This window comes from Methylobacterium sp. WL7 (assembly GCF_008040085.1).
Lineage (GTDB): Bacteria > Pseudomonadota > Alphaproteobacteria > Rhizobiales > Beijerinckiaceae > Methylobacterium > Methylobacterium mesophilicum.
The window spans coordinates 1-56,021 of the sequence record NZ_VRVG01000021.1; the positions used below are offsets into that span (position 1 = coordinate 1).

At 68.5% G+C, this 56,021-nt stretch carries 52 protein-coding genes, 1 tRNA gene and 1 pseudogene (1 of these 54 running past the window's edge); 19 read left to right on the plus strand and 35 right to left on the minus strand.

The features are described from left to right. Both FV233_RS30215 and FV233_RS08220 read left to right on the plus strand, forming a co-directional pair. The coding region (locus tag FV233_RS30215) for a TOPRIM nucleotidyl transferase/hydrolase domain-containing protein (protein WP_210249478.1) at positions 1-609 on the plus strand (609 nt) is incomplete at its 5' end. A 2-nt stretch (positions 610-611) separates the two neighbouring features. After that, positions 612-1,010, plus strand: a complete 399-nt coding sequence (locus FV233_RS08220) for a hypothetical protein (RefSeq protein WP_147897201.1) — start codon at positions 612-614, stop codon at positions 1,008-1,010. Between the two features lie 187 nt (positions 1,011-1,197). Here FV233_RS08220 and FV233_RS08225 read toward each other — a convergent pair whose 3' ends face one another. Beyond that, a complete protein-coding gene (locus FV233_RS08225; protein ID WP_147897202.1) occupies positions 1,198-1,503 on the minus strand; it encodes a hypothetical protein in 306 nt (101 codons plus the stop codon). Between the two features lie 19 nt (positions 1,504-1,522). Next, complete coding sequence (locus tag FV233_RS08230) at positions 1,523-1,759, minus strand: hypothetical protein (protein WP_147897203.1); 237 nt, start codon at positions 1,757-1,759, stop codon at positions 1,523-1,525. 296 nt (positions 1,760-2,055) lie between these two features. On the opposite strand from FV233_RS08230, the gene FV233_RS08235 reads away from it, so the two are divergent. Both FV233_RS08235 and FV233_RS08240 read left to right on the plus strand, forming a co-directional pair. Next, a tRNA-Pro gene (locus FV233_RS08235) sits at positions 2,056-2,132 on the plus strand. 26 nt (positions 2,133-2,158) lie between these two features. Beyond that, positions 2,159-2,470: an ETC complex I subunit gene (locus FV233_RS08240; RefSeq protein ID WP_058191156.1), complete on the plus strand. Its 312-nt coding sequence runs from the start codon at positions 2,159-2,161 to the stop codon at positions 2,468-2,470. 31 nt (positions 2,471-2,501) lie between these two features. Here FV233_RS08240 and FV233_RS08245 read toward each other — a convergent pair whose 3' ends face one another. Beyond that, the gene (locus FV233_RS08245; RefSeq protein ID WP_147897204.1) at positions 2,502-2,960 is read right to left on the minus strand and encodes a nucleoside deaminase; all 459 of its coding nucleotides are present in this window, start codon (positions 2,958-2,960) and stop codon (positions 2,502-2,504) included. Between the two features lie 51 nt (positions 2,961-3,011). Then, the gene (locus FV233_RS08250) at positions 3,012-4,079 is read right to left on the minus strand and encodes a spore photoproduct lyase family protein (protein WP_147856012.1); all 1,068 of its coding nucleotides are present in this window, start codon (positions 4,077-4,079) and stop codon (positions 3,012-3,014) included. Positions 4,080-4,255: 176 nt separating this feature from the next. Here FV233_RS08250 and FV233_RS08255 point away from each other — a divergent pair, with 176 nt between their 5' ends. Further along, complete coding sequence (locus FV233_RS08255) at positions 4,256-6,319, plus strand: EAL domain-containing protein (protein ID WP_147897205.1); 2,064 nt, start codon at positions 4,256-4,258, stop codon at positions 6,317-6,319. Positions 6,320-6,332: 13 nt separating this feature from the next. Here the strand turns inward: FV233_RS08255 and FV233_RS08260 are convergent, their stop codons facing one another. From FV233_RS08260 to FV233_RS08270, 3 genes are read right to left on the minus strand one after another with little or no spacing between them, the layout of a single operon-like run. Beyond that, entirely contained in the window at positions 6,333-7,805 is a 1,473-nt protein-coding gene (locus FV233_RS08260) for an NAD(P)/FAD-dependent oxidoreductase (RefSeq protein ID WP_147897206.1), read from the minus strand. Then, positions 7,802-8,497 (minus strand): alpha/beta hydrolase fold domain-containing protein, encoded by a 696-nt coding sequence (locus tag FV233_RS08265; protein ID WP_147897207.1) that lies wholly within the window; start codon positions 8,495-8,497, stop codon positions 7,802-7,804. The genes FV233_RS08260 and FV233_RS08265 overlap by 4 nt, the downstream gene beginning before the upstream one ends. A gap of 1 nt (position 8,498) precedes the next feature. Continuing rightward, a complete protein-coding gene (locus FV233_RS08270; RefSeq protein ID WP_147897208.1) occupies positions 8,499-9,350 on the minus strand; it encodes an SDR family NAD(P)-dependent oxidoreductase in 852 nt (283 codons plus the stop codon). Positions 9,351-9,455: 105 nt separating this feature from the next. On the opposite strand from FV233_RS08270, the gene FV233_RS08275 reads away from it, so the two are divergent. After that, on the plus strand, positions 9,456-10,094 hold the full coding sequence (locus FV233_RS08275) for a TetR/AcrR family transcriptional regulator (protein WP_147897209.1): 639 nt from the start codon (positions 9,456-9,458) through the stop codon (positions 10,092-10,094). A gap of 57 nt (positions 10,095-10,151) precedes the next feature. Further along, the gene (locus tag FV233_RS08280; RefSeq protein ID WP_147897210.1) at positions 10,152-11,399 is read left to right on the plus strand and encodes a nucleoside transporter C-terminal domain-containing protein; all 1,248 of its coding nucleotides are present in this window, start codon (positions 10,152-10,154) and stop codon (positions 11,397-11,399) included. 356 nt (positions 11,400-11,755) lie between these two features. Here the strand turns inward: FV233_RS08280 and FV233_RS08285 are convergent, their stop codons facing one another. Then, positions 11,756-11,998: a hypothetical protein gene (locus FV233_RS08285; RefSeq protein WP_147856648.1), complete on the minus strand. Its 243-nt coding sequence runs from the start codon at positions 11,996-11,998 to the stop codon at positions 11,756-11,758. A 168-nt stretch (positions 11,999-12,166) separates the two neighbouring features. Between FV233_RS08285 and flaF the strand changes: the two genes are divergently transcribed. Then, positions 12,167-12,538, plus strand: a complete 372-nt coding sequence (gene flaF / locus FV233_RS08290; protein WP_147856647.1) for a flagellar biosynthesis regulator FlaF — start codon at positions 12,167-12,169, stop codon at positions 12,536-12,538. A 30-nt stretch (positions 12,539-12,568) separates the two neighbouring features. Here the strand turns inward: flaF and FV233_RS08295 are convergent, their stop codons facing one another. Beyond that, entirely contained in the window at positions 12,569-12,988 is a 420-nt protein-coding gene (locus FV233_RS08295) for a flagellar biosynthesis repressor FlbT (protein ID WP_147897211.1), read from the minus strand. Between the two features lie 190 nt (positions 12,989-13,178). On the opposite strand from FV233_RS08295, the gene FV233_RS08300 reads away from it, so the two are divergent. After that, complete coding sequence (locus FV233_RS08300) at positions 13,179-13,952, plus strand: SDR family oxidoreductase (RefSeq protein WP_147897212.1); 774 nt, start codon at positions 13,179-13,181, stop codon at positions 13,950-13,952. 184 nt (positions 13,953-14,136) lie between these two features. Here FV233_RS08300 and FV233_RS08305 read toward each other — a convergent pair whose 3' ends face one another. After that, the gene (locus FV233_RS08305; RefSeq protein WP_238262378.1) at positions 14,137-14,760 is read right to left on the minus strand and encodes a TetR/AcrR family transcriptional regulator; all 624 of its coding nucleotides are present in this window, start codon (positions 14,758-14,760) and stop codon (positions 14,137-14,139) included. A 157-nt stretch (positions 14,761-14,917) separates the two neighbouring features. Between FV233_RS08305 and FV233_RS08310 the strand changes: the two genes are divergently transcribed. Continuing rightward, positions 14,918-15,940 (plus strand): NADP-dependent oxidoreductase, encoded by a 1,023-nt coding sequence (locus FV233_RS08310; protein ID WP_147853876.1) that lies wholly within the window; start codon positions 14,918-14,920, stop codon positions 15,938-15,940. A 57-nt stretch (positions 15,941-15,997) separates the two neighbouring features. Here FV233_RS08310 and FV233_RS08315 read toward each other — a convergent pair whose 3' ends face one another. Beyond that, entirely contained in the window at positions 15,998-16,696 is a 699-nt protein-coding gene (locus FV233_RS08315; protein ID WP_147853875.1) for a ribonuclease activity regulator RraA, read from the minus strand. A gap of 214 nt (positions 16,697-16,910) precedes the next feature. Between FV233_RS08315 and FV233_RS08320 the strand changes: the two genes are divergently transcribed. Together FV233_RS08320 and FV233_RS08325 are read left to right on the plus strand one after the other, a co-directional pair. Then, positions 16,911-17,186 carry a BrnT family toxin gene (locus FV233_RS08320; RefSeq protein WP_147853874.1) on the plus strand — a complete coding sequence of 92 codons (276 nt, stop codon included), beginning with the start codon at positions 16,911-16,913 and terminating at the stop codon, positions 17,184-17,186. After that, positions 17,173-17,571, plus strand: a complete 399-nt coding sequence (locus FV233_RS08325; protein ID WP_147853873.1) for a BrnA antitoxin family protein — start codon at positions 17,173-17,175, stop codon at positions 17,569-17,571. The genes FV233_RS08320 and FV233_RS08325 overlap by 14 nt, the downstream gene beginning before the upstream one ends. Positions 17,572-17,624: 53 nt before the next feature. Here FV233_RS08325 and FV233_RS08330 read toward each other — a convergent pair whose 3' ends face one another. The 5 genes from FV233_RS08330 to FV233_RS08350 all read right to left on the minus strand — a co-directional run bounded on the left by FV233_RS08330 (position 17,625) and on the right by FV233_RS08350 (position 21,949). Beyond that, on the minus strand, positions 17,625-17,855 hold the full coding sequence (locus tag FV233_RS08330; RefSeq protein ID WP_147853872.1) for a hypothetical protein: 231 nt from the start codon (positions 17,853-17,855) through the stop codon (positions 17,625-17,627). A gap of 267 nt (positions 17,856-18,122) precedes the next feature. Next, positions 18,123-18,374: a molybdopterin converting factor subunit 1 gene (gene moaD / locus FV233_RS08335; protein ID WP_147853871.1), complete on the minus strand. Its 252-nt coding sequence runs from the start codon at positions 18,372-18,374 to the stop codon at positions 18,123-18,125. 38 nt (positions 18,375-18,412) lie between these two features. Beyond that, a complete protein-coding gene (gene pgsA, locus FV233_RS08340; protein WP_187193748.1) occupies positions 18,413-19,012 on the minus strand; it encodes a CDP-diacylglycerol--glycerol-3-phosphate 3-phosphatidyltransferase in 600 nt (199 codons plus the stop codon). Positions 19,013-19,085: 73 nt separating this feature from the next. Then, entirely contained in the window at positions 19,086-21,152 is a 2,067-nt protein-coding gene (uvrC, locus tag FV233_RS08345) for an excinuclease ABC subunit UvrC (protein WP_147897213.1), read from the minus strand. Between the two features lie 80 nt (positions 21,153-21,232). Further along, complete coding sequence (locus FV233_RS08350) at positions 21,233-21,949, minus strand: protein phosphatase CheZ (RefSeq protein WP_147853868.1); 717 nt, start codon at positions 21,947-21,949, stop codon at positions 21,233-21,235. A 290-nt stretch (positions 21,950-22,239) separates the two neighbouring features. Between FV233_RS08350 and FV233_RS08355 the strand changes: the two genes are divergently transcribed. Continuing rightward, positions 22,240-23,022 (plus strand): L,D-transpeptidase, encoded by a 783-nt coding sequence (locus tag FV233_RS08355; protein ID WP_147897214.1) that lies wholly within the window; start codon positions 22,240-22,242, stop codon positions 23,020-23,022. Positions 23,023-23,823: 801 nt separating this feature from the next. Here FV233_RS08355 and FV233_RS08365 read toward each other — a convergent pair. The 7 genes from FV233_RS08365 to FV233_RS08395 form a co-directional block, all read right to left on the minus strand. Further along, complete coding sequence (locus FV233_RS08365; RefSeq protein WP_147897216.1) at positions 23,824-24,987, minus strand: M20 aminoacylase family protein; 1,164 nt, start codon at positions 24,985-24,987, stop codon at positions 23,824-23,826. A 99-nt stretch (positions 24,988-25,086) separates the two neighbouring features. Continuing rightward, complete coding sequence (locus tag FV233_RS08370) at positions 25,087-26,448, minus strand: DUF3100 domain-containing protein (RefSeq protein WP_147853865.1); 1,362 nt, start codon at positions 26,446-26,448, stop codon at positions 25,087-25,089. 151 nt (positions 26,449-26,599) lie between these two features. After that, positions 26,600-28,138 carry an aldehyde dehydrogenase family protein gene (locus FV233_RS08375; protein ID WP_147853864.1) on the minus strand — a complete coding sequence of 513 codons (1,539 nt, stop codon included), beginning with the start codon at positions 28,136-28,138 and terminating at the stop codon, positions 26,600-26,602. Continuing rightward, complete coding sequence (locus FV233_RS08380) at positions 28,138-29,022, minus strand: NAD(P)-dependent oxidoreductase (RefSeq protein WP_147853863.1); 885 nt, start codon at positions 29,020-29,022, stop codon at positions 28,138-28,140. Before FV233_RS08380 ends, FV233_RS08375 begins: the two co-directional genes overlap by 1 nt. A 93-nt stretch (positions 29,023-29,115) precedes the next feature. After that, positions 29,116-30,024, minus strand: a complete 909-nt coding sequence (locus FV233_RS08385) for a LysR family transcriptional regulator (protein ID WP_147853862.1) — start codon at positions 30,022-30,024, stop codon at positions 29,116-29,118. A 121-nt stretch (positions 30,025-30,145) separates the two neighbouring features. Further along, the gene (alr, locus tag FV233_RS08390; protein WP_187278075.1) at positions 30,146-31,312 is read right to left on the minus strand and encodes an alanine racemase; all 1,167 of its coding nucleotides are present in this window, start codon (positions 31,310-31,312) and stop codon (positions 30,146-30,148) included. A 17-nt stretch (positions 31,313-31,329) separates the two neighbouring features. After that, positions 31,330-32,586, minus strand: coding sequence for a D-amino acid dehydrogenase (locus FV233_RS08395; protein ID WP_147853486.1), 1,257 nt, complete (start codon positions 32,584-32,586; stop codon positions 31,330-31,332). 228 nt (positions 32,587-32,814) lie between these two features. Between FV233_RS08395 and FV233_RS08400 the strand changes: the two genes are divergently transcribed. Continuing rightward, positions 32,815-33,255 carry an Lrp/AsnC family transcriptional regulator gene (locus FV233_RS08400; protein WP_147853487.1) on the plus strand — a complete coding sequence of 147 codons (441 nt, stop codon included), beginning with the start codon at positions 32,815-32,817 and terminating at the stop codon, positions 33,253-33,255. Positions 33,256-33,357: 102 nt separating this feature from the next. Here the strand turns inward: FV233_RS08400 and FV233_RS08405 are convergent, their stop codons facing one another. Together FV233_RS08405 and glyA are read right to left on the minus strand one after the other, a co-directional pair. Next, the gene (locus FV233_RS08405; protein ID WP_147897217.1) at positions 33,358-34,275 is read right to left on the minus strand and encodes a LysR family transcriptional regulator; all 918 of its coding nucleotides are present in this window, start codon (positions 34,273-34,275) and stop codon (positions 33,358-33,360) included. 100 nt (positions 34,276-34,375) lie between these two features. Beyond that, entirely contained in the window at positions 34,376-35,638 is a 1,263-nt protein-coding gene (glyA, locus tag FV233_RS08410; protein ID WP_147853489.1) for a serine hydroxymethyltransferase, read from the minus strand. A 179-nt stretch (positions 35,639-35,817) separates the two neighbouring features. Between glyA and FV233_RS08415 the strand changes: the two genes are divergently transcribed. Beyond that, on the plus strand, positions 35,818-36,726 hold the full coding sequence (locus tag FV233_RS08415) for a LysR substrate-binding domain-containing protein (RefSeq protein ID WP_187278076.1): 909 nt from the start codon (positions 35,818-35,820) through the stop codon (positions 36,724-36,726). A gap of 130 nt (positions 36,727-36,856) precedes the next feature. Here FV233_RS08415 and FV233_RS08420 read toward each other — a convergent pair whose 3' ends face one another. From FV233_RS08420 to FV233_RS08445, 6 genes are all read right to left on the minus strand, one after another. Beyond that, complete coding sequence (locus tag FV233_RS08420) at positions 36,857-38,221, minus strand: D-serine ammonia-lyase (protein WP_147853491.1); 1,365 nt, start codon at positions 38,219-38,221, stop codon at positions 36,857-36,859. A gap of 251 nt (positions 38,222-38,472) precedes the next feature. Next, complete coding sequence (locus FV233_RS08425; protein ID WP_147897219.1) at positions 38,473-39,531, minus strand: asparaginase; 1,059 nt, start codon at positions 39,529-39,531, stop codon at positions 38,473-38,475. Positions 39,532-39,591: 60 nt separating this feature from the next. Next, positions 39,592-40,596 (minus strand): helix-turn-helix domain-containing protein, encoded by a 1,005-nt coding sequence (locus FV233_RS08430; RefSeq protein WP_147853493.1) that lies wholly within the window; start codon positions 40,594-40,596, stop codon positions 39,592-39,594. Between the two features lie 66 nt (positions 40,597-40,662). Further along, entirely contained in the window at positions 40,663-41,559 is an 897-nt protein-coding gene (locus tag FV233_RS08435; protein WP_147897220.1) for an amino acid ABC transporter substrate-binding protein, read from the minus strand. A gap of 84 nt (positions 41,560-41,643) precedes the next feature. Then, positions 41,644-42,825, minus strand: a complete 1,182-nt coding sequence (locus FV233_RS08440; protein ID WP_187278077.1) for an aminotransferase class V-fold PLP-dependent enzyme — start codon at positions 42,823-42,825, stop codon at positions 41,644-41,646. A 200-nt stretch (positions 42,826-43,025) separates the two neighbouring features. Beyond that, positions 43,026-43,832: an IclR family transcriptional regulator gene (locus FV233_RS08445; protein WP_147853496.1), complete on the minus strand. Its 807-nt coding sequence runs from the start codon at positions 43,830-43,832 to the stop codon at positions 43,026-43,028. Positions 43,833-44,422: 590 nt separating this feature from the next. On the opposite strand from FV233_RS08445, the gene FV233_RS08455 reads away from it, so the two are divergent. The 3 genes from FV233_RS08455 to FV233_RS08465 all read left to right on the plus strand — a co-directional run bounded on the left by FV233_RS08455 (position 44,423) and on the right by FV233_RS08465 (position 48,486). Beyond that, positions 44,423-45,772, plus strand: coding sequence for an LLM class flavin-dependent oxidoreductase (locus FV233_RS08455; RefSeq protein ID WP_147853497.1), 1,350 nt, complete (start codon positions 44,423-44,425; stop codon positions 45,770-45,772). Positions 45,773-46,034: 262 nt separating this feature from the next. After that, on the plus strand, positions 46,035-46,220 hold the full coding sequence (locus tag FV233_RS08460; RefSeq protein ID WP_147853498.1) for a hypothetical protein: 186 nt from the start codon (positions 46,035-46,037) through the stop codon (positions 46,218-46,220). A 643-nt stretch (positions 46,221-46,863) separates the two neighbouring features. Continuing rightward, a complete protein-coding gene (locus FV233_RS08465; protein ID WP_147853499.1) occupies positions 46,864-48,486 on the plus strand; it encodes a Na+/H+ antiporter in 1,623 nt (540 codons plus the stop codon). Between the two features lie 66 nt (positions 48,487-48,552). On the opposite strand, the gene FV233_RS08470 is transcribed toward FV233_RS08465, so the two are convergent. From FV233_RS08470 to FV233_RS08485, 4 genes and pseudogenes are all read right to left on the minus strand, one after another. After that, complete coding sequence (locus FV233_RS08470) at positions 48,553-49,368, minus strand: FTR1 family protein (protein WP_147897222.1); 816 nt, start codon at positions 49,366-49,368, stop codon at positions 48,553-48,555. Positions 49,369-49,459: 91 nt separating this feature from the next. Then, positions 49,460-51,009: pseudogene (locus FV233_RS08475) on the minus strand (PepSY-associated TM helix domain-containing protein). 28 nt (positions 51,010-51,037) lie between these two features. Beyond that, a complete protein-coding gene (locus FV233_RS08480) occupies positions 51,038-53,284 on the minus strand; it encodes a TonB-dependent siderophore receptor (RefSeq protein WP_147897223.1) in 2,247 nt (748 codons plus the stop codon). A 162-nt stretch (positions 53,285-53,446) separates the two neighbouring features. Next, positions 53,447-54,292, minus strand: a complete 846-nt coding sequence (locus tag FV233_RS08485; protein WP_147853503.1) for an AraC family transcriptional regulator — start codon at positions 54,290-54,292, stop codon at positions 53,447-53,449. 672 nt (positions 54,293-54,964) lie between these two features. Here FV233_RS08485 and FV233_RS08490 point away from each other — a divergent pair. After that, the coding region annotated (locus FV233_RS08490) for a S8 family peptidase (RefSeq protein WP_187278078.1) crosses the window boundary (this coding region is incomplete at its 3' end): on the plus strand, positions 54,965-56,021 show 1,057 of its 1,476 nt. 419 nt of the annotated region lie beyond the right edge of the window.

A 56,021-nucleotide genomic window follows, 5' to 3' on the forward strand; every position in this document is an offset into this window, starting at 1 on the left:
GTTGAAGGAGATAGCGACAAGGCTTTCTATGAAGAGATTAATAATCGCCTCGAAAAATTCGGAGGAAATCATATCCGCCATTCTATTTTTCTAAATGCGCACGGAAAGCACACAGCCGCGGAGATCGCAAAGCCTTTGCGAAAGATTGGCATTCCAACTGCGTTGATATTAGATATTGATTGGGTGAAAGAGGACGGAACGGTAGCAAAAAAGTATCTCGACGCCTGCGGATTGCCGTCGGGACTTCATCAGGGAAAAATTGCAGATCGTAAGCAGGTTCGAGACTATTTAATTGATGCGAATGTCAACTACAAAAGAAACGGCGGCGTTGGAATTCTCGGAGGCGGCAAACTTGATGCGGCGACCGAATTTTTTGACACTATTGATCGTTATGGCTTGTTCACCGTTCGTGTTGGTGAAGTCGAAGCATGGCTGAGTAGGCCAGATGTTTCGAAAAACAAATCGACTTGGCTCTTTGAAATGTTTGCGTCTCTTGGATCTGACCCCGATGATGAAGCATACGAGAGGCCATATGATGGAGACGTTTGGAAATTCGTCGGCAGGGTGGCTGATTGGCTCAAGGATCCTGACCATCGGGGGATGCTATGAGTATGAACCGTCCGATCCCAGCACTTGCCATAACCCTGCTCGCTAGCCACTCGGCGGTGGCTGGCGAGCTCTACCGTTGCTCGGCGAAAGACGTCGTTAGGGTAGAGGATGACGGGACTGTCGGTCGCTACCCTAACAATTTCTGGCGCGATCATTGGGCCGGCTTCCTCGTCGATACAGATAGCGGCACCATTCGAAGGCAGGCAGCCGAGATCGAGAAGTGGACGGTCATTCAGAAGGGTGGCACGGCGAACGACTTCGTCGCTTCACGGCTACCGGGCCTTGTCTCGGCATCTACAGACTTGATCCGGGTTCGGGCATGGGCGGAGAAGCCCGCGATCACCTTCATCGTGTTCTCCCTATCGATGATGGTCACGGGCGTCTGTGAGGCGGTCCAGTAATCGACCTATCTGCCGATCGTCCGCGGGCAGCTGGCGATCACGATGCTGACGACGCCGATCGGCTCCGGTGAGCATGATGATGGCTGCCTCGATCCCGCTGCGGTTCCTGCGCTGCGTTGTCGGGCCGCTTAGTGCCAAGCGTCACGATCCATTCGCGCCCGTGCGAGCTCTACCTGAAGCGCCTCGATCATTCTGCCGGCCGCTCGCACTTCTCACCCGTCTGCTGCATGTCCTTGTCGAAGTAGGCGGTGCACCGGATCGTTGTGCGGCGGGTCTTCGCACTCCAGAAGGTGACAACAGCCTGCCTGCCGTCCGGCCAACTCAGGCCAGATGACCCAACGAGTTGAGAGGGAGCCGCCGACAGGTTCGCACTCGTAAGCCCCGGCACAATCTCCCAACGAACGTTCGGCTGTCGCTCAATTGAACCCTCGGCGTGGGTGAAGGTCGACATGCAGGCCAGCGGCAGGGTCAGAGTGAGGGCCGAGCGTCTCATGATGCGGCTGCGCTCCGGGTCACACTGCGGCTTCCGCCATCTGCCGCAGGGCCTCAGCTCGCGAGGTGTCGCGATTGTCGCGCACTTGCGCAAGTTCAGCCTGTAGCGCCTCGATGCGCGCGTGCTGTTCCCCGCCATCCACCGCGAGCCCGATGAGGAGCTCTTGCGCCTCTGCGAGTTGCGCCCGCAGCTCTGCGTTCTCAACGGCTACGGCGAGGATTGTCGCGTTGGTGTCGGTGTCCGGTTGGGCGGCCATGGCCGAGTTTGCCGCACGCGGGCGTCTGGCGCCAGCCCAATGGTGTACAAGGGGTATCGAGTTGCGGGCGGCGATCCCGAACGCGGAATGTCGGCCTCCCTCAACTTTTCTCGTCGAGGTTTGATGCCGATCTGCGGGCGATCGTGCGGAAGAACGGAAAAATCGCGTCGGGGAATATGTCGGGGATCTGTGTCCCGACATTGCCGTTTGATGCCGTTCCGTTCCGCTTTGCCGCGGCCCCGGCAGTTGCGCCCCGAGAGCGAAAACGTTAGTGCTGGCGAGCCTTAAAAGGCAGTCGGGGTGTGGCGCAGTCTGGTAGCGCACCTGGTTTGGGACCAGGGGGTCGTAGGTTCGAATCCTATCGCCCCGACCATTCGATCAGGAGCTTGTCGAGTTCAGATGCCGAGCGCCCGCATCTTCCGCCCCTCCCGGGACGCCACGCAGTCGGGCCTGGCCCGCACGAAGCAGTGGATCCTCGAGTTCGACCAGACCAGCCCGCGCGAGATCGATCCGCTGATGGGCTGGAACGGATCGGCCGACATGATGCAGCAGGTGCGCCTGGAGTTCGACACGGAGGAGGAGGCGGTGGCCTACGCCAAGCGCGAGGGCATCGCCTACCGGGTCGAGCAGCCGGCCAAGCCGGTCTTCCGCAAGGGCCTGTCCTACTCGGACAACTTCAAGTTCAACCGCACGGCGCCCTGGACGCACTGATGCGCCCCAGCGCGCCCGAGGGCGCGGGCGATCAGGATCCGCGGCGCGCCCGCCAGGCCGAGTAGGGCGCTTCACCCGCCGGCCGGAACTGGCTGAGCCGCATCGGCTGTTCGTCCAGGGGGCGGCACAGTTCCGCGTAGATGCTGGCGCTGCCGGCTCCGTGCTCCTCCGCTTCCTCCGCCGAGAAGGCGAAGTAGCCTTCGCGGAAGCCTGCGAGCCGCATCGCCGCGTGGCACATCGGGCAGGGGCGCCCGCTCGCGTACATCACGCAATCGGAGAGGTCGCGGCGCGCCAGCACTTGGCTGGCCTCGCGCAGCGCCACCATCTCGGCATGCGCGCTCGGGTCGTTGGTGGCGTGCACGGTGTTGGCGGCCCGGACCAGCACGGCGCCGTCGCGCACGATCACCGCGCCGTACGGAGAACCGCCGGCCAGAACGTTCGCCTCGGCCAGCGCGACCGCCTCGCGGATATAGCTCTCGTGCTCGGACATCCCTGCGCCTTTTCCTGAACCCGCGCGCCAACGCGCCGCCGGGCCCGGAGTTCAGAACGCGTAGCGCACGGTGCAGTACGGCAGGGATTCGGCCAGCAGCGCCTTGAACCGGGCGAGCCATCGACCCTTCCAGCCGGTCCGGTAGCGCAGGTTGGTGCCGCCGCCCTCCGAGACCTTCGCCTCCTGGATGTCCGGCCGCCACAGCAGGTCCTCCGCCTTGGGGTGCCAGCCGAGATTCACCTCGTGCAGCCCCGCATTGTGGGTCAGCATGATGATCTCGCACTTGAGCTGCGCCTTGGCGGCGTCCGAGAGTGTGGCATCGATCTCGGCGAACAGCGCCCGCCAATCGGCCTCCCAACCCTCGTAGAGGATCACCGGCGAGAAGTTGGCGTGGACCTCGTAGCCGGCGGCCACGAAGTCGTCGATCGCGGCGATCCGCTCGGGGATCGGCGTCGTGCGCACGTCCACGATCTTGGCGATCCGCGCGGGCATCAGTGAGAACCGGATCCGCGTCTTGCCCTGCGGGTCGTAGGCCAGGAGATCGCGGTTGACCGCCTTGGTGGCGAAGGACGCCTTGGCGTTCGGCAGGGTGCGGAACCGCTCGACGAAGGTGCGGACGCCGCTGCTCACCGCCGCGTCCACCGACAGGTCGCCGTTCTCGCCGATGTCGTAGATCCAGTATTCCGGGTCGATCGTGTCGGGTTCCGGCAGGGGGCCCTGCCGGTCTGCGTGCCGGGCGATCGCCGCGCAGGCCTGGTCGATGTTCACGAACAGCGAGATCGGGTTCGAGAAGCCCTTGCGCCGCGGCACGTAGCAATAGGCGCAGGCCATGGCGCAGCCGTTCGAGGTCGAGGGCGCGATGAAGTGGGCGCTGCGGCCGTTCGGCCGCATGGTCAGGCCTTTCTTCACGCCGAGCACCAGGGTCGAGCGCTTGATCCGGACCCAGTCCTCCACCGAGCCCGCGTTGCCGTGGAGCGCCGGGATGTTCCAGTGCGACGGCACGGGGATGCGCTCCGCGTCGGGGAAGCGCGCCAGGATCTCCCGGCCGATCGGGTAATCGCCCACCGTGGGCTCGTGGTAGATCGTCCGGATGTCGAGGAGGTCGCTGGTGAGGGCCATGCTGCGTCCGGGGCCCGGCTTCGGCCCGACCCGCGATATGGCGCGCGGCGGCGGGACCGGAATGGCTTGCGACGTGCGGTCCCAATCGTCCGCGGCGGTCGATTCCATGGACGCGTAATTTCAACACTCTCTTACGACTCTTGATTGATTATTGCGTGCCTCTGATTGGATGCACGATGACGATTCACGACCTGGAGGACGCAGCCCCCGGGACGGCAGTCTCCGGCGATCCGGCACGGCTGAACGCGCTGGTCCGCCGGGATCAGCTCGAAGCCGTGCGCGGCAGCGTCCTCACCGCGATTCCGGTCAACATGCTGCTCGGGCTGGCGAGCGTGCTGGTGGCGTTCCAGGGCGGCAACGGCCGCGCCGGGATGGTCTGGTACGCGGCCTCGACCGCGGCCAACCTCGTGCGGATCGGACTGTGCCGGGCGCCCTGTCCGGGGCTCGCCCTGACGGCCGAGATGCCGCCGGACATGGCCGGGGCCGCCTCGCGCTCGGTGGAGGGACACCTGCGCGCCTGCACCGCCGCGGCCCTCCTGTCGGGGCTGGTCTGGGCGTTCCAGCCGCTGCTGTGCGCGGGCTACACCTCGGCGCAGACCCTGTTCTACCTCACCATCACCTGCGGCATCACCGCGGGGGCCGTCACCCACGGGACGGCCTATGCCCGGATCCCGTTCAGCTTCATCGTACTGCCGCTGCTGTCGGTGGCGTTTTGCCTGTTCGCCGCCGGCGGGTTCGACCGCTGCTGCCTGGCGGCCTGCGTGCTGCTCTATCTCGCCGCCTTGTCCCGCACCGCGTTCCAGAGCGAGGCGGGGTTCCGCGAGGCGAGCCGGCTGAAGAACGACGCCACCGCGCTGGCCCGCTCCCGCGCCGAGGCGCAGGCCAGCGCCACCGCGCTGGTGGAGGAGATGCGCTGGCGCGCGACCCACGACGACCTCACCGGCCTGCTCAACCGGGCCGGCTTCATCCAGCAGGCCGAGGACCGCCTCGGGACGCGTTCGGATGCCGGTTCGACCGGCACGGTCGGGATCCGGTTCGGCGCCGGCACCGCCTGCCTGCTGCTGCTCGATCTCGACGGCTTCAAGTCGGTCAACGACGTCTACGGACACCAGACCGGAGACCGGGTGCTGGTCGAGGTCGCGCGGCGGGTGCGCGCCGCCCTGCCGCCGGGCGGACTCGCCGCGCGGCTGGGCGGGGACGAGTTCGCGGTGCTGTACGATCCCGTCGCGGCGGGCATGCCCTACGCCGATCTCGCCGCCGGCCTGATCGCGGCCGTCGCCCAGCCGTTCGACGGCTTCGACGAGGGGCGGCTCGGAGTCAGCATCGGCGTCCACGCCCAACCCGAGCCCGACCTGATGGCGATGCTCAGCTGCGCCGACGAGGCGCTGTACGCCTCGAAGGCCGCGGGCCGGAACCGCTTCCGGCTGTTCGACGCCGGCCTGCGCGACTGCCTGGAGATGCGGCGCGAGCTGGAACGCGACCTGTCGCACGCGCTGGTCGAGAGCGCCCTCGAAGTCTGGTTCCAGCCGATCTACGCCCTGGACGCCCGGACGCTGGTCGGGCTCGAGGCGCTGGTGCGCTGGCACCACCCGCGCCTGGGCTGGATCGCGCCCCCCGACCTGATCGCCGCCGCCGGCATGGCCGGCCTGACCGAGTCGCTCCTGCGCTTCATCCTCGATCAGGTCTGCCGGATGATGGAGATCCTGCGGGCCCGGGGCCTCGGCACCGTCCGGGTGGCGATGAACGTCTCGCCCCGGGAGATGGCGCAGATCCCGGTGGACGAGATCGTGATCGCGCGCCTGGCCGCCCTCGACCTGCCGGCCGCACTCCTGGAGATCGAGATCACCGAGGAGACCGCCCTCGATCTCGGCGCGGTCCAGGGCAAGCTCCAGGCGCTCTCGCGCGCCGGCATCCGAGTGGCGCTCGACGATTTCGGCATCGGCTACTCGTCCCTGTCCTCGCTCCGGCAGCTCCGGGCCGACCGGATCAAGATCGACCGCAGCTTCGTCACCGGCCTCAGCACCTGCGACGACAAGCGCGGGCTGGTCCTGGCGGTGCTCGGCCTCGGCACCTTGCTCGGGCTGGAGGTCGTGGCCGAGGGGGTCGAGTCGCCGGACGACCTGCAGATGCTGCAATCGATGGGCTGCCCGTTCCTGCAGGGCTACCATCTCGGGCGGCCGATGCCGGTGCAGAAACTGGAGGCGACCTTGTTCGCCGCCAGCCGGACTCAGGCGGCCTGACAGGCCTGCCGCCTCACCCCAGCCGGTAATCCGCCATCCGGGCGCGCCGGGCGCTGCGGCGGTAGGCCATCACCGAATCGGGCCACAGGGTGGTGTTGCGCCCGTCGGCGTCGAGGTACCAGCTGCGGCAGCCGCCCGTCTGCCAGATGCTGTCGGCCAGCCGCGTCCGGATCCGGTCGAGGAAGCGCGCCTGCGCCTCCGGGCGGACCTCGATCGCCCGGGCGCCCTTGCGCAGGGCCCCCAGGCAGTCGAGGACGTGCCGCGCCTGAACCTCGATCATGGATATGATCGAGTTGTGGCCCAGCCCGGTATTGGGGCCGAGCAGCATGAAGTAGTTCGGGAAGCCCGCGACCGTGATGCCCTGGTAGGCGCCCATCCCGTCCGCCCAGGCATCGGTGAGCCGCAATCCATCGCGCCCGACGAGGTTCATCCGGGTGAAGCTCCCGGTGACGTCGAAGCCCGTGGCGTAGACGATCGCGTCGAGGGCGTGCGCGTGGCCGTCCGCGGTGGTCACGCCGCCTTCCGTGATCCGGGCGATGTCGCCGGTCTCCAGCGTGACGTTCGGGCGCTGGAGCGCCGGGTAGTATGCGTCGGAGATCAGCACGCGCTTGCAGCCGAGGCGGTAGTTCGGCGTCAGCTTCGCCCGCAACGCCCGGTCGGGCACCGCCTTGGCGAGGTGGTGGCGGGCCAGTCCCTCGGCCTGCTTGGTCAGCTTGGAGACCTTGGTGAAGCCGAAGAGTGCGCGCAGCTCGTGCAGCCAGAACAGCCGCGCCCGCTCGAGCCGCCGGAGGAACGGCAGCCGCCGGTAGCGCGCCTGGGTGGCCTCCGGGATGGCGTGGTCGTGCTTGGGCATGATCCAGGGCGGCGTCCGCTGGAACAGGGTGAGGTGCGCGGCACGCTTGGCCAGTTCCGGCACGACCTGGATCGCGCTGGCCCCGGTGCCGATCACGCCGACGCGCTTGCCCGCGAGATCGACGGAATGATCCCAGGACGCCGTGTGGAAGGCGGCCCCCGCGAACGCGTCCCGGCCGGGCAGGTCGGGATAGGCGGGATGGTGCAGGCCGCCCATGGCCGAGACGATCGCGCGCGCCGTCAGCGGCCCGCGATCGGTCTCGACGTGCCAGAGGGCCCGGGCCTCGTCCCAGGTCGCCCCGGTGAACGCGGTGCCGAGCTGGATCAGCGGCATCAGCCCGTGGCGCTCGGCGGTCTCGCGCAGGTAGGCCTGGATCTCCGGCTGCGGGGCATACATCCGCGACCAGTCGGGCTTCGGGGCGAACGACAGGGAGTAGAGGTGCGAGGGCACGTCGCAGGCCGCGCCCGGATAGGTGTTCTCCCGCCAGGTCCCGCCGATGTCGGCGGCCTTCTCGATCACCCGCAGGGGCCCGATCCCGGCCTGCCGGCAGCGGATCGCCATGGCGAGGCCGGAGAAGCCGGCCCCGACGATCAGGACTTCGAGGGTCTCCGGGGTGGACGCGGGCACGGTCATCGCGAAGCCCCCGTGGACGCGGCGGCATTCGGCGGTGCGTGCGCCTTCAGGAAGGCGGCGGCCCCGTCGAGGGAGGCGCGCGCCTCCGGCAGCATGTGGGCGGCGAACTGCCAGGCATGGGCCACGACCGGGAACAGCTTCAGCTCGGTCACGACACCGGCCGCACGGGCCTTCTCGGCCATGCGGATCGAATCGTCGCGCAGGACCTCGCGCTCGCCCACGTGGAACAGGAGCGGCGGGTAGCCGGTCGGGTCGGCGTTGATCGGCGAGATCCGGGGATCGGCCGGGTCTGCGGCGCCGAGATACATCGTGCGGATCACCGCGAGCGCCCCGGGGTCGAACATCGCGTCGCGCCACGCATTCGTGCGCCGCGAGCCGTCCTCGGGGACGAAGATGGTGAACCCGCGGTTGGCCAGCGCGCCGGTCACCGGCCGGTGGGTGCGCGGCGAGCAGGCGATGAAACCGCCGCCATGAAGATAGAGCATCCGCTGGCCGGACCCGGATTTCGGCCTGACCCATTCCCCCCGCACCCCGCCGACCGTGCCGGGCTCGTAGGTGACCCCCTTCGGATCGGCGAAGGCCGGCGCCTCGAAGATCCGGCGGAACGCGGCGGCGTCCCGGGCCTTCGACAGGGGGCCGCGCACCTTGGTGCGCACCATCCAGGTGCCGATATGTGCGCGCAGGCTCGCCATCTCAGACCTTCCCGCCGGACAGGCGCACGATCGTCTTCCAGTAGCCCACCGGCATCAGCCGCTGGATCAGCGCGGCGCTCTTCGCGTCCTTGCCGATCAGGATGCGGGGGCGGCGCCGCTCGATCCCCTGGATGATCGCGGCCGCAGCCTCCTCCGGCGAGAGCGTCAGCAGCTTGCCGAACGCCTCCCGAGCCTTCTCGTCCTCGACGCGGGCGCGCTCGGCGGCCTCCGGGTCGGTGGGCGGACGCGTGCCGCGCGCGCTGCGGGCGATGGCGGTGGCGACGCCACCGGGATGGACGACCGTCACCCCGAGCCCGCTGCCGGCATATTCGTGCCGCAGGGCTTCGGTGAAACCCCGGACCCCGAACTTGCTCGTCGCGTAGGCGACCTGGCCCGGCGGGGCGATCAGTCCGAACAGGCTCGACAGGTTGACGATCTGGGCTGCCGGCCGAGCCTTCAGCATCGGCAGGAAGGCGTGGCACATCCGCACGACGGCGCGCAGGTTGATGTCCATCAGCCACTCGAAATCTTCGAGATGCGACTCGTCGAAACGGCCGCCGAGCGCCACGCCGGCATTGTTGATCAGCACGTCGAGCCGGCCGAACCGGTCGGCGGCCCAATCGGGGAGTTTTTTGATCGCTTCCGCGTCGGCGAGGTCGAGGACCAGAGTCTCCACCGCGGCGCCGGTTGCCCGGGCCTTGCCGGCGACGGTGGCGAGGCCCGCCGCGTCGCGGTCCACCAGCAGCAGGCTGCAGTCCTTGGCAGCCAAACCCTGCGCCAGTGCGGCGCCGATGCCGCTCGCGGCTCCGGTGAGGAGCACGACCGCGCCGGCGAGTCGGAATGTCTGGGCCAAGCTGCGCCCCCCTTTGGGTCACCCGGTAGGCCGGGATCGGCGGTTCGGGATAGCCCCGGCGCCCGGCATTGTCTAGGGTGAGCACCCTAGGCCGGGAGGGGCAGGATGGCGCGGGGCCACGACAGCAGGGTGCAGGAAGCCAGTCCCGGCCGGGGTGCCGGCACGCGCGACAGGATCCTGGCGCAGAGCCTCGCGCTGTTCAACGATCGTGGTCTCGGCCGGGTCACCACCGCGGAGATCGCCGCGGCGTGCGGCATCCGCGAGGGAAACCTCCAGTACCATTTCCCGCGCAAGAGCGGCCTCGTGGAGGCGCTGTTCGCGGTCTTCGAGGTGGAGGCGGAGGCGGTGGCCGGGCGCCTGCCCGCCGACCCCGCTGCCCCGGAGGCGCTGCTCGCTTACCAGCGCGGTTGGTTCGACCTGATCTGGCGCTATCGCTGCGTCTACCGCGACGGCATCGCCATGGTGGAGATCGCCCCGGCCCTGCGCCCGCGGGTCCATGCCCTGCGGGGGCGGACCCAGGCGCTGGCCCGTGCCGTGTTCGAGGCGGCGGTGCGGGCCGGGCGTCTGCGGATCGCGCCGGACGCGCTCGGGCGGCTCATCGACAACGCCTGGATCGTGTCGAGCCACTGGATGAGCCACCGGCTCCAGGGCGGCACCGCGCTGTCCCAGGCCGACCTCGACTGGGGCTTCGCGCAGGTCCGCGACCTGTTCACCCCCTACCTGGTCACGGATCGGCAGGGCTGAGAGGTCCGTGGCCCGAACCTTCCATCTGCGCGGCCACGCTCGAACCCGAAGGACGCGATGCTCGACCGACTGATCCATGCCGGCCTCGCGATCCTGCTGCTCCTGGCCATCGGCGCCCTGTTCTCGACGAACCGGCGGGCGATCCGGCCCCGGGTCGTGCTCAGCGCCCTGGCATTGCAGGTGGGCCTCGGGGCGCTGATCCTGTTCCTGCCCGCCGGGCAGGCCGCGCTGAGGGCCGCCGCCGACGTGGTGGTGACGGGGCTCTCCTACGGCGACCGCGGCACGGCGTTCCTGTTCGGCGGGCTGGTGGAGCCGAAGATGTTCGAGCTGTTCGGCGGGTCGGGCTTCATCCTGGCCCTGCGGGTGCTGCCGCAGATCCTGTACGTCTCGGCCCTGATCGGAGTGCTGTACCATCTCGGCGTGATGCAGGCCCTGGCGCGCGGCCTCGGCGCCGGGCTGCGGCGGATCCTCGGCACCTCGCCGATCGAATCGTTCTCGGCGGTGATCACCATCGCGATCGGCCAGAGCGAGATCGCGGTGGCGCTGCGCCCGTTCCTGCCGCTGCTGACGGGCGCCGAATTGTTCGCCGTGATGTCGAGCGGCGCGTCCTCGACGGCGGGGTCGATCCTGGCCGGCTACGCGGCACTCGGCGTGCCGATGACCTACCTGCTCGCGGCCTCCGTGATGGCGATCCCGGGCGGCCTGCTCTACGCCAAGATCCTGATGCCCTCGACCGAGCCGACCCGGATCGCCACCACCCGGGTGGAGTTCGGCGAGTCCCGGGCTGCCAACGTCATCGAGGCGGCGGCGGACGGCACCCAGAAGGGCCTCGTCGTCGCGGTCTCGGTGGGCGCCATGCTGATCGCCTTCGTCGGCCTGATCGCCCTGGCGAACGGGATCGTCGGCTATGTCGGCGGCCTCGCCGGCTATTCGGGGGCGTCGATCGAGGGCGTGCTCGGCTGGGCGCTCGCCCCGCTGGCCTGGCTGCTCGGGGTGCCCTGGGAACACGCGTCGCTCGTAGGCGGCGCGATCGGCCAGAAGATCGCCTTCAACGAGTTCCTGGCCTACGCCACCCTGTCGCCGACCCTCGGCGCCGGCACCCTCGACCCGCGCTCCCAGGCGATCGTCTGCTTCGCCCTGTGCGGATTCGCCAACCTCGCCTCGATCGCGATCCAGCTCGCGAGCTTCTCCAGCCTCGTCCCGGAGCGGCGCGCCGAAGTCGCCCGCTACGGATTGCGGGCGATCCTCGCCGGGACTCTGGCGAACTTGACGAGCGCGGCGATCGCCGGGTTGTTCGTGGGGTGAGGACAGAAGACGAATGATGACGGCGTCGTGCATCGATTCTGTGGACGGAATTTTACCGTCTCATCTCATGCTTAACGACTGACGAAACGGCTATTCATGAGCATATCTGCGCATAAATGATCGCTAGAAAATAAATAATTACAATTTAATTCGCAGATTTATTGATCAAGTCATCGCAGAATTGATTTTCACATATATAAATGTGCGTTCAATACGAATATATAGATCAAAAACATGATTGTCGCGACATCAATCGACACATCCACCAGGTGGCTGATCGATCTGTTTCCGCACGCGGCGAGCACGGTCATAATGATCTGTAACCGCCTGCGTGAAAACGATAATTGGTTTCCAGCCTACGGCGCCACCGACCAGAACCTCTGCCGGTTGAACAGCATGTCCCGGGTCCCGACCGTCGGCCCCTCGGCCGGTTTGGCGCAATCGGGCTCGCGCGGTTTGGCCACCGCCGCCAGGGTCGCGACGACGGGGGCCGGCTTCAGGCCGAGGCGCGCCTGGACCTCCGGCTGACGGGCCGCCGCGATGGTGAGCACGGCGGCGATCAGGCCGCCGGCGACGGTTCCGAGGAAGAAATTCAGCATCTCTGACGCGATCCGGTGACCGGCTTGGTGGGGCCACAGTCTCTGGTCACTGTCCAACCCGGCGGGAACATGGCGGACCTGTTGCTCACGCGGCCTTAACACTTGATCTGCGACAGCTGCACGCAAGCCCGCCGGTGTGGCAGGTGCGATGACGGGGCTGGACCGCCTATGAACTACGCCGCCAACGCCTATGCCCGGACATCCCGGTCCGCGCTGACACCGCGCGAAGCCGAATCCGCAGTCCTGCTCAAGGCGGCCCAGCAGCTGATCGGCGCCAGCCAGGGGATCGCCGACGGGGACACCAAGCGCCTCAACGAGGCCCTGTCGTTCAACCAGCGCGTCTGGACCATCCTGGCCACCGAGGCGACCGCCGACGAGAACCCGCTGCCGGCCGATATCAAGCGGGGCATCGGCAACCTGGGCGTGTTCGTGCTGCGCAGCTGCGTCGACACGATGATCGAGCCGACCCCGGAGAAGATCGCCACCCTCGTGGGGATCAACAACGAGATCGCCGCCGGCCTCCAGGGCAACCCGCGCTGAAGGCGGGCTCCGCTCCGGAAACGGGCGCGCTCAGGCGGCGGTGTCGGGCGCAGGCCGCTCGACCGTCGCGGCCTGGGCCAACGCCGCGCCCTCCCACTCGACGAGCTTCCGGCCCAGCTTGATCGCCGGGTAGAACGAACCCGCCTCGACCGCCTCCGCGATGGCGGCGACCTGCGGCGCCGCCGCCGGCGCCAGCCGGATCAGCTCCCCGGCCTGTCGGAAGAACAGGTCGATGCTCGCGGCCGGGTCGTCCGCCAGGTAGATCACCGTCAGGGTCAGGTGGATCTGCTTGCAGGCCGTGTCGGCCTCGCTCTCCGTGATGATCTCGCTCTCGCGCAGGAACTTGCACTGCGTCTCGATCAGGAAGGTCGAGCGCCGGTCGCCGTTGCGAATCAGCGCGCCGTTGATGATCAACCTCTCGAGCGGTTTCAGTTCCAGGCGCAGGGGCATCGCGTGTTCCTTTCTAGAAGACGCGCCGATCTGATTCGGAATGCGTTAACGTTTGGACAATGGCGGCCGACCGCCGTTGACGCGGCCGATGATCCGGACAGGATTGTCGCGCGGCGCGGAACGTCGATTCTTCGAAGTCCTTTCGCGTCGCTCGCGACGATGCGGCGCCTCAGCCTTCGGAGAATTGCCGATGACCTCTTCCACGACGCGCGCCCTCTATCCGTCCCTGCGCGGGAAACGCGTGCTCGTGACGGGCGGCGCCTCGGGAATCGGTGAAGGTCTGGTCGAAGCCTTCGTCGCCCAGGGCGCCCGCGTCGCGTTCTGCGACATAGCCGATGAGCCGGCACACGCCCTGGTGGCGCGGCTCGCCCACGGGGCCGCGCACCCGCCGGTCTACCGCCGCTGCGACCTCAGCGATGTCGAGGCCGTCCGCTCCCTGGTGGCGGAGGTGGAAACGGAATTCGGCGGCCTCGACGTGCTGGTCAACAACGCCGGCAACGACGACCGCCACACGATCGTGGACGTGACGCCCGCCTACTGGGACGACCGAATGGCGGTGAACCTGCGTCACCTGTTCTTCGCGGCGCAGGCCGCCGTGCCGGCGATGCGCCGGGCGGGCGGCGGCGTGATCCTGAACTTCGGCTCGATCAGCTGGCACCTCGGCCTCAAGGACATGCCGCTCTACCAGACCGCGAAGGCCGCCATCGAGGGGATGACCCGGGCGCTGGCCCGGGATCTCGGTCGCGACGGCATCCGGGTCTCGGCGATCGTGCCCGGCAACGTCCAGACACCCCGCCAGGAGCGCTGGTACACCCCGGAGGGCGAGGCCGAGATCGTCGCGTCGCAGTGCCTGGACGGCCGGATCCAACCCTCCGACGTCGCCGCCCTGGTGCTGTTCCTCGCCTCGGACGACGCCCGGATGTGCACGGGGCACAATTACTTCATCGACGCCGGCTGGCGCTGAGGCTTTTGAAGAAGCGGCCATCTTGGGCTGCCAAGCTAACGTTCACCGAGCCCCGGCGGATCAGGATAGGGTTGAAACGTCCGAACGGGACAGCTCCTCCCGGGACGGCGTTGGCTGACTGGTCTCGTTGATGGGTGGCGATCGCAGACGGAGCCGATAGCGCGCCGAATCTGCAGACGGACGATCAGGCGGGTGCAATGCCGACGACCCGGAAGCAATGATCCACCACCTGGGACGCGATCGCGTCCGCCCGCCCGGTCCTGGCAGCGCCCAGGACGACACCGTGGAGCGCGTTGAACAGGAACGCAGCCGTGAAGCGCGCATCCGCGATCGCCCAGGCTTTCGCGTCGCTGCCATCGCCGAGCAATCCCGCGAGATGATCGATCAGGATGTTGTCGGTCAGGCCGTCCTGGCTCGGCGGCGGCACATCGGTGAACACGATCTCGTGCAGGCGCACCGATGTAGCGTATCCCCGGCGGCAGGCCGTGACCCAAGCGGCCAGCCGGCCGGTCCAATCCCCGTCGGCCCGGCGTTCGACCTCCGCCTCGATGGCTTGGAGCAAGGTGTCGACGAACCGTTGGCGCAGACCGCCCGCCACGGCCTCCTTGGAGGCGAAGTGCAGGTAGAAACTGCCCTTCGCCATGCCTGCCCGGGTCGTGATCTGCTCGACGGTGGTGGACGCGAAACCCTGGTCGATGAACAGGCGCTCGGCCGCGTTCATGAGGTCCTCGCGCCGCTCTTCCGGCGGTCTGGTCCTGGGCTTGGTCTTGGTCGGCACGGAAGCGGTCTCGGGAAGGGGGGCGCTCACGTCTGCCTGACGGGTTATCGCAGGGATGGGAAGGGGCGCCGCCGGATGAGAGCAGCGCTTCAATTGACTGACCGCCAGTCATTTATTAGATGGATGGCGCGACGCCGCCCGGGACGCGTGGGCCCGGCGGACGCGGATCGCGCCCCGGGGACGTGCCATGGACAGGACAATCGAACGGTGCCGCGAGGTCCGGCTGCGGACGTACCCCGACGGGATGATCCAGCCCGGCGACCTGGCGATCGTCGAAACGGCCTTGCCGGACATCGGCCCGAACGATCTCGTGGTCCGCAATCGCTGGTTCCGGATCTCCATTTCGACCCGGCTCATGGCCAACCCGGATGCGCAGGCGGTCGAAGGCATTCCGTTTCCAGCGTTGAAGCCCGGCGACGCGCTGGCGGACGGCGCGATCGGCCAGGTCGTCACCAGCCCGCCCGGGAGCGGGTTCGCGGTTGGCGCGTATGTCTCGCATCCCCTGGGGTGGCGGGATTACGCGGTCGTCGATGCCGGACGGTGCGTCGCGCTCGGTCCGGCCCCGATCGAGCCGGCGGCTTATCTCGGCCATGGCTGGACGGCCTACGCGGCCCTGACCCGGGGCGTCACGGTACGCCCGGGCGATACGGTGTTCGTGTCGAGCGGGGCGGGTGCGATCGGATCGATGGCCGGACAGATCGCCCGCAAGCTCGGCGCGACGCGGGTGATCGGCAGCACCAGCACTCAGGGCAAAGCGGAATGGATGACGGACGAGCTCGGCTATGACGCGGTGATCCTGCGCGGCGCAGGCCCGATCGTGGATCAGTTGAAGGCGGCCGCTCCGGACGGCGTGGACGTGTTCGTCGACATGGTCGGCGGCGAACAGCTGGCAGCTGCAGCAGAGGCCGCGCGCGACGGTGCGCGGTTCGTCCTGCTCGGCGCGCTGACCGCCGAGCTGAACGCTGCGGGCGCCATCATCGTCGCGCCGGTGGAGCTCGACTCGTTCCAGCTGATCCTCAGGGACGTCACCCTGCGCGGCTACAGTGCCGATCGCGACAGCGCCGCGGCATTCCCGGCCTGGATCGCCTGGCAGCGCGACGCCGGTCTCCATTTTGCCGGCACGACGGTGACCGGGCTGGAGCAGGCGCCCCGCGCCTTGCACGACGCCTGCGAAGGCCGGCTCAGGGGCGTCGTCCTGGTGGCGCTTTGACCGCGCGCCCGTCACGGGGCATCCCCGCCGACGCTTCGGCGGGGAAGGCGCGGTGGGTCAGCCCTTGCTGGCCTCGTAGCGTGCCTTGTTCTCGGCGTTCGGCGGATAGAGGCCCGGAAGCGCGGCGCCCTTGCCGACCTCCTCCATGAGCCAACCCTCGAAGCGCTCCTGCTCGGGGGCGAGTTCCATCACCGTCTCGATGAGCGCGGCCGGAATCAGCACGGCGCCGTCCTCATCCACCACGATCAGGTCGTCGGGGAACACGGCGACGCCGCCGCAGGCGATCGGCTGCTGCCAGGCCACGAAAGTCAGGCCGGCCACGGAGGGCGGAGCCGCCGCGCCCTGGCACCAGACCGGCAATCCGGTCCCCAGGACGCCCGCGACGTCGCGCACCACACCATCGGTGACCAGGGCAGCCACGCCCTTCTTGGCCATCCGGGCGCACAGGATGTCGCCGAAGATGCCGGCATCGGTCACGCCCAGCGCGTCCACCACCGCGATGCAGCCCTCCGGCATCGCCTCGATCGCCGCCCGGGTCGAGATCGGCGACGACCAGGATTCCGGCGTGGCGAGATCCTCGCGGGCCGGGACGAACCGCAACGTGAAGGCCCGGCCGACGATCCGGGGCTGGCCGGGCCGCAGCGGACGGGTGCCCCGCAGCCAGATGTTGCGAAGACCCTTCTTCAGCAGGATCGTGGTGATCGTGGCGGTGGTGACCTTCGAGAGCACCTCGACGACCTGAGCGTCGCTCGACATCCGCATATCCTTCCCGGCTGGTGCGGCTCTCACGCGAGCCAATCTTCCCGCATCCTAGATGCCATCGCACCCAATGTCGTCCATCCAGCATCCGCAGTGTCGGACGCCTACAGAAATGACGGTCACGTGCGCAGGGCGTATCACCCCTCCGCGAAGGTCGATCGTATCGACGGAACCACTGGCCTGAATCGCGGTTTCTGTATATACTGACAGCGTGCGTTTCACTTACGGTCAGCCCAAGCGGCAGGCGAACATCGCCAAGCACGGCATCGATCTCGCCGAGTTCGAGATGGCGTTCAGTTTCGACCGCTTTCTGACCATCATGACCAAGTCCAGCCGCACTGGGCGCAAACGGTTCAAGCTGATCGGCAGTTGGCACGGCCAGACCGTCGTAGTCGCCATCGTCTCCCCACTTGGCTCCGAGGCGATCGATGTCGTCAGCGTGCGGCTGGCTAACGCGAAGGAGAAAGCCCGCTATGCCGAAGGCTGAGAATGCGCCGGGTTACACCCCGACCGAAGCGTACACCCAGGCCGATTGGGATGAGGTCTCCGATAATCCCCCTTTGACCGAGGCCGAATTGGCTTCAGCCCGTTCCGGTCCACACGGGATGCCGCCTGAGATGGCGGAGACCTTCCTGAAGCACACCGGACGGCCCAAGGACGCGGCGAAGGCCGTCCCCGTCTCGCTGCGTGTACCGCCGGATGTGCTGGCCGCATACAAAGCCCGGGGCCCCGGCTGGCAGACGCGTATGAACAAGGCTTTGGCGGCCGGGCTACGGCCTGAGACCGAGGTAGCCGGGGTGAAACGCACAAACCGTGAGGACAACCGGCGGGAACGATCCGCGCCATCGCCGAAGCGCCGGACCTCTCGGTGACGACGCTCACAGCGGAAGCCCGGACGGAGAACCGTCCGGGGGCGGGGCCTGCCTCAGTCGCAGGTCTCCTTCTTCACGGTCTTGGAATCACCCATCTCGTCCTCCTTGCGCACCGTCTTGGTGACGCAGCCGTCACCGTGATCGTGAACGGTGACGGACTTCGACTCGGAGGCCGGACGATCGACCACCACGGCGGGACGGTCGCGCTCGATCACGGTGGTCTGGGCTTGGGCGGCGGCGCCAAGGCTGAGCAGGGCGGCGGTGGCGAGGAACATCTGGCGCATACGAAAACTCCGGTTTTCGATTTCGGTCCCGAGTAACGGCGGCTCCAGCTTGAGCGTTCCGCAATTTGTGGTGGACGGCTCGGGCCATGCCGTGGCGGCCGAACGCCGGCGATCCAACGGGCGGAGGGGGCCGGAAAGCGGGCCGAACCCGTAAGCGAACGCGGCTCGGCCCACACGTCGTTCGGCTTGGAACGCAGCCGGAGCGACCCCCCCAAAGGACCCCGGGACGGGCTCGCATTCAAGGTCGGCGGACTACGTGCCGGGGGCTCAGCCGCCGGTCATCGGCGGGAAGAACGCGATCTCGGCGGCGCCCGCGATCTGCGCGTCGGGCTTGGCATGGGTCCGGTCGATGGCCGCCCGGACCACCCCCGGATCCTCGAACGCGTAGGCGTATTCCTCGCCGCGGCCACGCAGCCAGGCGACCAGATCGGTCACGGTGGCGACCTCCGGAGGGGGCGCCAGCTCCTCTTCGGCGCGGCCGATTCGCTCGCGGACCCAGGCGAAATAGACGAGCTTCATCGCAACACCGTGCCGGAAGGGGATCGGCGGCCGCCCGTTCAGCGCGGGTCGTCGATCACATGCTTGATCCCGGCCCTCATATAGTCCCAGCCGGTCCAGAGCGTGAGGGCGGCCGCGATCCAGAGCAGCGCGAGGCCGATCGGCTCCGTCCCGGGCAGGACCCGCTCGCCCGCAGGCCCGGCCACCAGGAAGCCGAGCGCCACGAGCTGCACCGTCGTCTTCCACTTGGCGATCTTGCTGACCGGCACGCCAACCTTCAACTCGGCGAGGTACTCGCGCAGGCCCGAGACCAGCACCTCACGGCACAGGATCACGATCGCCGCCCAGACCGACGAGCCGACGATGGTATGGTCGGCAGCAAGCATCAGCAGGCAGGCCGAGACCAGCAGCTTGTCGGCGATCGGATCGAGCATACGGCCGAGCGCGGAACTCTGGTGGTAGGTCCGCGCGACATAGCCGTCGAGATAGTCGGTGATCGCCGCCGCCACGAAGACGCCGAGCGCGGTCCAACGCGCGGTGTGCGAGTCGGGCCAGAACAGCAACGCGACCATCACCGGCACCGCGACGAGGCGCCCGTAGGTCAGGCAATTCGCGAGCGTCCAGGCTGGCGACCGTCGTCGGGGAAGGACGGTGTTCATCGCCGGGGTGAAATCAGAGCCGGGCCCGGGCGTCAACGTCTCGGCCGCGGGCACGGCCGTGACGGCGGGATCCTCAGGCGCCGGCATGGAAGAAATCGTAGACCGCGCGCGCGGTCGCGGCGTTCACCCCGGGGGTCTTGGCCAGGTCCTCGAAGGCGGCTCGCTCGATCGCCTTCACGGTTCCGAAATGATGCAGCAGCGCGCGCTTGCGGCTGGGTCCGATGCCGGCAATCTCGTCCAAGGGATTCTTCACCATCTCACGCTTGCGCTTGGCCCTGTGGCTGCCGATGGCGAAGCGGTGGGCCTCGTCTCGCAGCCGCTGTACGAAGTAGAGCGTCGGGTCGCGCGGCGGAAGCTTGAACGGCGGCCGGCCGGGCACGAAAAACGTCTCACGCCCCGCATCGCGGTCGCGACCCTTGGCGATGCCGATCAGCGGGACGTCTTTCACGCCGATCTCGTCGAGCGCCGTGCGGGCCGCGTCGAGCTGACCCTTGCCGCCGTCGATGAGGACCAGATCCGGCCAGGCGGGAAACGCCTCGCCATCCTCCGCGGGCACGGGGGGCAGCTCCGGAGCGCCTTCCTCGGCGCCAGCCGCCGCAGCCTCGCGCTCGGTGCGCGGCGCCTCCTTGACCAGGCGCTTGAACCGCCGCTGCAGGACCTCGCGCATCATGCCGTAATCGTCCCCCGGGGTGAGTTCCTCCGACTTGATGTTGAACGTGCGGTAATGCGTCTTCATGAACCCGGTCGGCCCGGCCACGATCATCCCGCCCACCGCGTTCGTGCCCATGATGTGCGAGTTGTCGTAGACCTCGATCCGCCGCGGCGTCCGGTCCATGCCGAAGGCCTGCCCCAGGGCCGTGAGCAGCTTGCCCTGCGAGGCGGTGTCGGCCAGCCGCCGGGCGAGCGCCTCCTTGGCGTTGCGCTGGGCGTACTCGACGAGGTTCCTCCGCTCGCTGCGGCTCGGCCGGTGGATCTCGACGCGGTAGTCGACCCGGCTCGAAAGCGCGGCCGCGACCAGTTCGGCATCCTCGATCGGGTGGCTGGTCAGCACCGTGCGGGGCGCGGGCTTGTCGTCGTAGAACTGGCTGATGAACGAGCCGAGCACCTCCTCGGGAGTCATGGTCCGGTCGGCCTTCGGGAAGTAGGCGCGGTTGCCCCAGTTCTGGAAGTTCCGGAAGAAGAACACCTCGATGCAGAACTGGCCGGCCTGCTCGTCGAGGGCGAAGACGTCGGCCTCCTCGACGCCCTGGGTGTTAACCCCCTGCACCCCCTGGATGGCCGAGAGCGCAGCGATCCGGTCCCGGTAACGGGCGGCGCGCTCGAATTCCAGGGCTTCGGACGCCTCCTGCATCTCGGTGCGCATCCGGTCCTTCACGGCGTTGGACTTGCCCGCCAGGAACGCCCGGGCCGCATCCGCCATGGCGGCGTAGTCGTCGGTGCCGATCTCCCCGGTGCAGGGGCCGGAGCAGCGCTTGATCTGATAGAGCAGGCAGGGCCGGCTGCGATTCTCGTAGTAGCTGTCGGTGCAGGTGCGCAGCAGGAAGGCGCGTTGCAGCGCGTTGACGGTCCGGTTGACCGCCCAGACGCTGGCGAAGGGGCCGTAGTAATTGCCCTTCCGGCGCCGTGCGCCGCGGTGCTTCACGATCTGCGGCGCCGGGCCGTCGGCGGTGACCAGGATGTACGGGAACGACTTGTCGTCCCGCATCAGCACGTTGAAGCGGGGCTTGAGCTGCTTGATCAGGTTGGCTTCGAGGAGCAGCGCCTCGGTCTCGGTGGCGGTGGTGACGAACTCCATCGCCGCCGTCTGGGAGATCATCCGGGCGATGCGGTTCGAGTGCGCCTGGCCCCGCGCGTAGGAGCCGACCCGCGCCTTCAGGTTCTTGGCCTTGCCGACGTAGAGGACGTCGCCCCGATGGTCGAACATCCGGTAGACGCCGGGCGCGTTCGGCAGCGTCGACCAGAACCGGCGGATCACCTCGGTGCCGGCCTGGACCGCGCCGGGGTCGAAATCGAAATCGATCTCCGGCGCATCCTCGGCGGACAGCGCGGCCTCGGACTCGCCAGCGCTCTCCTCGCGCTCGGCGTCGCGGCCGTCGTCGAAGGTATCGGGGGGCAGGTCTGAGAGGGCTCTGCGGTTCATACCGCAGATCTAAGCGTTCCCGGCGCCGAGCGGCACCGGGTCGGCCGACAAAATTGCCGGGCCGAGCCTGCGCTGCCGTCTCAGTCGAACAGCGAGTCGATGTCGTTCTGGTCGACGTGCCCCGGATCGTCGTCGAGCTTCGGCCCGTTGAGCAGGCTGCTCTCGTCGTCCAGCGCGGTCGAGACCGGCATGACGGTGATGAGGTCGCGGAAGCTGTCGAGCTGCGTCCAGGCGGCGATCAGTCGATCCAGGTGCTCCTCGATGAACTTCATCACGCCGACGATCTTGTTGATCCGTTGGCCTGTCAGATCCTGGAAGTTGCAGGCCTCGTAGGCCGAGATCACCCGCTCCTGGATGATGTCGACGTGCTGCTTCATGCCCGGCGGCAAGTTCGCCGTGTAGAGCATGCCGGCATTCGACTCGATCTCCTCGACCGCGTTGAGCAGCTGCGTCGTGGCGCGCTCGGTCGATTCGACCACCGCGTCGAGCTCGTCCGCCGCCCGGCGCATGCCCTTGCCGCTGTTCTCCGACCGGTGGAGCGTCGCCAGCTCGGACTTGGTCCGGGTGATCGCCTCCTTCATCAGGTCGAGTTCGGAGCGCATCGCCAAGGCGTCGTGCAGCTCGCGGCGGCACGTCTCGATCGTCTCGTCGGCGCTCATCTGGGTGATGCGCCGCAGATCCATGATCGCGCTGAGGATCTCGTCCAGCCGGTCGTTCGAGACGCCTGGATCGGGAGCGATGGGTAAAACCGCGGGGAGCCCGAGGCTGTCTTCGATGCGATAGCGCTTCTGGGTCATCGTCGGGGCGTGAGCCTTCAGGATCGGTCGTTCGAACTGTCTACCACAATCGGTTAGCGGACTGTGACTGCCAAGCTTGCCGGCCAGCGATTCCTGTCCGGCGCGCCCGTTTAACCTATCGGAGGTTGTGAGCCGCTGCGATTTACTAGCGATTCACGCTAATCTCGCGCGGCCGGGGAGGGCGCCGGGCCGGCCGGCCGATTCACCATGTTGATTCACCGGAACGCGCGGATGCGGGTGGATCACTGCGCGAATCGGGGCCGTCAGCCCTCCTGCAGGAAGCATCGACGATGCGTGGTTCGGTCCGTCTGGCTCTGTGTGCGGTCCTGGCGACCGTGACGCTGTCCGCCCCGGTTTCCGCGCAGCCGTCGCGCTACGCCGAAGGCGGCGGCTATGGCGGCGGACTGATCGAGTACCTCATGACCGGGCAGGCCGGGGGAGGGACCCGGAGCCGTCCGCAGCGCGACGCGGCTCCCCAGCGTGTCGCGGCCTATTCGGGCGAGCTGCTGCCCGCCGAACCCGAGCCCCTTCAGGACATGTCGCGGCAGGTTCTGCCGCCGCAGGCCTACGGTGCACCGCAAGCCTACGGCGCGTCGCAGGGGGATCCGGGCCGCATCGCCCGGGAGGTCGGCCCGGAATACCGCCGCCAGGAGGTCGCCTTCGCGGGGCCGCAGCGGCCCGGGACGATCGTGATCGACACCTCCGCCCGGCACCTCTACCTCGTCCAGCCCGGGCAGCGGGCGCTGCGCTACGGGATCGGCGTGGGTCGGCCGGGCTTCGCCTGGAGCGGCCTCAAGACCGTCAGCCGCAAGGCCGAGTGGCCGGACTGGACGCCGCCGGCCGAGATGCTCGCCCGCCGCCCCGACCTGCCGCGGCACATGGCGGGCGGCCCCGAGAACCCGCTGGGCGCGCGGGCGCTCTATCTCGGCTCCTCGCTCTACCGCATCCACGGCACCAACGAGCCGGGCACCATCGGCCAATCGGTCTCCTCGGGCTGCATCCGGATGATGAACGAGGATGTCGTGGATCTCTACGATCGTGTTCCGGTGGGCACTCGGGTCGAGGTTCTGTAGCCCGCGTGTCCGCCGGCGCGGGAATCCTGTCGGCGCGGGCGCACCAGGTTGGTCGGGTCTGTCAAAAGCTTCAAGAAACGGGAACGTGACTGTTCAAGAGGCCACGAACGCTTCGAGTTTTTCGGCCCTCCAGGCCGACGATGCGCTGACTTCGAACCTGGGCCGACGAAAGGGGGCAGGCGAAGCGCGATCCTCGCAGAGGTGCGCGGCGGTGCCTTCTCGGCCACGGTGAGGAACAGGCCTGCAGCCTGAACCATGCCTCAGAGCCGCATGCTTGATGCTCGACGTGAACCGTCTGGGAGCCGGTCTGCGTCGGAGATCGCGGGCGCTGGGTATCCCCGATCGCCGGCCGCGGCGTAGAATGACGTCAGCGATCGCGCGGCTGGCGGTGGGCCGATGCCTGCATCAGGACTTCGAACAGCCTCCGCTCGATCCAGCGCCGAAACCTGCCGGAGACCGTGCGCCACGGCAGAAAGCCCGCTGGCAGCATTCGCCAGGCGCCACCGACCCGCAAGTGCCGAGTAATCCCGCCAGCCCCCCCCCCGGCGCGCGGGCTTTGCCGCCGGACTACCCGCCAGACGAACTTCGCGCCTGCCTACAAGACGGATGGGGACGGCCGGCGCAGGATCTCACACGGGCTCTGCGATGGTTGGCTTTCTGTCTGTCTGCTTTCCATCGGTCGAACCAGAGACGCGGACGCGTGCTTGGGGCCCGACAACGAAAGCTCCACCCATCCCAAGCCTGCGACGCCGCTCGGCACCTTCGCAGACGCGGGCGTCGATCCCTGAAGCACCGGCGATCTTACGCACGGGCCGCTTCGAGGACGCCGGTCGCCAGGGCCACCCAATAGGCGGCCCCGATGGGCAGGGCGTCGTCGTTGAAGTCGTATCCGGGATTGTGAAGCGGCCGGCCGGGCTCGGCGCCGTCGGTGCCGAGCCAGACGTAGGCGCCGGGGCAGGCCTGCAGCATGTAGGCGAAGTCCTCCGAGGCCATCGACGGCGCGACGTCATCATGCCGCGCCGGTATGGCCGGGACCCGGGCTGCGGCGGCGAGCGCGAGCGGGACGGCGTCCGGGGCGTTGACCGTCGCGGGATATCCCGTGTGGTAATCGACCTCGGCGGCGCCGCCATGCGTGCGGGCGGTGCCCGTGGCGATCTCCGTGATGAGCGCCGCGACCGTCCCGCGGACGCTCTCGGAGAGGCAGCGGACGGTCCCCCGGATCGTGGCGAGGTCCGGGATCACGTTCCAGGCGTCGCCGCCGTGGATCTGGGTGATGCTCACCACCGCGGGATCGAGCGGAGCGATCCGGCGGCTGACGATGGTCTGCAGGGCCAGAACCGTCTCGGAGGCGATCACCAGCGTGTCGATGCCCCGCTCCGGCATGGCGGCGTGCGTCCCCGAGCCCCTGACGCGGATCTCGAACGTGTCGAGGGAGGCCATGATCGGGCCCGGGGTGGTGGCGAAGGCTCCGAGCGGTAATCCTGGCCAGTTATGCAGGCCCCAGACCGTGTCGCAGGGGAACATCCGGAACAGGCCGTCCTCGACCATCGCCCGGCCGCCGCCCTCGCATTCCTCGGCCGGTTGGAAGATGACCCGGACCGTGCCGCGCAGGTCTTCCACGCGGGCGAGCTGGCTGGCGGCGCCGAGCAGCATCGCGACATGCCCGTCATGCCCGCAGGCATGCATCACACCCGGATTTGTGGAGGCGTAGGGCAGGCCGGTCGCCTCGTGGATGGGCAGCGCGTCCATGTCGGCGCGCAGGCCGATGGCCGGGCCTTCCCCCCGTCGCAGCGTCCCGACGACGCCCGTCCGGCCCAGGCCCCGATGGACCTCGAAGCCGCAGGCGGCGAGTTCGCGTGCGACGAGATCCGCGGTGCGGACCTCCGCGAAGGCGAGCTCCGGATGGGCGTGCAGGTCGCGCCGCCAGGCGACCATGCGATCGAGGATGTCCGCGTCTATGCTCATGCCGTTCGCTCCCTGGCCGTCACAGGTCCAAGTCCGGCCATCCCTGCGCGTCGGTCGATCCGCCACCGAGCCCGGCCCGGCGGCGGATCGAACCATGTCTCACGTCACCGGCACATGCATCCAGAACTGCGCGATCAGGGTCGCGCCCAGGAACGTACCGGCATTCGCCATGAACGAAACCACGACGATGCGCCAACCCAATTGCCGGAAGGCGGGGATGTCCTTGGCTATGGACAGGCCGGCGAACGTCAGGATCGGGGTGGCCAGGGCGAGGAAGTTGATCTTGCCGGTCAGCGCGGCGATCTCGGCCGCGTACGGCATGGCCGGATAGGTCAGCGCCATGCCGATCAGGGAGACCCAGATCACCGCGGGAAGCTTCCGCGCCGAGAGCACGTAGAGGCCCCAGCCGAGGATCACGACTCCGATGATGATCGCCATCCCGCCCACGACGGCGGCGTCGGGGATCACGCCGTAGGTCAGATAGTTGCCGATGAGCCCGTAGGCGCCGATCAGCAGCCACGCCACCAGCATCTCGGCGAACCCGATCGTCGTTTCCTCGTGCGCCGGGGTCACGGCGACGGCCGAGGGCTCCCGGACCGTGTTGGGGCGGTTGCGTCCGAGGATCGGTTCGAGCTTGCCGTAGGCCCAGATTGTGAAGGGCAGCGACAGGAATAGCGTGAAGTAGGTTCCGATTGTCGTGGTGATCAGGTTGCTCGCCGCCGCGAAGGTGGCGACATCCTTGGCCACCTCGGGGGTCTGCTGCGCCGCGATGGCCCCCGACGCGGCGGCCATCATGCTGCCGGATCCGACGCCGGCCCCCATGGCGAGCGCGAGGGGATTGAAGATGTTCAGGCTGGCGATGAGGCCGGCCAGGACGGCGATGAAGACCGCCCCGAACACCGTACCGGTAAGGTATTCCGCGAGCACGCCGCGCCCCTCGGGGGAATCCATCCCGTAGCGCTCCCCGATGATGGCCAGGCTCGGCTCCCGGCCGACCGAGAAGGTCGCGCCGATGGCCTCCCGCTTGATGCCGAGGAGGAGGGCGATCGGAAGGCCGAACACCATGGTGCCGAAGAAGTGGCCGAACTCCTGGAACACGAGCGACCATCCCGACGCGAAGATCTTCGGCAGCGAGCCGCCGACCAGCAGGCCGAGCTTCGCGATGAAGACGAGGAGGGCCGGCTGCAGGAAGGCGGCCGCGGCCGATTGCGTCGAGGATCGCAGGCGCAGGAAGGCCGGGAGCCGGGGGCTCGCCAGACCGAGGGTTCCGCCGAGCAGGAGGGCCCAGAGCAGGGGCAGCAGGACGATCTTTCCGGTCCCGACGGGGATGTTGATGTTGCCGATGGCCTCGGCGATGACGACGATGACCAGGGCGATCAGGAACAGGCGGACGCGGCTCGGTCTTTCGGCCGGGGCGGACCCGACTGGGATCGGCCCTCGATGGATTGCTTCCTGTGCCATGGCTGTTGTCCTCCCTGCGATCGGTCGCGGCGCTTCTGGTTCTGATTGTTGTTTTTGCGCCGCCATCGGCTCCCGCGGACCTCGTGAGGGGCCCGCGGGGCGACGAAAGCGTCTGTCTGGCGGCAGCGCGTATGGGCGGCCGCTGTCCGGCTCAGCCCACGTAGCCGAAGGCGACGCCGGGTTGGGCTGCGGTCTCGACCCACACGCTCTTGGTCTGGGTGTAGGCCATCAGCGCCTCGCGCCCCGAGGACCTGCCGAAGCCGGAGCGGCCGAACCCGCCGAAGGGCGAGGCGACGTTGATCGTCTTGTAGCCGTTGACCCAGAACGTCCCGGCCCGGACGGCGGCGGCGACGCGGTGGGCGCGGCCGACATCGTTCGTCCAGACCGCGCCGGCGAGGCCGTACGGCGTGGCGTTGGCGATCTCGACCGCCTCGTCCTCGGTCTCGAACGGCAGGACGGTCAGGACCGGGCCGAACACCTCGTCCTGGGCGATCGCCGCATCGGGCGTCACGCCGTCGACCACCGTCGGACCGAAGTAGAAGCCGCCGGTGTCCCGCAGGTTGGCCGGACAGGCACCGCCCGCGGCGACGCGGGCGCCGGCATCCGCAGCCTGGCTCACCATCGCGGCGATCTTGTCAAGTTGTCGGCGGTTGTTGATCGGGCCGATCTGCGTCGTCGGATCGGTGGGCGCGCCCACCGGGATGCGGCCCGCGGCGTGGGACAGCCGCGCCACGAAATCCGCGTGCACCGACCGGTGGACGAGGAGGCGCGAGCCGGCGACGCAGCTCTGCCCGGCACCGCCGAAGATCGCCGCCTGCGCGCCCAACAGGGCACGGTCGAGGTCGGCATCCGCGAACACGATGTTGGCCGACTTGCCGCCGAGCTCGAGCACGCTCGGCACGATGTTGCGCGCCGCCGCGGCCGCGATCTGCGCCCCGGCCTCGGCCGAGCCGACGAACACCACGAGCCGCGTGTCGGCATGGGCGACGGCCGCCGCCCCGGTGGTCGGGCCGGCGCCAGCCAGCACCGAGACCAGGCCGCGCGGGATCCCCTCGGCCCGGTCGCACAGCATCCCGAGCGCCAGGGAGGTCAGCGGCGTCAGCTCGGAGGGCTTCAGCACCACCGCGTTGCCGGCGCAGATGGCCGGGGCGATCTGCCAGCCGGCGGTGAAGATCGGGGCGTTCCACGGCGTGATCTGCACCACGGTGCCGAACGGTTCGGCGCGGGTGTAGTTCAGGTGCGAGGTCGGGACCGGGATGACCTCGCCGTGCAGCTTGTCGCACCAGCCGGCGTAATATTCGAACATCTCCGCGACCTTGCCGACCTCACCGCGCGTGTCGCGGATCGGCTTGCCGGCCGACAGGGTCTCCAGCTCGGCCAACGCGTCGGCGTTCTGACGGATCAGGGCGGCCACCGCCCACATCGCCCGGCCGCGGGCCGCCGCCGTCATGCCCCACCAGGTCCGCTGGGCGGGCCGGGCCGCCGCCATGGCGGCGTCCACGACGGACGCGCCGGCATCCGCGAAGCTCGCCACCACCCGGCCGTCCGCCGGGTTCACGAGGTCGAGGGTTTCACCCGTTCCCACGAGGATCTCGCCGGACACGACGCTGCCGATGCGGCCGCCCAGGGAAAGGGCGGACAGGAGTTCCGAGATGCGCTGCGCCGCATCGCCTTGCACGCTGGTCGACATCAGTTCGCTCCGTTCGTGTTGCGGTAATCGGCCATGCGGGTGAAGTCCGCGGCGTCCGGGATGGCGTCGCGGGTGGTCGCCCAGATCTGCGCGACATGGGCGGACAGCGGCAGGTCGGCGCCGCTCTCGGCGGCCAGCTCCATGGCGAGGCGCACGTCCTTGCGCATCAGCCCCGCGGCAAAGCCGCTGTCGAAGGTGTTCGACAGGATCCAGCGGGGAAACATCACCTCGCTGATCGCGCTGCGCCCCGTGGCGGTGTTGACGACCTTGATCGCCTCCTCGGCCGACAGGCCGGCCGCCTCGGACAGGCGCATCGCCTCGCCCGTGGTCACGAGGTGGGCGGCGACGAGCAGGTTGTTCACGAGCTTGACGATGTTGCCGGCGCCGGACGGCCCGACATGCGGGGCGCGGGCCGACATCGCCGACAGCACCGGCTCGGCCAGGGCGTAGTCGGCCTCCGAGCCGCCGACCATCATCGTCAACGTGCCTTCGGCGGCCCCCGAGGGGCCTCCGCTCACCGGCGCGTCGAGCAGGGCATGGCCGGCCTGTTCGAGGCGGGCCGCAAGCCGCCGGGTGGTGCCGGGATCCGAGGTGGAGGTATCGACGACGACGACCTTCCGGTCGGTCCGGGAGAGCAAGCCGCCCTCCGCCGTGACCACGGCCTCGACATCGCGGGCCAGGGGCAGCGAGAAGACCAGGGCGTCCGCGCGACGCAGGACGTCGGCCAGGTCCGGGACGAACGAGACGCCGGCCGCCTCGACGGCGGCCCGCCGGGCGTCGCTGATGTCGTAGCCGATGACCTTGAAGCCCTTGCGAGCCAAGGTCGCCGCCATCCCGAGCCCCATATTGCCGAGCCCGACGACACCCACCGTCTCAATATTCATTTCGATACCTCCCGTTTAGGAGATGGTATCGATCGCCGATACGGTTGCTACAAGAACTGCTTTTCGAACAAGTCGTTCTTGTTAAGGCAACACTCAGCGTTGCGGCTGGAAGGCGACGAGGTGTTCGGTGAGCCAGCCCAGCAGCCGGCCCATCGCTTCCGGCAGCCGCCGTCCCGAGCGCACGACGAGGTGTGCGCTCGCCTCGGACAGGACCGGGTCGAGCAGGGGGATCACGGTGACCGCGTTGGTCTGCAACTCGGCCGCGACGGCGAAACGCGGCAGGAACGCGACGCCCAATCCCGCCGTCACGAAGCGCCTGTGCATCTCGAAGGACGCGGTCTCCAGCCGTGCGACGAGCCGGAAGCCGCCATCGGCCTCGACGCGTCCCAGCAACTGGCGCACGCCGTGATCGGAGGGAAGCAGGACGACCGGCTCGGAGGCGAAGGTGCGCAGGCCCTTGGGGGTCGAGGAACCGGCGAGGGGATGATCCTTCGGGAGAACCGCCAGCAGCGGCTGCCGCGCCGACACGACGCCGCGCACGTCCGGATGGGCGGGCGGGTTGTAGGCGAGACCGATATCCGTATCGCCCTGTGCGACCGCCGACAGCACGCTGTCCGTGGTCCCAAGGGAGACCTGAAACGAGATTCCGGGATAGGCCGTGACGAAGTTGGCCAGGCCGTTATCGAGCAGGTCGACCAGGAAGCCTGCGCCGCAGGTCAGCCGGATCGTCCCCTGCTGGACGCCGCGCAGCCGTTTGAGGCTGTCCTGGAGGAGCGCGGCCTCGTCGGCCTGGCGCTGGGCGTGCTGGGCGACGATGCGACCGGCCTCCGTCGGCACGACGCCGCGCGGTAGGCGTTCCAGGAGGTTCTCGCCGCACTCGGCCTCCATCTCGCTGATGTGGCGGCTGACCGCGGAGGCGGCGACGTTGAGCGCTTCCGCGGCGCCCCGCACGGAGCCGGTCCGCACGACGGCCAGGAAGTATCGCAGCGCTCGATCGTTCATCGCCGGGTAAGCGTGCGCTCTGGCCCCCCGCATATCAAGGCGCGAGCGCGCATCGACGGGCCCGAACCACGCCGTCTGCCCATCGACCTTCGCCCGTCCGGCGCGACCGGTCGCCCGTCGCTCACGCCGGACCGCCTTCGGCGTCCGCCCCGTGGATGTACCGGCGCTCGTACCGATCGCCCAGACCGGTCAGCACCTCGTAGCCGATGGTGCCCGCATCGGCCGCGACCGCATCCAGGGAGCGGTGCGGCCCGATGATCTCGACCATGTCGTCCTCGGCCAGCGCCCCGGCCGGAAGCGCGGAGGCATCCACCACGATGCTGTCCATCGACACCCGGCCGAGGATGGGCAGCGCGGCGCCGCCCGCCCAGGCCGCGCCGCGCCCGCTGGCGCTCCTCAGGAACCCGTCCGCATAGCCGACCGCCACGGTCGCGAGGCGCGACGCAACCGCCGTCCGTGCGGTGTAGCCGTATCCGACCGCCGTCCCGGCCGGCACGTCGCGTACCTGCAGGACGCGGGCCTCCAGCTTGACCACGGGCTGCAGCGGGTTGGGACGCCCCGCAGCCGGCGCCACCCCGAACAGGGCCGCACCCGGCCGCGCGACATCGTAATGGTAATCCGCCCCCAGGAAGATGCCGGAGGACGCGGCGAGGCTGGCGCGCATGGGCGGCAGCCGGCGCCGCGCATCCTCGAAGCGGGACCGTTGCGTCGGGTTCGCATCGCTGTCGGGGGCGTCCGCGCAGGCCAGGTGGCTCATGATGAGCCGCCACGCCACGGCATCGTGCTCGCCCGCCCGATCCGCGACGGCCGCGACCTCGGCGGGAGACAGGCCGAAGCGGCTCATGCCGGAATCGACCTGCAACAGCCCCGGCAACCGGCATGCCCGCGTCCGGGCCAGCGCGGCCCAGCGCGCGAGCTGGCCCGGCGTATTGAGGACCGGCACCAGCCCGTGCTCCAGGCACTCGGCTTCGGCCCCGCGCGGGGCTCCGTGCAGGATCCGCACGGCGGCCCCCCGGGGAACGTACCGCCGGAGCGCGATCCCTTCGTCGAGATGGGCCACGAAGAAGGTTCGGCAGCCGGCCGCGGACAGGATGGGAGCGACGCGGGCGGCGCCCAGGCCATACGCGTCCGCCTTCAACACCGCGGCGCATTCCGCCGTCCCGAGGCGGCGTGACAGGAGCCGGTAATTGGCCGCGATGGCGTCGAGGTCGACTGTCAGCATCGCCCCCGCGTGCGGACGCCCGCCATCGTCGAACGCCTGCACCCTATCGTCCTCCCGATCCCTCATGCGCGCGTCCACGGGCCTCATGCCGCGTAACGGCCGACGGCGAGGTCTTCGTGGGCGATGTCGGGCGCCCGGCCGGACATCAGGTCCGCGAGGAGCCGGCCCGACCCGCAGGCCATGGTCCAGCCGAGGGTGCCGTGGCCCGTATTCGTATACAGGTTGTCGTAGCGGGTCGCCCCGACGATGGGCGTCCCGTCCGGCGTCATCGGGCGCAGGCCCGTCCAGAACGTCGCCCGGCTGAGGTCGCCCCCGGCCGGAAACAGGTCGTGGACGCACCGCTCCAGGGTCGCGCGACGGGGCGGACGCAAGGCCTGGCTGAAGCCGGCGAGTTCGGCGGTGCCGCCGACCCGTATGCGGTCGCCGAGCCGGGTCAGGCCGACCTTGAACGTCTCGTCCATCACGGTGGAGACCGGAGCCGCCTCCGGATCCGTCACGGGCAGGGTCAGGGAGTAGCCCTTGACCGGGTAGACCGGCAGGTTCAGCCCGAGCGGACGCAGGAGCGCCGGGGTGAAGCTGCCCATCGCCGCCACGTAGGCGTCGGCGCGCAGCACCTCGGACCCGCAGGCGACGCCGGTCACGCGACCGCCCGAGGTTTGGAGCCCCGTCACGGTGACGTTGTAGCGGAACGTCACGCCGAGCCCCTCGCAGATGGCGGCGAGTCTCTGGGTGAACAGGTGGGCATCCCCGGTCTCGTCACCGGTGAGACGCAGGCCGCCCGCGATCTTGTCCTTCACCCGGTCGAGCGCCGGCTCGGCGGCGACGCAGCCCGCCGGGTCCAGCACCTGGTAGGCGACGCCGTAGGCGTCCAGGACCTTCGTGTCGTCGCCCACGTGATCGAGCTGCTTGCGCGTGCGGAACAGCTGCAGCGTGCCGCGTTCGCGATGGTCGTAGGCGATGCCGGTCTCGTCGCGCAGGTCGCGCAGGACGTCGCGGCTGTATTCCGCGAGCCGCACCATCCGCCCCTTGTTGCGGGTGTAGGCCTCCACCGTGCAGTTCGCCAGCATGCGGGCGAGCCAGCCGTAGAGACGGGGCTCGACGGACGGCCACAGGACCAGGGGGCGGTGGCGCATCATCAGCCACTTCATCGCCTTGACCGGAATGCCCGGAGCGGCCCAGGGGGCGGAATATCCGGGGGAGACCTGGCCGGCATTGGCGAAGCTGGTCTCCAGGCCGGACGCGGGCTGCCGGTCGATCACCGTGACCTCATGGCCGGCCTTCGCCAGATAATAGGCGGCGGACACGCCGACCACGCCGCTTCCCAGGACCAAGACCCGCATGTTCGCTCTCCTCGGCACCGAACATCCGCATTCGGCGCTCATCCGCCGCCCGGGACTCTGCGATCGCGGAGTCCTCGGCAGGGTCTGCGGGAAACGCGTCGCCCGGTCGCCGGCCGAGGTGTATCGAACATCGAAACCCGCGCACGATGCTGCGAACGTGTTGCAGTTTCTGCGAAGCGGATGCCATGAAACGATAGGAACTGCCACGGAACGACAGGTCGTTGCGCGATGCCACAGGATGAGATCGACACCGCCATCATCCACGCCCTGCGCGCGGATGCCCGGATGCCCAATGCGGCCCTGGCCAAGCGCGTCGGCCTGTCCGCTTCCGCCTGCCTGCGCAGGCTGCGGATGCTGGAGCGGGACGGGACGATCCGGGGTTACACCGTGCTGCTCGACGCATCGGCCGCATCGGGCCTGGTGGTGATGACCCAGATCGAGCTCGAGCGGCAGACGGAGGATTACCTGAACCGGTTCGAGGCCGCCGTCCGCCGCTGCCCGGACATCCAGGACTGCTACCTCATGACGGGCAGCTCGGATTACCTGCTGAAAATCCGGGTGGCCGATGCCGGGGAGTACGAGCGGCTTCACCGATCCGTGCTGTCGAAGCTGCCCGGCGTATCCCGGATCCAGTCCAGCTTCACGATCCGGAGCGTCGTCGGCCGCTGACCTGCGGCCGCCGGATATCCGGCCAGCGTGACGGGCCATCCGCGGCCTCGCGGCGATCGACGGATGCGGCGCGGACGGGCCGCCCCCGATCGCGGCGGCCGCCTAAATCGCCATTGCATCGCGGGATGGGGAATCCGTCGCCCGCGCCAAGGCCTGCAGGAAGGCGGCGATCGACGGGTTGCGTCCCTCGCCCCGGCGGAACGCCACCGAGATCTGGCGGGCGATGGGCGGATCGAGCTCGGTCACGCACAGGCTTCGGCCGGTGTCGCGCAGCCTGAGGTGCGGTTGGATCGAGATGCAGCAGCCGGCCTCCACCATCGCCTGCACGACCTCGAAACCGTGGCAGTGCGCGTGGATCTTCGGCTCGAACCCGACGGCGCGGCAGGCCTCGACCACGACCTCCGAATAACCCTTGTCGGGGTTGTCCAACGCCCAGATCTCGGTCCGCAGGTCGCGGAGCGTCACGGCCGCCCGGCCGGAGAGCGGATGGCGGCCCGGCAGGACGACGCAGAGGCGGTCCTCGCAGAGGGACCACGCCTCGATCGTCGCCTCCGGGATCCCCTCCAGGGTCGTGAGATCGTCGATCAGCGCGACATCGGTCCGCCAGCCGCGTAAGGCGGCGAGGCCGTCCATCGGCTCCAATTCGTCGAACCGGATGCGCAGCGACGGATGTGACACCCCGATGGCGACGATGGTCCGGGGGAGCAGGGCGGCGGCGACCGAGGGAAACGCCGAGACCCGCAGCTCGCCCGCCACGGTCCGCTTGAGTTCGGCGATGTCGGTCCGGGCCTCCTCGATGACCCCGATCACCGTCTCGGCGTGCAGGACGAGGCGTGCGCCGGCGGGGGTCAGATGCACGCCCCGGCCACGCCGTTCGACCAGGGCGATGCCCAGCTCGGCTTCGAGGAGGGCGATCTGCTGGGACACCGCCGACGGCGAGATACCCAGGGCTTCGGCGACCGCAGCCATGGTCCCGCGCACGGACAGCTCCCGGAGCGTGCGCAGACGCGTGAGATCCATTGCCCTCGCCCGGCCGTTGGATGTCTCCAGGACGGCGACCGCGACGGTCGCCGGAGATCCGGCGCCCCCGGCTTCGCGAGCCGCGGGGCGCCGGGGTCGATTACGGGTAGATCGGGAAGCGGGCGCAGAGATCCGAGACCTGCCCGTGGATCGAGCGGACGAGGGCCTCGTCGGACGGGGCCTTGACGATCTGCGCGATCCAGGTGCCGATCGCGCGGAACTCCTCGGCCCCGAAGCCGCGTGCGGTGCCGGCGTTGCTGGACAGGCGCAGACCCGACGGCGCCTCCGGGGGGCGCTCGTCGAACGGGATCTGGTTCTTGTTGACCGCCAGCCCCGCATGCTCCAGCGCCTTTGCGGCGATGTCGCCGGTGATGCCCTGGTTGACCAGATCGACGAGCATCAGCCCGCAATCCGTGCCGCCTGCGACCAGGCGGACGCCGGCCTCCGCCAGCGTGGCGGCGAGCATCCGGGCGTTATCGAGCACCGCCTGGTTGTAGCCCTTGAATTCCGGCCGCAGGGCTTCGCCGAAGCAGGCGGCCTTGGCGGCTACGATGTGCAGCATCACCGAGCCCTGGACGCCCGGGAAGATGCCGTAGTTGATCTTGTCGCTCAGCGCCTCGTCGTTCCACAGCACGAGGCCGCCGCGGGCGCCGCGCAGCGACTTGTAGGTGGTCGAGGTCACCACGTGTGCGTGCGGCAACGGATCGGGATAGATCCCCGAGGCCACAAGCCCGGCGAAGTGGGCCATGTCGACGACCAGGTAGGCGCCGACCTCGTCGGCGATCGCGCGCAGTCCGGCGAAATCTAGGACCCGGGCGTAAGCGGACCCGCCCGCGATGATCATCCGGGGCTTGTGCTGGCGGGCGAGGCCGCGCAGCTCGTCCAGGTCGACGAGTTCGGTCTCGCGGTTAACGCCGTACCGGACGATGTTGTAGTCCCGCCCGGTCAAGGTGGCGGGATGGCCGTGGCTGATATGGCCGCCCGCGGCGGTGTTCATCGACAGGATGGTGTCGCCGAGCTTCAGCAACCCGAGGAAGACGCCACTGTTCGCGTTCGATCCGGAATGCGATTGCACGTTGGCGAAGCGCGCGCCGAAGAGTTTCTTGGCCCGCCGGAGGGCCAGGTCTTCCACCGCGTCGGCGAATTCGGCGCCGCCGTAATACCGCGCGAAGGCGAAGCCTTCGACGGTCTTGTTGGTGAGGGCCGAGCCCTGCGCTTCGAGGACGAGGCGGGACACGATGTTCTCGGACGCGATCAGCTCGATCCCGTTCTGCTGGCGACGCAGCTCGCCGCGGATGGACGCCGCGAGTTCGGGATCGGCGTCGAGGCCTTCCGTGAAGTAGCCCTTGTGCAGGTATGTCATGTCGTCAGGCCCTCGCCGCAGAGAAGGAAGAAGACGCGGGTCGGCATCCGTCGGGGCGCCGCGTGGGCGTGCCGGCGACCGCCCGTCCGCGATCCGTGATCGCCCCTTGGATGCGGTTTTTGCCGAGGGTCCGCAAACGACATATCGTGGCCGCGAGACCAAGCTCACCTAGGCCTCAGATGCCCCTCTCTCCGCCCCGGCCGTCCCTCCCGTCGCTGAACGCGCTGCGTGCCTTCGAGGCGGCCGCCCGCCACGAGGGCTTCGTCGGCGCGGCCGACGAACTCTGCGTCACCGCGGCCGCGATCGCGCAGCAGGTTCGCGCACTGGAGGATTGGGTCGGCAGGCCGCTGTTTCACAGGAAGGCGCGGGGCCTGCAACTCACGAGCGAAGCCCGGGCGATGCTGCCGCGCCTGGTCGAGGCGTTCGACGCCCTGGCCGGCGCGGCTCATGGCCTCCGTCGGCACGCCGAGCGGCAGGAGGTCCAGATCGCGGCCCTCCCGTGCGTGGCGCAGCTCTGGCTCTCGCCGCGCCTCGGGGCGATGCGCAGGGCGTTCCCGAACCTCGAATTCTCGGTGGTCGCGCTGGAGAACCCGCCCGATTTCACGCGGGACCTGTTCGATTTCGGCCTGTTCTTCGTGGACGGGAGCCTGCCCAACTGCACCGCCCACACGCTCGTGGAGGACCGGTTGTTTCCGGTCTGCTCGCCCCAACTCCTGGCTGGGCGCAGGCTGGATCTGGCGAACCTTGCCGACATGACGCTGCTCCATGACGCGCGGTGGCGCAACGACTGGGCGCGATGGCTGAGGCATGCCGGCGACCGGCGGGTCGACGCCCGCCGCGGATCGACGTTCTCGCTCTACAGTATGGCCGTGGAGGCGGCGATCGAGGAGGCCGGGATTCTGATCGGCCACAGCAGCCTCTTGCAGGTTCCCCTTGGCGACGGGCGCCTGCTGGCGCCGATCGATACGGCCGCCCTGCTCGGTCCCCCGCTCTCGCTGATCCTGCCCGAGGGGCGCGGGCTTGAGGGGGGAACCGAGGCCGTGGTCGCGTGGCTGCGCGAGACGGCGCCGGCGCCCGCCGCACGGTAGGTGTCGGAGCGGGTCGATCGCCTCAACACCGCCTGTGCGCGTCGCGAATCGCGACACTCTGCACGGCTCAAAGCTCTTGTTTTGACGCGCTCTCTTGCGACGAACCGGAGCCACTTCGTCGGAGAGCGCTCTAACGTGCCGCCCCAGTGTCGGCCCGCCGGAGGTATGCGCGCGCCTCCTCCGGGGGGACCATGCTGCCGCCCGTGGCCCAGACGATGTGCGTGGCCGCCTCCAGGCGGTCGCGGTCGAGGTTCAGGCGGGCGCGGTAGGCGTCGTCGGCCACGATCCGGGAGGGGCCGGGTGCGCCCGCGACCGCGGAGGGCTCCAGCATGAGGCCTTCGCTGGCCTCGAGCAGGGCCAGGAGGTCGAGCAATTCCTGGTCGGCCACCGTGAAATAGCCATCCACCAGGCGCTGCATCGCCCGGCCGACGAAGCCCGACGGCCGCCCCACCGCCAGGCCGTCCGCGACGGTCGCGTTGGAGATGCCGAAATCCTGAACCGCGATCTGCTCGTGCAGGCCCGTATAGACGCCGAGCAGCATGCAGGGCGAGGGCGTGGGCTCGGCGAAGAGGCAGCGGACCGCATCGCCGAACACCAGCTTGAGCCCGAACGCGACCCCGCCGGGCCCGCCGCCGACCCCGCAGGGCAGGTGGACGAAGAGCGGGTGCTGCGCATCGACCGGCACGCCGAGGGCGGCGAGCTGCGGCCTCAGCCGCAGGCCGGCGACCGCGTAGCCCAGGAACAGATCCTTGGAGTGCTCGTCGTCGACGAAATGGCAGTTCGGATCGGCCTCGGCCTCGGCACGTCCCTGGGCCACGGCGGCCCCGTAATCGCCGGCATGCTCGACCACCGTGACACCGGAGGCGCGCAGGCGGTCCTTCTTCCACTGCCGTGCATCCGCCGACATGTGGACCGTGGTCCGGAATCCGATCTTGGCGCTCATGATGCCGATCGACAGGCCGAGATTGCCGGTGGAGCCGACCGCGACGCTGTAATCCGCGAAGAAGACGCGCGCGCTTGCCCCGCCGAGCGCCGCGTAGTCGTCGCCGGTCGTGATCAGCCCGGCTCCGAGGGCCAGGGTCTCGGCCCGCTTGAGCACTTCGTAGATGCCGCCGCGTGCCTTGATCGAGCCCGAGACCGGCAGGTGGCTGTCCTTCTTCAGCAGAATCCGGCCGCCGCCCGCGTAGCCGTAGCGCCGACGGAGGGCGTCCGCGAAGGCGGGCACAGCGACGAGGTCCGACTCGATGATCCCCCCGGTGGCGGCGAGGTCCGGGAAGAACCGGACGAGCAGCGGAGCGAAGCGCGCCAACCGCGCGCTCGCATCCTCGACGTCGGACAGGGTGAGCCCGGCATCGGCGAGCGCGGTCGCGGCGGGGGCGATGGCGGGGTTGAACCACGCGGTTTCCCGGCCCGCGATCAGGTCGCCGATCAGGGGATGGGTGGAGAGCCACGTGTCGAGTGGCCGTCCGTGGATCGAGGGGGCTTGCCGGGTCATCGTGAGGGTCCTGGCTGGTCGACGCTCCGGCCCGGCGACCGCCGGGCGCCAAGCCGCAGAGGGCGGGTCGGACCGTGTCATAAACCGGGACGCCGAGCGCGTGCAGCTCCCGGTGGATCGCCGCGGGGCTGCCGGCAAGCGCCCGGCTGACGCTCAGACGATTCTCAGGGCGTGCGGGCAAGCGATCGAACGGATCTTGCTCCGGGATGCGAGGCCGTCACCGTCCCATCCATTCGCTTGCCGGCTTGCACTCAGTATCGCGAGAACATCTGCTGTATCTGCTTGGCATCGCTCGTTTTCGTGAGCGCCAGCATCAGAAGGACCCGGGCCTTCTGCGGGTTCAAGGTGTCCGACGTCACGGTGCCGAGGGCGTCGTCGTCGTGTTCGCCATTGCGTTCGACCAGGCCGCCGTTGACGCGGGACGAACGCACGACGACCACGCCCTTGCCCACGCCGGCCTCGACCGCCGGCTGCACGGCCTTGGGGATGCTGCCGTTGCCGGTTCCGGCATAGACGATGCCCTTGGCACCGTCCCCGATGGCCGCGTTCAGGAGGGCGGGGCCGACATCGACGTAGGAATAAACGATCGCCACACGCGGCAACGCGCGCAGCGTGGAAACGTCGAACTCCGTCGCCGCGGTGTGCGGTCGCGTCGTCGTCCGGTAGAAATGCGGCTTGCGCCCCTGCATGATGCCCAAGGGGCCGACATCGGGCGCCTTGAACGCGTCCAACCCGGTGGTGTTGGTCTTCGTCACGTCTCGGGCGGCATAGATCCCGTCGTTCAGCGTGACCAGCACGCCGGCCCCCTTGGCGGCGGGGTCCGCGGCGATGGCCACGGCGTTGGCCAGGTTCGCCGGTCCGTCGGCGCTGACGGACCCCGATCCACGCATGGACCCGACCACCACGACCGGCTTGTCGCTCTTGACGACGAGGTCGAGGAAATACGCCGTCTCCTCCAGCGTGTCGGTTCCGTGCGTGACCACGACGCCGTCCGCGGCGCCGGAGGCCAGGACCTCGTCGATCCGACGGGCCAGGCGCAGCCAGACCTCGGCGGTGATGTCCGGGCTTGAGACCTGCGCGACCTGCTCGGCGCTGACGTCCGCGGCGGCATCCAGCCCCGGGACCGCGGCGACCAGCGCGGAGCCCGACAGGACGGAGTCCTTGCCGGTCGTCTGCGCGATGGTCTCACCGGTCGCCAGGACCAGGATCCTCGGCTTCGCCTGCGGTCCGGCCGCGGAGGCGGGCGCGCCGCCGAGGGCCATGACCGCCGACAGGGTGGTGGCGATGGTCGCGCCAATACGTCCGAGCATGTCTGATTCTGTCCTTCGACGCGGCCCGACCACGAGCCGGCAGGTGGATGTTCCAGGGACCTACGATCGGCGGGACGCAGCTGCAGGCGCCGTCGGACCCGGTCGTGCGTTCATCAGTGCCGCGTGACGATGCTCGCTGGGAGCCATCCCGTAGCGCGCCTTGAAGCGGCGGGCGAAGTGGGCTTGGTTGGCGAAGCCGCAGCCATAGGCCAGGGCGCCGATGGACAGGTGGGTGCAACCCGGATCGGCTAGGCGGGCGGCGGCCGCCTCCAGGCGTTTTTGCCAGATCCAATCCGAGATGTGCTGGCCGCGCTCGTGGAACAGCTCCTGCAGCCGCCGCAGCGAGACGCCGACGGCTGCCGCAAGCATGGGCGGATCGAGGGTCGGGTCGCCGAGGTTGGCCTCGATGAACGCCTTGGCGCGCTGGATCACGAGCGTCCCGTGCAGCGGTCGCGGCACCTCCTGTGCGAGGCGCTCGGCGAGGCAGGCGACGATGAGATCGATCCCGACCCCGACCATGCGCTCGGCGCTGTGAGCCGGCAGCCGATCGCCCTGGTGCAGCAGGTTGGTCAGGAACGAGCGGGCCAGGGTCGTGACCGGCCGGTCGCCGTCGACGGTCAGGCCGGCGAAGATCCGGGCCGGGCCGAGCACGCTCTCCAATCTCTGCCGGGGGATCGCGATGGCCAACACTTCGCTGTGGCCGCTATGCTCGATCGTCCAGGGCGTGTTCGTATCACGGACCGCGAAGTCGCCGGCCCTGTCCGTGCTCGAGCGATCGTTCTGATCCGAGCGCACGGTACCGGACAGGACCATACTGACGAAGAGATGATCGGTCCGATGATTCTCGTGCCGGAGCGTTCGCGGTGTCGTCGATGCTCTGAGATTGCGCAACGAAAACTTGCTGAAGTCCAAGCCGCCGAAACTTGCCCCGTCGATCGTCGCGTCGAACGTTTCGTCACCGAGGCATGATTGTTCCATCGGGACGATACGGTCTTCGCAGACATCCCGCCAATGGCGAAACCGATCTTTCGGCGGCAGCCCGTCTGTCGAGAAGATGGTCTGCATCGCACTGAACTCTATGCGGATCGGGATTCGTCGTCCCGCATCGGAACGAGCACGCTCGGCGCGCGGTCAGAACTCGATCGCGTCGCTGGGGTGCGCGACGCGCTCCTTCAGGGCGTCCGACATCGGGAAGGTCAGGTTCTCGCCGCGGGGCGGGATCGGGCTCTCGAACCACTTGGCGTAGAGCGTGGCGAAGGCCCCCGAAGCCATCATGCCCTTCAGGACGCCGTCCGCGAGCGCCTTGAACTCAGGATCCTCCCTGCGCAGCATCAGGCCGTAGGCCACCAGGTCGTAGGTCTCCGGGAGGAAGGTGAGGGCGGCCGGATCGGGTGCGCGGGACTTCAGACTGGCGAGCAGGATGTCGTCCTCCATGAAGGCGGCGGCCCGCCCGCTCTGGAGCACCAGCATCGACTCGCCGTGATCCTTGGCCTGGATGACGGTGAAGGTGCCGCCCTTGGCCTTGATGCCGAACGCGAAGCCCACCGCGTTCGACCCCTGCGTGACCACCACGGTCTTGCCGTCGAGGCCCTTCACGTCGTGGATGCCCGAGGAGACCTTGGTCAGCCACCGGGCCGAGGACACGAAGGTCGCGACCGTGAAGGCGACCTGCTTGAGCCGGGCGGCGCTGCTGGACGTGCCGCCGCACTCGATGTCGATGGTCCCGTTCTGCATGAGCGGGATGCGGTTGGCTGAATCTACTGGCTGAAGCTTGACCGCGAGGTTGTCGAGCTTGAGATCGGTCTTGATCTTGTCCACGACCTGCGCGCACAGATCCATCGAGAAGCCGACCGGCTTCTGATCGACGTCGAGGTACGAGAACGGGATCGAGGCCTCGCGATAGCCGAGCGTTATGGTCCCCGTGCGCTTGATCTTGTCCAGCGTCGGGCTCTCGGCCGACGCGGCCGTCGCGGCAAGACCGAGCGCGAGCGCGCCGGATAGTCGAACGAACGCGCCTTGCAGGGACATCGGTTTTCTCCTCTCGACGGTTGCGGGTCTTGCGAGGCCTAGCGGCGCGGGCGCCGTCAGCGATACGGGGAGGGGTTCGGGGGCCTATCCGAGCGTGGACAGCACGGCCGTACGGGCCTGCATCGACGGCGTGTTGCGGGCGCGGATGGCCTCGATCAGCCGGTCGATATCCTCGGCGGTGTTGAACATGCCGAGGGAGACGCGGATGCCGTCGCGCTCGGGCGAGACGCGGATGCCGCTCTGGGTGAGGTAGTCCAGCCACTCGCCCGCAGGCAGGGCGACCACGTAGATGTGCGGGGCCCGGTGCCGCCGCTCGCGCGGGCCGACCAGGCCGATGCCGAGCTGGTCGAGCTGCTCGATCAGGTGGTCGCCCAACGCGAAGCAGTGGGCCTGGATCTTCTCGACGCCGACGGAGGCGATCAGGTCGAGGGCGGCTCCGAGCCCCTGGATCGCCGGCAGGTTGAAGTTGCCGAGCTCGAACCGGCCCGCCGAGGGGGCGAGCGCCATGTTGTCCGGGCGGGCGATGAAGTCCGCGGGCGGCGCGGCCAGGCTGATCGCCGCCATGTAGGCCGGCTCCAGCTCGGTCAGGCGCGTGTCCCACCACAGCAGGCCGAGCCCCTGGGGCGTGAGCAGACCCTTGTGCGTGCCCGAGCCGACGAAGGTGGCGTTGAGCGCCTTCACGTCGAGCGGGACGACGCCGATGCCCTGCATCACGTCGACCACGAAGTAGAGCCCCTTCTCCTTGCACAGCCGGCCGACGCTCTCGACGTCGAAGCGATGGCCGGCATGGAAGGTCACCTGCGACATGGAGATGACGCGGGTCTTGTCGTCGATGTGCGGCCGGAAGCTCTCGGCATCGATGACCTCGGTCATCGGGATGAACGCGACCTCGACGCCCTTCTTTGCCAGGTTGAGGAAGGCGTAGGCGTTGTTGGGGTGGTCGCCATCGATCAGCAGGACCTTGTCGCCCGGGCGCAGCGGCAGCGCGTTGGCGGCGATGTTCATGCTCTCGGAGGTGTTCTTGGTGAAGGCGACCTCCTCGGGCCGCGCCCCGATGAAGTGGGCGAGCTTGGTGCGCGTCTCCTCCAGCCGGTTGAGCCAGACCTGCTTGGGACCGGCGGTCTCGTAGCCCTCGCGCAGGAAGCGCTCGTAGGCTTCCTTCACGGGGCGCGCGAGCGGCGTCTGGAAGCCCGAGTCGAGGTAGACGATCGACTCGGCGGCCGGAAACGCCTTCCGCACGGCGGCGACATCGTAATGCTGGGTCATCATCCCTCCGGCGGCACGGGCGTCCCAAAGCAGCGCGCCGGACCGATCCGACGAATGCTTCGAGATCATCAATGTATAAGTGCCGTTAGCGCTGCGAGACCTGATAGGCCTCGTCTGAAAGCTGTATGCCTAACTTGTGTATGCCAAAGATACACGACAGCCGCGCAGCGTCGAGGTACTTCATCGAGCGCCGATAGTTTTCATTCCGAAATATGAGAATCTCTTGATTCTTCGATCTCGCTCAGGATGGTGCTGGACAGGAGCGCCGCCGCCTTCTGCAGAGGCCCGATGAAGGCATCCAGCCCGTCGAAGCCGACGCGCGCCATCGGAACCGAAACGCCCAGGCACGCGATCAGGTCGCCATCCGGCGAGACGATGGGCACGGCGCAGCCCACCACCCCCAGCACGAATTCCTGGTTGCTCTTCGCCCAACCGCGGCGCCGCGTCTCTTCGAGTTGCACCAGCAGCGCGTCGGGATCGGCGATCGTCGTCGGGGTGTACCGGACCAACGGGAGCGCATGAGCCAACCGGTGTCGATCCTTGGCGGGCAACCGGCTCATGTAGATCTTGCCGGTCGACGTGCAGTGGAGCGGGGCGGCATCGCCCGGGTTGAACTGCAATCCCTGATGCTGCTTGGATCGCACGCTGTCGACGTAGATCACCGCGTTGTCGCGCACGACGCCGATCTCGCATTGCTCGCCGATGCGGTCGGCCACGGCGCTGAGGACGGCGTGTCGGCGCACGGTCCGGAACGCCGCGCCGATGGTCTTGGCCGACAGCGTCACCAGCTTGCTCCCGACGACATACCGCTTGGTGCCGAGGGCCTTCTGGACGAGGCCGCGTTCCTCGAGGTTGCCGATGAGACGATGCGCGGTCGGTATCGGCAGGGCGAGCGCATCGGCGATCTCCGCGGCCGAGAGCGCCTTCTTCTGCTCGGCCACGAAGGTCAGTATGGCGAGGGCCCGATCCAGCGGTCCGTCGCGTGACCGTTTGGGTTCGTCAGTCACGGCAAGGCCTCTTGCATGAGAAGCATGGGGCTGTGCCTCACAGGCACGAACTTGCAAAGGCTTCATCCCCGGTCGGAGGACCCTGTCGTGGCATCGGTGTGCGCTGCATCCCGCGGCGTGATGGTGCATCATGGACGCTGACGCGTGAGGCGGAGGACGCACTGTGGCTGGAGTTCGCCACGGCATCGCCCGAACGGCGCCGCGCGCCTCATCCTGAGCCTGTCGAAGGACGACCCGAGTTCCAAGCGTCGCACGACGATAGCCGCGCCCTTGCCGCCGCGCATGGCCTGAACCCGAAGAAGACCCCGTTCCAAACCATCTCTCAGCTTGGACCAACGACCCAGACCGGTTCAGGATCGACCCGCGCCACCGCATCGCGGGATCATACAACCAGAACCGCAACGAGCCTTATACCGAGCGGGTCTGCGCCGGCCCCTTGCTGGACATCGCGATCGGGCTCATCGTCGAGACGATCGTGTTCGCGACGTTCGAGCGGCTCACGGGCCGGCATTGGGACATGAAGCGCTGACGCCGCGCGCGACCTTGCCGCCTTTGCCCCAGAACGCATCGCCTCCAACCCCGATGGGCCGATGACACAGGATACGCTTCGCCTCGGCGCCTTCTTCTACGCCACCGGGCATCACGTGGCCGGATGGCGCCACCCGTCGAGCGAAGCCGATGGCGGGCTCAATCTCGAACGCTATGTCGGCTGGGCGCGCCGGGCCGAGGCCGCGAAGTTCGATCTCGTGTTCCTCGAGGACGGCACCGGCATCCGCGACGGCAACCTGCGCTCCAGCGAGCGCACCGCCCGCTCGGCCCATTTCGAGCCGGTGACGCTGCTGTCGGCGCTGGCGGCGGTCACGAGCCGGATCGGGCTGGTCGCCACCACCTCGACCAGCTTCAACGAGCCCTACAACGTCGCCCGGCGCTTCGCGTCCCTCGACCATCTCAGCGGCGGCCGGGCCGGCTGGAACCTCGTCACCTCGACGACCGATGCCGAGGCCGCCAACTTCGGCACCGACCAGATCGCCCGCCACACCGACCGCTACGAGCGGGCCGAGGAATTCGTCGACGTCGTCCTGGGCCTGTGGAACACCTGGGACGACGGGGCGGTGATCATCGACCGCGCCTGCGGCCAGTTCTCGAAGCCCGACGGGTTCCGGCCGCTGAACCACCGCGGCAAGCATTTCGAGGTCCGTGGACCGCTCAACATCTCGCGCACGCCCCAGGGGCAGCCGGTCCTCGTCCAGGCGGGCTCCTCGGGGCCCGGGAAGGATCTGGCGGCGCGCACCGCCGAGATCGTGTTCACCGCCAACCAGACGCTCGACGAGGCGGTGGCGTTCTACGGCGACCTGAAGGAGCGGATGGGCCGGTTCGGCCGGGCCCGGGACGACCTCAAGGTGATGCCGGGGCTGTTCCCGGTGGTGGGCCGCACCGAGGCGGAGGCGCGCGCGAAGTTCGACGCGCTTCAGGACCTGATCGACCCGATGGTCGGCCTGGCCCTGCTGGAGCGCATGGTCGGCGGCTTCGACCTGTCGGGCTACGATCCCGATGGCCCCGTGCCGGAACTGCCCGAGGCCGAGGGCGCGAAGTCGCGCCAGCAGCTGATGTTCGACCTCGCCCGCCGGGAGGGCCTGACCCTGCGCCAGCTCTACCTCCGGATCGCCGGAGCCCGGGGCCATTCGCAGATTGTCGGAACGCCCGCCCAGATCGCCGACGAGATGGAGGAGCGCTTTCGGGCCAAGGGCGCCGACGGCTTCAACATCATGCCGGCGACCCTGCCCGGGGGCCTCGACGACTTCATCGCGCTGGTGCTCCCCGAGTTGCGCCGCCGCGGCCTGTTCCGCAGCGAGTACGAGGGCCGGACGCTCCGGGACCACTTGGGCTCGCGCCCGCCCGCCCGGGCCGCGACGGTTCCGGACGATCCGGCCGGCGTGTGAATTCAGAGCCGGTTTTGCGGAGGGGCTGTCGATTCAGCAAAGGCGTGCTTGTTCCGCCTGAGATCTGAAGAACGCTGTCCTCTGAAGCGGCCGAATAAAAGCGTTCGTTTCGTTTGACCGCCGGCGCCGGGATCGACACGATCATGGCTCCGCAGCGCATCTTCCTTGCAGGCCCGCGACGAGCGGGATCGGATCTCGACCGTCCTCTTTGGACGGCAGGATCCACCGGCCGGGTGTGCAGCGGGATCGAGCGGATGCAGGCTTGGGCCTCGCCGCCACCGAGACGGAGTACGGCTTAGCTTTGACCATGTCCCTGAGCGACGACATCCGAGATCATGAGCCGCCGCACGGTTTCGATCCGCAGTCTGCCTGTGCGGAAAGTCGGATGCGTGGCTACATCGCTGCGTCCGCGGCGTTGATCTGTCTGATCGGGTGGATCCTGCATTGATGGCCTTCGGCTTTCGGGGTGGCAGCCTGGCGCCCGGCCACAGCCGGGCCGAAGCGGGCGGCCCCGGGCGCTGAAATCCGCCGCCCGACCTGCGAGCAGACCAGCCCGTCCAACGTCGCGACCCGCAATGTTGCGACGTTCGGCGAGGGCAGGTCCCCGACGTTATCGGAGCAAACTTCAGTTTCTATAGAAAAGATTATTGTTCTTCGAAGCATAGGCGTTCGATGTAGAGGCAGAAATTTATTTACGTCATTTGCGAAATTATCGATCGAGAAATAAAATAGTCATCGGTTTCCGTATAAGCCGCTGCTCGCTCGCTTTCCGTCAATGACGGGTCTCGTGAGCGGCAGGATCGGGCGCAGCAAGGCCGGATCGAGATAGCCACCGGCGGCTGATTTGGTTCGAGGCCGGGCAAACGGGAAGCGCCCGCCCCCTCATAGACCAGAGCTGGTCCTATGGCCGCGTCTCGCACCGCGCTGCGGATGCCGCCTGCGGCACTGGCTTTAGCGGTCATCCGAGGGACATAAGAGGCCCGCGTCCACGCACGATCCTGGGGCGACCGCTACAACGCGGAACCGATCAGGCGGTCGAACCCTATGGTCGGGCGTCGTGCTAATCCGCCGGCCCTGCGAGAACGAGGCGAATGGAAAGCGTTACCGTCGTACTGGCCCTGCTGCTGTCCGTTCTGGTCAGCGGCGCCCTCGGCCGATTGCTCCCCCTGCCGTTGCCCCTGATCCAGATCGCGATCGGCGTGGCCCTGGCACTCGGCCCGCTCCCGAGCACGGCCCTCGACCCGGAGATCTTCTTCCTCGTTTTCCTGCCGCCGCTCCTGTTTCTCGACGGGTGGCGCATCCCCAAGCGCGACCTCTTCCGGGATGGCAAGACCATCCTTGCGCTGGCCCTCGGCCTCGTGGCCCTGACGGTCCTGGGTATCGGCATGCTGATCCACGGGCTGATTCCCGGCATCCCCCTCGCCGTGGCGTTCGCGCTCGCCGCCGTCCTCTCGCCGACGGACCCGATCGCGGTGTCCTCCATCGCGGCCCAGGCCCCAGTGCCGCGCCGCCTGATGCACATCCTCGAAGGCGAAGCCCTCCTCAACGACGCCACCGGCCTCGTCTGCCTGCGCTTTGCCATCGCCGCCGCCCTCACGGGCACCTTCTCGCTGCCGCAGGCCGCCACCACGTTCGTCTGGCTCGCCGTCGGCGGCGTCGCGATCGGCGCCGCGACGACCTTCGTCCTCATGGGCGCGCAGGACCTGCTCCGCCGCCGCACGGGCGAGGATCCCGGTCTCCAGATCCTGTTCAGCCTGCTGACGCCCTTCGGCGCCTACCTCGCCGCCGAGCACGTCCATGCCTCCGGTATCCTGGCCGCCGTCGCGGCCGGCATCGCCATGACCTATGTCGAGATCCAGGGCCGCAGCCTGGGCGCGACGCGGGTTCGGCGGACCGCCGTCTGGGACACGGTCGCGCTGGCTGCCAACGGTTCGATCTTCGTGCTGCTCGGCGAGCAACTGCCCGAGGTCCTGGGGCACGCCGTCAAGCAGGCCGACGTCCAGGGGGCCGGCTGGCTCGTCGCGTGGATCCTGGCCATCACGTTGGGCCTGATGGCCATCCGGTTCGTCTGGGTCTGGGTCTCCCTTCAGTTCGTGCTCGTGAAGGCGCGCCGTCGGGGCGATGGGTGGGACGCGCCGAACTGGCGCCTCGTTGCCGCCACGACCCTTGCGGGCGTGAAGGGCGCCATCACCCTGGCGGGCATCCTGACCCTGCCGCTCACCCTCAAGGACAACACTCCGTTCCCGGGGCGCGACCTCGTCATCCTCCTGGCGATGGGGGTAATCCTGACCTCGCTCGTCCTCGCGAGTACGATTCTGCCGCCGCTCTTGCGCGGTCTTCGGCTTCCCCCCGAGCCCAGCCACGACACCGAGGAGGACGCCGCCCGCGCCGCGGCCCGCGACGACGCGGTGAAGGCCATCGAGGCGCTGCAGCATCGCTTCGTCGAGGAGCACGAAGACGCCTCCATCGCGGTGGAGGCCGGCGCCCGGGCGATGGACCGTTACGAAGGTCTGGAGGCGCCCACGGCGGAGCCCCGGAAGGATCTCAGCCGCAACAAGCAGTTGGCGCACACGGAGAAGCGCCTGCGCCTCGCCGGCATCGAGGCCGAGCGGCAGGCCCTCTACCGCCTGCGTCGTTCCCGCGCCATCGACGACGTGGTTCTGCGACGGCTCGTCCGTGAGATCGACTTGATCGAGGCACGACTCGTCGCCTGACGACGCGTACTGACAGGCCGCATCGTCTCCCTGCGCCTTCGACCTGAACCGCGCGTCGACGAGCCCTCAGCGTGAGACGGCCGGATTGATCCGGTTCGCCGGCTCGGTCTTCCGGCTCCGGACGAACAGCAGGCCGGCAACCGCCAACAGGACGACGGCACCCTGGGCGCCCAGGGCTTCCCAACTGCCGTTGAAGCCGAGATCCGAGACGAGGGACGGGACGCCGTCATCGTGCACCGAGACCAGCGCCTGCTCCTGAAATTCCTGGATCGCGGCCCCGACGAGCTTCAGGCCCATCAGGAACAGGAAGGCCGACGTCAGCACGAAGATCGGCCGGAGGGGCAATTTCAGCGCGAGCCACTGCATCGCCACGAAAAGGACCACGAGGGCGAGCGCCGCCGCACCGAGCCCGGCGAAGAGCGACCCGTCCCAGCCACCGGCGGTCCTGGCCAGGGCGTGCAGGAACAGCACCGTCTCCGCACCCTCGCGGAATACCGCCAGGAAGGCGATGCCGGCCAGGGACAGCACGGTCCCGGCCCCGAGCGCTTGCCCAGCCAGCCGGTTGAGATCGGCCTGCCAGGCCTTCGGATCCTGCCGCAGGAACAGCCAACCGCTCATGTAGAACATGAGGGCGGCGGCCAGCAGCATGACGCCGGCCTCGATCAGATCGTTGTGGTTGCCGTCGTAGTAGGTCTCGAACACCCACGCCATGCCGAGACTGGCCATCACCGCGGCTCCGGCGCCGATATAGATCGGGGCGATCCTGTGAGCGGTATCGGCCCGCCTCATGAAGGCGGCCAGCGCCGCGATCACCAGCAGCGCTTCCAGGCCCTCCCGGAACAGAATGGTGAAGGCCGGAATGAACGTCGATCCGTTGTCCATGAGAAACCTCTTTCGCCCCCGCGGATCATACGGACGGTGTGCGACACTTCTAGCGCAATGTTTTGCGTTGTTTCTAAGGAGGCGCCCAAAGCTACGACAATGAAGGCCTAGATGGCGCCGGCCGGGCGATCGGCGATTGCGGCATGGTCGCGCGACCGGCCGTGCGGCAGGCCGCGAGCGCGAGAACCGCTGCCGTTGCCAGCATCGCGGCGTCGAACCACAGGAACGCCGCCTGGCTCGCGAACGCGACCCACCCCCGGGATAAAAGGTCGGCCGTCGGCACGGCGAGGTAGAGTGCGGCCGCACAGGTCAACGCCTCGTGCCATCGACGGCCCGCGGCCGCAGCAGGGCCATGAGCGCGATCGCGAACCAACCGGCGAAGAACAGCCTGACCTCCCAAACGGCCCGACCCGGGAGATCGCTCGGCACCAGACGGTTGGCGAGGAGATAGCAGGCGATCGCCGCGGGCAAACCGACGATCGTGCCGACGTTCAAGGCCTCGACTAAACGGAGGCCGAGGGACCGCGCGTCACGCGGCTTCGGCGCCCGCGCCACGGTCCAGAGAACGAGGCCCGTGGCGATCGTGGCGCAGCCCAGGAGGCCCGACAGGACGAAGAGCGCGCGCACCATCGCGTCGGCGAAGTGTGCTTCGTGAAGTCCGACCATCACCGCGTGGGTCCGGGTCGCCGGTTCCGCCGGGAGGGTCCGCGCGCGGATTGCACCCGTGGCGGCCGCGATGCTGACCTGCGGATGGAGATGGGCCAGTCCGTGCGGCTCCTCGAAGATCGCCAGCACCGTCGCGTTCGCGTCGCGCGGATGGGCGACCGTGACCCGCTCCAGCGGCTGGGAACTCTCGGCCAGAACGCGCAGGACGATCGGCCCGAGGGGCGGAAGCGCGGCCGGGCGGCCGGCCGGGTCTTGGGACGGCAGGACCTGCCCGGATTCGGCGAAGTAGCGCTGGGCGTCGCCGCGATACGCAGTGGTAACGCCCCAGGGCATGTACAGCAGGGCCAGCGTCCCCAATCCGCTGTAGGTGATCATCAGGTGGAAGGGCAGCGCCAGCACGCCCGCCACGTTGTGCGCGTCCAGCCATCCGCGCTGCGCCGAGCGGTCCCGGCGGAAGGTGAAGAAGTCCGTGACGATGCGGCGATGGGTGACGATCCCCGAAATCAGCGCGATCAGCATGATCATCGCGCAGGCGCCGACGAGCCACCGTCCCCACAGGGGTGGCAAGCTCAACTCGAAGTGGAAGCGGTAGAGGAAGTCGCCGCCGCGCGTGTCGCGCACCGAGGCCGGCGCGCCGGTCTCCGGATCCAGGAGGGCATGTCCCGTGGGCGGCCCCGGCCGCGAGCGCCAGTACAATTCGATCGCGGGGAAATCCGGTCGCGGCATGCCGATCGACCAGCCGGTCGCGTCGCCGGCGTGCTGTTCGAGGTAGCGGACGCCCAGGTCGGCCGCTCGCGCCAGCGCGTCCGCCTCGGGCTCAGCGGTCGCGAGGAGTTCGGGCCGCATCCAATGCGAGATCTCGGACCGGTAGTAACTGGCCGTGCCGGTGACGAACACCGCGAACAGCACCCAGCCCACCACCAGGCCCGACCACGCATGCAGCCAGGCCATCGATTGCCGGAAGGTCCCCCTCATCGGCGCATCCCGGCGACCGCTGCGGCGCCTACCACCGGTAGCTCAGGCTCGCCAGCACGGTGCGCGGATTGCCGTAGTAGCAGGATCCGAGGGTATCGCAGGTCCCGACATAGACTTTGTCGAACAGGTTCGTGGCGTTGATCGCCAGGGTCGCCCCCGCCCAGGCCGGGTCCAGGCGGGCGAGGTCGTAGCGCAATGTCGCGTCGAACAGGGTGTAGGACGGGATGCGAATTGTGTTGGCCAGATCGCCGAAATGGTCGCCGAAGACGCGCACGCCGCCGCCGACGGTCAGACCCAGAAGCGGGCCGGCCGGGACGCTGTAGGTCGCGAACAGCGCGGCCTGGTTGTAGGGCGTCACCGGGATTCGCGCGCCGATCCGCGGCGCGGTCGGACCGGTGCCGGTCCGGGTGATCCGCGCGTCGAGGTAGCTGTAGGCGGCTGCGATGTCGAAGCCCTCGAAGGCGGTCACCTTCGCCTCGGCCTCGAACCCTTCGGCACGGACGCCGCCGACTTGGGCCTGGAACCCGGATGTCGTGGGCACCAGCACGTTCTGCTGGTCGATCGAGAACCCGGCCAGGGTGAACAGGCTTGCGGTGCCGGGGGGCTGGTACTTCACGCCGCCCTCGATCTGGTCGCCGGTGGTGGGCCGGAACGGCGTCGAACCGGCGCCCAGCGCGGTCGGCGGGACGATGCCGTTATAGCCGGTGCCGACCGCGGGCTGGAACAGCGTGGAATAGCTGACGTACGGGCTGATCCCGGCCTCGAACTCGTAGAGCAGCCCGGTGCGGTAGGTGAACGCCCGGTCGGTCTGCTCGATGCGCGTGTTGCCGACCTGCTGGAGCGTCGTGCTCGTGACGGTGTCGTGCCGGCCGCTGAGCAGCAGCACCCAGCGGTCGAGCCGGATCTGGTCCTGCACGTAGGCGCCGACCTGTTCCAGGTTCTGGCGGATGCGGGCGTTGATCGGCGGCAGCGGCTGGACGCCGCGATAGACCGGCGCGAAGACGTTCAGGCTGGTGGTCAACGTGTTGCGCGTGGCGAAGCCGAGATCGAAGGTCCGCACGTCGAGGCCGAACAGGAGGGTGTGGGCGAGCGGGCCCGTCGCGGCGTTCAGGACGAGTTGGTTGTCCATCGTGAACGCGTTGACGTTGTCGTCGAAGCGCACGGCCCGGCGGGTGACGTTGCGGAAATCGGTGACCGCGCCGGCCGCGTTGGTCGGGAAGCCGAAGCCGCGCACCACCGGCAGGTCGACGTTGACGCCGGAATAGCGCAGGTTCTGCCGGAAGGTCAGCGCCTCGTCGAAATGGTGCTCGAACTGGTAGCCGATGCCGAACTGCTCGCGGCGGAAAGCGTCGTAGCCCGGCTCGCCCAGGAAGGTCGAGCGGCGGATGCGCCCATTAGGGTTCGGGGTGAGCGTACCCTGAGAGGGCAGGAACTGCAGGGCCTTCGAATCGTCCTTGATGTAGTAGCCGAGCACCGTGAGCTGCGTCGCCGCATCGGGCCGGAACGTCACGCTCGGTGCGATGAAGGCGCGGTCGTCGTTCACGCGGTCGACGATCGTATCCGACAGCCGGCCGAGGCCGACTACGCGGTAGAGCACCGTCTTCTCCGGATCCACCGGGCCGGTCACGTCGAACGCGCCGACGAGGCGCCCGTAGCTGCCGCCCTGCACCAGCACCTCGCGGTAGGGCACGTCGAGGGGCTTCTTGCTGACGAAGTTGACGAGGCCGCCGGGCGGGGACTGCCCGTAGAGCACCGAGGCCGCGCCCTTGAGCACCTCCACCCGCTCGACCCCGTAGGTCTCGTAGCGGGACCACGCGTAGGTGCCCTTCGGCAATTGCAGGCCGTCGAGATATTCCGGCAAGTCGAAGCCGCGCACCTTGATCCAGTCGTAGCGCGGGTCGCCGCCGAAACGCTCGACCTGCACGCCGGCGGTGTAGCGCAGGGCCTCGCTCGGATTCTGCGCACCCGTCGCCCGGATCTGGTCGGCGGTGACGACGCTGATGGACTGCGGTGTCGCGATGAGCGCGGTATCGGTCTTCGTGCCGGTGGCGCTGCGCTTGGCCGTGAAGCCCCGCACCGGGCCATTCGCCTGCTCGCCGCCGACGCCCGACGGACCGGACGCGACGGCGCCGCCCTGCGCCCCGACCACCGAGATCTCGTCGAGGGTGACCTGGGCCGGAACCGGCTGAGCCGCGGCTACGGCGATCATCGCTGCGAACGCGCTCGCGGCCACCAGGGATAGCGAGGCCGTCCGGCAGATGATCCCGTACGTCAACATTCGGTCCGAGCCCCGCGCGGCCGGGGGGCCGCAGACATCGATGCTCCTTCACGGAAGCGTGATGACCGTCTTACGCTGCGGTCCGACGCGCAACAACGATCGATACTTTCGCAGGAGACGCGAATCCATGCGATCGAGTTTAGTGTTGTTCTAAAGATCTCAGATCGACGCCGTTCGAGCCGCAGCCAGGGCGCTCGGCGGCATGCCGAAACGCCTCCTGAACAGCGTCGCGAAGTGCGGAGCGGTATATCCCACGCTCTGGGCGACTTCCCCGACGGTCGCCTCGCGGCTGGCGAGCATCCGGTAGGCCGCCTGCAGACGCCGCTCCTGAAGGAAGGCGTAAGGCGTCATGCCGTATGCGATCCGGAATCCGCGATTGAGCTTGGCCGGTTTCAGTCCGACGCGCCGGGCCACCGCCTCGAAGTCCGGCACGGCATCGAGGCGTTCCAGGATCAGCGCGCTCGCGGCTTCGACCCGCCCATGATCCACGATCGTGAGCGCACGGGTGGCCCCCGCGGGCTCGTCCGGTGCCTCGGCGGCGAAGACGATCGCGAGGAGTTCGAGGGCCTTGGCCGCCTGGTACAGGGGCTGCCCCGCCGGGCCGGCGGCCGCGAGGATCTGCGACGCGACGGCCTGCACCGTCGCGTCGGCTGCCCGACCCTCGAAAACGAATCCGCGCTCAGGGGAACGCCGGGCCATGGCCGCCGTGATGGAGCCGAGGCTCGCCCTGGCGTGATCGGGATCGACCCGAACGTGGACGCTGCTCAGGGGCTGACCCGACGGGACGGATTGGTCCCTCTCGAGTTCCCGCTCGGTGAAGCCGACCAAGAGCGCAGGCGCTTCGATCGTGATCGCGGGCAGGTCGGCAATCCGTAAGCGGGTCTGCCCGCGCAGGTAGACGACCACGCGCAATCCCGTCCCGACCGGCGCCGTCGTCCGGAACGTCTCCTCGAACGTCGCCTCGTTCGTGAAAACGCTCAGCCACCCACCGAGGTGATGGGCCACGGTGCTGGCCGGACGCTGGAAGATAGTATTGATTAGATTTTCAGAATTCATATGGTCGATTTATAGATCGAAACTGTGGCACGGTCGATGACGTGTCTAAGTTTTGAATTTTTATAATTCTAGCACCAAGTGCTGCGTCGAAATTAAGTCGGCGGCAATCTGGGGAGGGTCCGCGATCCAGGTGATCGGCCCTTGAACGAGCAATAAACATGCCAAATTTTTGCCTCTGGCGAAAGCATTCGCTGGGATACCGCATGATGTACCGACTTAACGATAGACTTGTTATTGAATATAAATCCAAATTTATGGCGATAAAGTATACAACAAAAAGCTTGCGTACCGCATTTTTTTTGACATCTAATCGAAGATGACCTCCGAGTTCGCCTAAAAATTACATCGATGTAACGATGTGATTCTGCAATTCAGAGCGTTTTTCTATTGCGGACAGTGCTAGAGCAATTCGAGATGCATATAAAAGCGCACATTCACAACGGCGCTCCGGGAAGAACTTATCGAAACCGGCCAATCGCGACCGCCCTACGCAGATCAACATTCGGCTTGGCAGCCCTAGGAGCCTCGGTCTCGCACCACGCCCTCGCGCAAAGTTTGGCTACCTCGGATCCAGCGAGTTGGCGCACGCCCGAATATCAAGCCTCGTGGGGGCTGGAGGCGATGCACGCCGCCGATGCTTACGCGGCCGGCTATACAGGCCTGGGCGTCACCGTCGGGGTGGTCGATTCCGGTGTCTATAGCGCACACCCGGAATTTGCAGATGGCCGCGTCAAGCCGCTGACCATCACCGGCACATTCGGCGCGGACGGGTTCTACTTCATGGACAAGTTCGGGCGGCCGATCGATCGGTCCCCGCGCCCTTCCATCTTCTCCGGCGGCCAACTCTATAGCGTTTCCGGCGCATACAACCCCGTATACAACGATCCCCACGGAACGGAAGTCACCGCAACAATCGGGGCGTCCCGTGATGGCATCGGCATGCACGGCGTGTCGTTCAACGCCAATGTCTATGTGGCGAACACGCAGGCCACCGACGAGATGACGTACGGGTTCAACGCCGATTACGCCTACTTCAAGAACGCCTACGGCAGCGTGGCTGCGGCCGGAGCGCGTGCCATCAACACGTCCTGGGGTAATCCACCCCCCGCGGACAATTACAACACCCTCGAGGGTTTGCGCAGTGCTTACGCAAACTTGAGCACCAAGCTCAGTTACCTCGATGCTGCGGCAGACGTCGCAAAGCAGTTTGACATCATTCAGGTTTTTGCGGCAGGCAATAGCGGGGCGCGCAACTCAAGCATTCGAGCGAATGCACCGTATTTCCGGTTAGATATCGAAAAAAACTGGGTTGCTGTCGGCGCTGCCGCAAAAAACGTCAGCGGCAGCACAAACCCCGCGGATCTCGTTCTCGCGGATTACTCGAATCGCGCGGGCGCTGCCAAATATTGGTATATCGTTGCGCCGGGTAGCGCCATCACCGGTGCCGCGCCACCCTACACGTCAGGTGCTGCCTGGAATGCCAGGACATGGGGCATCGACCCGAACCAACAAACTGCCGGCTACAGGTTAGGAGACGGCACCTCAATTGCCGCGCCGCACGCCACGGGGGCGCTCGCGGTGATCATGCAGCGCTACCCGTACATGACCAACCAGCAGGCCCGCGACGTCCTGCTGACCACAGCCTACCATCGCAACGCGGTCGATGGCGTGCCAGACG

Excerpts from the sequence above, each read along its gene's own strand:
- FV233_RS08220 (WP_147897201.1), top strand. The coding sequence starts at position 612 with ATGAACCGTCCGATCCCAGCACTTGCCATAACCCTGCTCGCTAGCCAC.
- FV233_RS08225 (WP_147897202.1), bottom strand. The coding sequence starts at position 1,503 with ATGAGACGCTCGGCCCTCACTCTGACCCTGCCGCTGGCCTGCATGTCG.
- FV233_RS08230 (WP_147897203.1), bottom strand. The coding sequence starts at position 1,759 with ATGGCCGCCCAACCGGACACCGACACCAACGCGACAATCCTCGCCGTA.
- FV233_RS08240 (WP_058191156.1), top strand. The coding sequence starts at position 2,159 with ATGCCGAGCGCCCGCATCTTCCGCCCCTCCCGGGACGCCACGCAGTCG.
- FV233_RS08245 (WP_147897204.1), bottom strand. The coding sequence starts at position 2,960 with ATGTCCGAGCACGAGAGCTATATCCGCGAGGCGGTCGCGCTGGCCGAG.
- FV233_RS08250 (WP_147856012.1), bottom strand. The coding sequence starts at position 4,079 with ATGGCCCTCACCAGCGACCTCCTCGACATCCGGACGATCTACCACGAG.
- FV233_RS08255 (WP_147897205.1), top strand. The coding sequence starts at position 4,256 with ATGACGATTCACGACCTGGAGGACGCAGCCCCCGGGACGGCAGTCTCC.
- FV233_RS08260 (WP_147897206.1), bottom strand. The coding sequence starts at position 7,805 with ATGACCGTGCCCGCGTCCACCCCGGAGACCCTCGAAGTCCTGATCGTC.
- FV233_RS08265 (WP_147897207.1), bottom strand. The coding sequence starts at position 8,497 with ATGGCGAGCCTGCGCGCACATATCGGCACCTGGATGGTGCGCACCAAG.
- FV233_RS08275 (WP_147897209.1), top strand. The coding sequence starts at position 9,456 with ATGGCGCGGGGCCACGACAGCAGGGTGCAGGAAGCCAGTCCCGGCCGG.
- FV233_RS08280 (WP_147897210.1), top strand. The coding sequence starts at position 10,152 with ATGCTCGACCGACTGATCCATGCCGGCCTCGCGATCCTGCTGCTCCTG.
- FV233_RS08285 (WP_147856648.1), bottom strand. The coding sequence starts at position 11,998 with ATGCTGAATTTCTTCCTCGGAACCGTCGCCGGCGGCCTGATCGCCGCC.
- flaF (WP_147856647.1), top strand. The coding sequence starts at position 12,167 with ATGAACTACGCCGCCAACGCCTATGCCCGGACATCCCGGTCCGCGCTG.
- FV233_RS08295 (WP_147897211.1), bottom strand. The coding sequence starts at position 12,988 with ATGCCCCTGCGCCTGGAACTGAAACCGCTCGAGAGGTTGATCATCAAC.
- FV233_RS08300 (WP_147897212.1), top strand. The coding sequence starts at position 13,179 with ATGACCTCTTCCACGACGCGCGCCCTCTATCCGTCCCTGCGCGGGAAA.
- FV233_RS08310 (WP_147853876.1), top strand. The coding sequence starts at position 14,918 with ATGGACAGGACAATCGAACGGTGCCGCGAGGTCCGGCTGCGGACGTAC.
- FV233_RS08315 (WP_147853875.1), bottom strand. The coding sequence starts at position 16,696 with ATGTCGAGCGACGCTCAGGTCGTCGAGGTGCTCTCGAAGGTCACCACC.
- FV233_RS08325 (WP_147853873.1), top strand. The coding sequence starts at position 17,173 with ATGCCGAAGGCTGAGAATGCGCCGGGTTACACCCCGACCGAAGCGTAC.
- FV233_RS08330 (WP_147853872.1), bottom strand. The coding sequence starts at position 17,855 with ATGCGCCAGATGTTCCTCGCCACCGCCGCCCTGCTCAGCCTTGGCGCC.
- moaD (WP_147853871.1), bottom strand. The coding sequence starts at position 18,374 with ATGAAGCTCGTCTATTTCGCCTGGGTCCGCGAGCGAATCGGCCGCGCC.
- pgsA (WP_187193748.1), bottom strand. The coding sequence starts at position 19,012 with ATGAACACCGTCCTTCCCCGACGACGGTCGCCAGCCTGGACGCTCGCG.
- uvrC (WP_147897213.1), bottom strand. The coding sequence starts at position 21,152 with ATGAACCGCAGAGCCCTCTCAGACCTGCCCCCCGATACCTTCGACGAC.
- FV233_RS08350 (WP_147853868.1), bottom strand. The coding sequence starts at position 21,949 with ATGACCCAGAAGCGCTATCGCATCGAAGACAGCCTCGGGCTCCCCGCG.
- FV233_RS08355 (WP_147897214.1), top strand. The coding sequence starts at position 22,240 with ATGCGTGGTTCGGTCCGTCTGGCTCTGTGTGCGGTCCTGGCGACCGTG.
- FV233_RS08365 (WP_147897216.1), bottom strand. The coding sequence starts at position 24,987 with ATGAGCATAGACGCGGACATCCTCGATCGCATGGTCGCCTGGCGGCGC.
- FV233_RS08370 (WP_147853865.1), bottom strand. The coding sequence starts at position 26,448 with ATGGCACAGGAAGCAATCCATCGAGGGCCGATCCCAGTCGGGTCCGCC.
- FV233_RS08375 (WP_147853864.1), bottom strand. The coding sequence starts at position 28,138 with ATGTCGACCAGCGTGCAAGGCGATGCGGCGCAGCGCATCTCGGAACTC.
- FV233_RS08380 (WP_147853863.1), bottom strand. The coding sequence starts at position 29,022 with ATGAATATTGAGACGGTGGGTGTCGTCGGGCTCGGCAATATGGGGCTC.
- FV233_RS08385 (WP_147853862.1), bottom strand. The coding sequence starts at position 30,024 with ATGAACGATCGAGCGCTGCGATACTTCCTGGCCGTCGTGCGGACCGGC.
- alr (WP_187278075.1), bottom strand. The coding sequence starts at position 31,312 with ATGAGGGATCGGGAGGACGATAGGGTGCAGGCGTTCGACGATGGCGGG.
- FV233_RS08395 (WP_147853486.1), bottom strand. The coding sequence starts at position 32,586 with ATGCGGGTCTTGGTCCTGGGAAGCGGCGTGGTCGGCGTGTCCGCCGCC.
- FV233_RS08400 (WP_147853487.1), top strand. The coding sequence starts at position 32,815 with ATGCCACAGGATGAGATCGACACCGCCATCATCCACGCCCTGCGCGCG.
- FV233_RS08405 (WP_147897217.1), bottom strand. The coding sequence starts at position 34,275 with ATGGATCTCACGCGTCTGCGCACGCTCCGGGAGCTGTCCGTGCGCGGG.
- glyA (WP_147853489.1), bottom strand. The coding sequence starts at position 35,638 with ATGACATACCTGCACAAGGGCTACTTCACGGAAGGCCTCGACGCCGAT.
- FV233_RS08415 (WP_187278076.1), top strand. The coding sequence starts at position 35,818 with ATGCCCCTCTCTCCGCCCCGGCCGTCCCTCCCGTCGCTGAACGCGCTG.
- FV233_RS08420 (WP_147853491.1), bottom strand. The coding sequence starts at position 38,221 with ATGACCCGGCAAGCCCCCTCGATCCACGGACGGCCACTCGACACGTGG.
- FV233_RS08425 (WP_147897219.1), bottom strand. The coding sequence starts at position 39,531 with ATGCTCGGACGTATTGGCGCGACCATCGCCACCACCCTGTCGGCGGTC.
- FV233_RS08430 (WP_147853493.1), bottom strand. The coding sequence starts at position 40,596 with ATGCAGACCATCTTCTCGACAGACGGGCTGCCGCCGAAAGATCGGTTT.
- FV233_RS08435 (WP_147897220.1), bottom strand. The coding sequence starts at position 41,559 with ATGTCCCTGCAAGGCGCGTTCGTTCGACTATCCGGCGCGCTCGCGCTC.
- FV233_RS08440 (WP_187278077.1), bottom strand. The coding sequence starts at position 42,825 with ATGACCCAGCATTACGATGTCGCCGCCGTGCGGAAGGCGTTTCCGGCC.
- FV233_RS08455 (WP_147853497.1), top strand. The coding sequence starts at position 44,423 with ATGACACAGGATACGCTTCGCCTCGGCGCCTTCTTCTACGCCACCGGG.
- FV233_RS08465 (WP_147853499.1), top strand. The coding sequence starts at position 46,864 with ATGGAAAGCGTTACCGTCGTACTGGCCCTGCTGCTGTCCGTTCTGGTC.
- FV233_RS08470 (WP_147897222.1), bottom strand. The coding sequence starts at position 49,368 with ATGGACAACGGATCGACGTTCATTCCGGCCTTCACCATTCTGTTCCGG.